This window comes from Aliidiomarina sanyensis (assembly GCF_003987175.1).
In the GTDB taxonomy this organism is placed as follows: Bacteria; Pseudomonadota; Gammaproteobacteria; order Enterobacterales; family Alteromonadaceae; genus Aliidiomarina; species Aliidiomarina sanyensis.
Window position 1 is genome coordinate 1 of sequence record NZ_PIPM01000013.1, and the last position, 51,398, is coordinate 51,398.

A 51,398-nucleotide genomic window follows, 5' to 3' on the forward strand; every position below is an offset into this window, starting at 1 on the left:
CCAAAATACAACAGCGTATAAATCTCAGGCCGCGTAAGATATTAGGGTTTAAGCAACCAGATGTAATTTTTAAAGAGCAATTGCAGTACGCGCAGAGCGAGTGTTGCAGTTATTAATTGAATCTAGGTAATAATAGTTATGGTTTTTTTACAGGGATGTACCAGTAATAAATTTGTGGCATCAGAACTAATTCAGGAAGATCTCAAGCTCACTGGCACTAATATAGTAGCGTACAATATGCTTGATATTAGAGCCGGGGAATTGAGCCATCAAATGCTTGGCTCACTCAACCGTCAGCTTATTTCTGAGTTTGAGAAGAGAAACGTTGACGCGGTTGTAAGGGAGTTTAGAAGAAGTGATGCGGGCACAGCCTACGTGGTTTCCGGAAGTGGCAGGATTCCCCTCAGAGAGTTCGTTACGCAGTACGCACAAAATGAACAAGACACAAGTGTGAAATATCGGCTTCTCATCATTCCATCGCACATGACTATCTCGGGCGCTTGGAGATTCTTTGACGTGACCTGGATACTTGAAGAGGTTTCCTCAGACTCAACTGTTTGGCGAGGCGTATCACAGGGAGAACATTTGGTCAGCTGGAATATTGACGAAATGTACGAGGCTCGCGCCTCTCAAATTGTAGAGAGTCTTTTCGCAGAATTAGAAAGATCCAACATGTTTTAACAAGGGCTCTCGGTATTTTATCCCAAAAGCCATTAAAGCTCAGAAGGTATATCCGCGTACCAAGCCTATGGAAGATGTCGAGAAATCAACAAAAAAGCCCGCTCAAGGCGGGCTTCCAATCTTAAAAGAGCTTAGCGAGCGGTAAGGTACTCCCCCTACTCCTGATACGCCGACAACGGAGGGCAGCTGCACACGAAGTTGCGGTCGCCATATACGTCATCAATGCGGTTAACGCTCGGCCAGAACTTATGGTCGCGTAACCAGGTTTTCGGGTACACCGCATCTTCACGGCTGTACGGACGGTCCCAATCCGAAGTGATATCGGCCAGCGTGTGTGGCGCATTCACGAGCGGGTTCTCTTCGAGTGTCCACTCGCCTTGGGCAACCTTCTCAATCTCCTGACGAATGGCAATCATGGCATCACAGAACCGGTCCATTTCCGCTTTTGATTCAGACTCAGTCGGCTCAATCATCAGCGTGCCGGCTACAGGGAATGACATGGTCGGTGAATGGAAACCAAAATCCTGCAAACGTTTCGCAACATCAATTTCTGCAATACCGGTCGCTTCTTTCAGCGGACGCAAATCGATAATGCACTCGTGTGCAACACGGTCATTGCGGCCGGTGTAGAGAATCGGATAGTGCTCGGCCAAACGCTTCGCCATGTAGTTGGCGTTTAGCATCGCAACTTCAGTCGCCAAACGCAGTCCGGTACTACCCATCATGACAATGTACATCCATGAAATTGGCAGAATGCTGGCGCTTCCGTACGGTGCTGCAGAAACTGCTGGGCTGCCCGCTGTCAGACCTGGCGCGTCAAGCATTACGTGACCTGGCAAGAACGGTGCTAAGTGACTCTTCACGCCAATAGGTCCCATACCTGGGCCACCACCGCCATGCGGGATACAGAACGTTTTGTGCAGGTTAAGGTGCGACACATCGGAGCCAATATAGCCCGGTGAGGTCACGCCCACTTGCGCGTTCATGTTAGCGCCGTCCATGTACACCTGACCACCGAACTCATGAACGATGTCGCAGATCTCACGGATTTGCTCTTCGTACACGCCGTGGGTTGACGGGTAAGTCACCATGGCACAGCTCAACTGGTCTTTTACTTCTTCCGCTTTTTTGCGCAAGTCTGCAATATCGACGTTGCCGTTTTTGTCACAGGCCACCACAATAACTTTCATGCCGGCCATTTGTGCCGATGCTGGATTGGTTCCGTGGGCAGAGTCTGGAATCAAGCAAATGTTCCGGTGCCCTTCGCCACGGCTGGCATGGTAACGGTGAATCGCCAACAGACCGGCGTACTCGCCCTGTGCACCTGAATTCGGTTGCATGGACATCGCATCGTAGCCAGTGATATCCAACAGCCAGGTAGAGAGCGTGCTGAGCAGCTCTTGGTAGCCTTGCGCTTGATCCAGCGGGCAGAACGGGTGCAAGTTGGCAAACTCTGGCCAGGTGACCGGAATCATTTCCGCGGTCGCGTTCAACTTCATGGTGCACGATCCCAACGAGATCATGCTGTGGTTGAGCGCTAAGTCTTTGTTCTCAAGCTGCTTGATGTAGCGCAGCATCTCAGTTTCCGAGTGATACTGGTTGAAGACTTCGTGGGTCAAAATATCCGATTGACGCACAAGGCTGGCAGGAATGGATTCTGAGCTCTGCACTTCGGTATCAAGCTCAACCACTTGCAAGCCATGATCTGCACCCAAGATAACGTCAAACAAGGTGGCGACATCAACACGTGTTTTGGCTTCATCCAAGCTGATTCCCAACAGGCCCGGACGATCCGTGCGGAAGTTCACTTCAGCTGCTTCAGCGCGCTTCAAAATTGCCTCGCGCTTCTCACCATCGGCTTTGATGGTCAGGGTGTCAAAATACGTGTCATGAACTGGTGTGAACCCTTTGGCACGCAAACCGTGCGCCAAAATATCGGTTAAACGGTGAATGCGCTGAGCGATGGTACGAAGGCCTTGTGGACCATGGTACACCGCATAGAATGAGGCGATATTGGCCAGAAGCACCTGCGCGGTACAAATGTTGGAGGTCGCTTTCTCACGGCGGATGTGTTGCTCGCGGGTTTGCATCGCCATCCGCAGCGCCACGCGCCCACGGCTGTCTTTGGACACGCCGATGACACGGCCTGGCAGCGCACGCTTATATTTGTCGCGGGTCGCAAAGAACGCAGCATGTGGACCACCGTAACCCATCGGTACACCGAAACGTTGAGCAGAGCCAAACACCATGTCCGCGCCCATTTCACCTGGTGACTTGGTCAACACAAGGGACATCAGGTCCGAGGCAACCGCCGCCAGACCTTTGTTGTTTTGGACTTGCGCGATCACGTCCGTCAGGTCAATCAGTTCACCATCTGCCGCAGGGCTTTGGAACAGTGCACCAAACACATCGTGTTGGCCCGCTTCGTGCCACGGCCCTTGAATAATCTCAAAGCCGAACATCTCTGCACGGGCTTTCACCACATCAATCGTCTGTGGGAACACGTTGTCGGCAATAAAGAACGCGTTTGATTTTGATTTGCTGACGCGTTGCGCCATGGCCATTGCTTCGGCCGCAGCGGTCGCTTCATCCAACAATGAGGCAGATGCAAGCTCAAGGCCGGTCAAATCGATGGTCATTTGTTGGAAATTCAAAATCGCTTGCAAACGACCTTGGGCAATCTCAGGCTGATAAGGGGTGTACGCGGTGTACCAACCCGGGTTTTCAAGCACATTGCGCAAGATGACATTTGGCAGCAAAGTATCGTAATAACCCAAGCCAATGTAGCTTTGGAATACTTTGTTCTTTTTCGCAATTTTCTTCAGACGCGCTAATGCATCGCGTTCGGTCATCGATTCACCGATGCTCAAAAACGGGTCGCGCAGAATCGCTCCTGGCACGGTTTGTTTAGTCATCGCTTCGAGCGATTCAGCACCCACAAAATCCAGCATATCCTGCTGTTCTTTTGCATCCGGGCCAATATGACGAGTCACGAATTCATCGTGACGCTCGAGCTGCTTCAAAGATGTACTGCTCATGAATTGATTACCTGCGTTGCATCAGCGAGGGGTTAAAACCCCGATAAAACAATAACAAAGCCCCGGCAGTACCGGGGCTTGTGACATAAAAGTGTTTAGTCTTCTTCGATAGAAGCGGCGTAGCCTTCTGCGTCGAGCAGACTTGCGACTTCGCTCTCATCGTCAGCTTTGATTTTGAACAACCAGCCGTCACCGTAAGCGTCGTTGTTTACCAGCTCAGGTGAATCTTCTAACTCTTCGTTCACCGCGACAATTTCACCACCAATCGGCGCGTAAATATCAGAGGCTGCTTTGACCGACTCAGCAACTGCGACGTCATCGCCTGCTGAAACGCTGTCACCTACTTCTGGCAGCTCAACAAACACCATGTCGCCAAGAAGTTCTTGCGCATGCTCGGTGATTCCGACCGTGTACACGCCGTCGCCTTCATCACGGAGCCACTCGTGTGTGGACGCATATTTTAATTCGTTTGGTACATTGCTCATGTTCTAAACCCTTGTGTCGTTTGACGTTATTTGTTGAGTATCTTTGCCGAGACTACGCTGAAACGACCGCTTTGCCGTGTCGAACAAAGGATGGCTTCACTACGTTTACTGTAACCATTTTTTTGCGCATTTCCACTTGGGCAGTATCACCCACCGGTGTGGGGACGCGGGCCATGGCAATGCTGTAGCCTAAAGTTGGTGAGAAGGTGCCTGAGGTGATTACCCCTTCGCCGCCTTCCACAGTCACTTTCAAGCCAGCGCGTAACACGCCTTTTTCTTTCATAACCAGACCGACTAACTTTTCAGTACCAGCGGCTTTTTGTGCTTCGATTGCGCTGCGCCCCACGAAGTCACGATCAGCTGGCTCGAGCGCCACAGACCAACCCATGTTCGCTGCCAAAGGCGATACCGTTTCGTCCATATCTTGGCCGTAAAGGTTCATACCCGCTTCCAAGCGCAGGGTATCCCGCGCGCCAAGTCCACACGGCTGAACACCTTCGGCGAGCAAGGTGTCCCACACCGCGGCGACTTTCTCAGCTGGGATGATCAGCTCATAGCCCGCTTCACCGGTATAGCCGGTGGTGGCAATAAAGAGATCATCGAGCTGCAAGCCAACAAACGGCTTTAATGCGCTAACCGCAGCGTGTTGCTCGGCGCTCATCAAAGCCCGCACTTTCTCTTGCGCTTTTGGACCTTGCACCGCAAGCATCGCAAACTCAGTGCGCTCGGTGATAGCCACATCAAATTCACCCGCTTGTTTTTCAAGCCACTGAAGGTCTTTGTCACGGGTAGCGGAGTTCACAACCAACCGGTACGACTCGTCATTGAAGAAGTAGGCAATCAAATCATCAATGACACCACCGGTTTCATTCAGCATGGCGGAATACAATGCTTTGCCTGGCTCTTTAAGTTTGGCCACATCGTTGGCCAGCAAACGGCGCAGGTACGCTTTTGCTTCCGGCCCAGTGACATCAACGATGGTCATGTGCGAGACGTCAAACATCCCCACGTTTTGGCGCACCGCGTGGTGCTCCTCAATCTGTGAACCATAGTTAAGTGGCATATCCCAGCCGTGGAAGTCGACCATTTTTGCGCCTGCAGCGACGTGCTGCGGGTAGAGAGGAGTGCGTTGCGCCATAGCGTTTTCACTTCTGTTGGTTTTTTGCTCAAAACAATGGTGGTCATTATAGGGGGGATGCTGCGAGGCAACAAATTAAAAACCGCAATACGATTATTAAGTTTTGTTATGGGATTGCTCATAAAATTGATAATATAAATAGCAAATATCACCGGATTTTCAGTGTTTACGCGAGTAATTTAACCATGAAACACCTTTCACTCGAGAGTTTACGGGCGTATATTACCGTGGCTGATTTACAAAGTTTTACCCAGGCGGGTGAGCGGCTTGGTCGTTCACAACCAGCCATCAGCCTGCAATTAAAGCGCCTTGAAGAACAAATTGATGCATCGCTGTTTGATCGCCAAGGTGGCAAACTTAAACTGACTGCCGCAGGGCAAGAGCTCTACCAAGGAGCGCGGGCCTTGCTCGCAGCCCATGATCAATTACTCGCTAAATTTGAGAAAACTCCGATCTCAGGTCAGGTTCGCCTCGGCATTCCCAGCGAGTTCGCCACGGCGTTACTGCCGCGTATTCTCGGGCAGTTCGCGACCAGCTACCCGCAAATAACCCTGGAGGTCACATCAGCCCTGAGTCGTGATCTGCGCTTAGGCGCCAGCCGCGGACAGTTCGATATTATTCTGACGGTGGCTGAGCAAGCGCCCCCCACAGCGGTGCAAGTGAAAGAAGATCAGCTGGTGTGGGTTGCGGGCCGCTCAGATTTTCAGTGGCAAGGCGCAGTTCCGCTGGTACTCGCCGCAGAAGGATGTATTTACCGACGGCGCACACTTCAGACGCTCAAGCAGGTCGGCCGCCCCTCGCGGATTACCTACACCAACAATGATCTGACGGGTATCAGCAGTGCATTGAAAAGTGATTTGGGGATCACTGCGCTGGCACGCAGTTCGGTTCCCCAAGACTTGGTCGAAATTCGCCACCCCGATCTTCCCATGCTCGGCAGTGTGGGTATCTATTTGGAGCGCCATCAGCAGCAGCCGAATGACGCTTCAGAGCACCTTCTGGATTATCTGAGCGGCTATCTCAATCCTTAAAAGTGATTGGCTTGACGCAAAAAGAAGTCTTTCAGTGGGTTTATTTTATCCGCCAGCGCAAGGCCTGTTGCCCGGGCCGCTCGCATCAACGGATTCGGCTGCGTGAACAGTTGATGGAAGCCTTCCATCACGGCAATATGACGCACCGCAGCTGCCTTTCGCGCCCGGCTGTAACCTCGCAGAGCTCGGGCCAGCTCGGCTTCGTCCCACTGCCCATTCAGAGTTCCCAGTGCGCCGAGTCGTTCAGCCAACACAAAGGCATCCCCCAAGCCCAGATTAGCGCCCTGACCTGCCAACGGATGAATAGTATGCGCCGCATCCCCCATCAATACCTGACGTCCATGGATCCAATCTTCGGCATAACGCATGGTTAACGGAAAGCTCACTCGCGCACTGACACGCTCGATGGTACCGAGTTGATTATCACTCGCCACATGTAACGCTTGCTTAAACTCTGTTTCGGAAAGGTTGACCAACTCCCGCGCGCGCAAAATGGGCGTGCTCCAGACAATCGAACATTCATGGGGATCGGCCATCGGCAACAGTGCCAACGGACCATCACCTAAAAACACTTGGCGCGCAATGCCGCCGTGCGGTACTTCTGTGCGAATCGTACACACCACGCCTTCTTGTTCGTAATCTCGATGCGTCACCGGTGTCCCCGATGCAGCGCGCAGTTTGGATTGGGCCCCATCGGCCGCCACCAACAATTGGGATAGAACGACGTCACCATTGCCAAGCTGTAAGGTGACATCATGGGCATGATATTCCGGCTCGCTCACTGTAGTTTCTGCGTACAACCGTACTCCAGCTTCTTCGGCCGTTTGCCACAAGGCTGCTGCCACCACATCGTTCTCGACAATGGTACCCAGATGGGTCATGTCTGCATCGTGTGCGTGGAAGCGTATATGCCCAAACGAGTCATATTCCCACACATGCATCCCGCTGTAAGCACCTTGCCGCGATTCGGGAATGCGCGACCACGCGCCCAATTCACGCAACCACGCTTCAGCGGCATGATTCAGAGCAGAAACCCGCAACGACGGCGTAGATGGAATCTGCCCTTGCATCGGCTGCTTCTCAATCAGCACCACCTCGCGGCCACGACGCGCCATTGCGGTTGCAAAGGCGAGACCGATCATACCACCACCGACCACCGTGACTTGTGTGCGAATTACCGCCATATTTGTTCCTACTCTCCTCGCGACCGCATGCATCTAACAGCGGGTGAATCGCTTTATCCAATCAACGCGCGAAACCCCATGGCTTTACGCATCAAGGGTCGGCTCAGCGCATCACAGATCCGCAGAGTATATAACCCTTTGCTACGCGCCTGCCGCAAGATGGGGTTTTGATTCGAAAATACGTGAACCAAACCGTGAGTCAGGCCCACAATTTCTTGATAATCTGAAAGCCGCTGGGCGCGATAGTGCTGCAACCCATCGATGCCGCCGAGATCGTTTGGGTCAAGATGATGCACAAGATCAATGATATCTCGCACACCCAAATTGTATCCTTGTCCCGCCACAGGATGCAGCGTATGGCAGGCATTGCCAATGAGCACCGAGCGATGACCAATAAACCGCTCCGCCAACGCCAGCTGGAGCGGGAAAACCCCTTGCAGCTGCACCGACTGTAAGCGACCAGGGGCTGCACCGACCTTGTGCTGCAATGCTCTCAGTTGGTCATCGGCAGATAAGGCTTGAATACGCTGGGCCTCTTGCTCGCTGGTACACCATACCAGCGCGGCTTGCTTTTTTCCTTGTGGCAACAATGCCACCGGCCCGTGATCGGTAAATCGCTCGTAAGCCCACTGATGATGCCCATCGGCATACTCAACAATGCCAGCCAAGGCGACTTGAGCATACGGATGGGATTCCATGTTAATCCCCAGAAGATCGCGCGTCTTCGACTGGGATCCCTCAGCCACCACGAGCAAGCCCGCGTGTATTGTTTGGGGCACGTTTTTATCCGACGATGACAGCGTGAGCTGATAACCATCGGCTTCGGCCTTTAGGGATGAAATCTGCGTGCCACGCAAGCGCTGTACGCGATCACTGAGAATACCTTCTAAAGCACGGTCAAGCTCCTGCTGCAAGGTCCCCGCCATGGCCACATAACCAAGTGCAGGGAGGCCCTCACGCTCCGCATGCATGGTCATGGTGCCAGGACCAGTCGCATCAGAGACATGAATATGCGCAATAGCGGCACTGTGGGTCAGGGCTTCTTGCCAGACCCCGAATTCAGTGAGAATTTGCTGTGTCCGCAAGGCTAAGGCGAGGCCACGCGGATCCTGATGGGAACCATTGGAGAACTGATCGAGCAAGACAATCCGATGAGCCGGAAACCGTCGGCTGAACACTATGGCAGCGAGGCAGCCAGTCAAGCCACCTCCAGCGATCACGACATCAGCTCGCTCCACGCGCCAATCCCTCTTCTCGCGCACCACGGCTTGGTGTGCGATCCCGTGAACCAGCAGCCATCAGCGCTTCGATCCCTTCAATGCTCTTCGGCACAGCAGCCGTCAGATTGTGGTAGCCTTGTTCGGTGACCAATAAGTCATCTTCAATTCGAATGCCCATACCACGATACGCCTCAGGAACCGATTCATCATCCGGGGCAAAGTAGAGCCCAGGCTCAATGGTTAGCACCATACCCGGTCTTAGCTTAATCGGTGTGCCATCTTGCTCGTAGGGACCCACATCATGCACATCAAGTCCAAGCCAATGACCTAGACCGTGAATAAAATATTTCCGTACGGTCATGGCATCAAGGTGCTCGCGCACACTGCCTTTGAGTAGCCCGAGTTTCACCAACCCCTCAGTCAGCACATGAAGGCAAGCTTCTTGCGCTTTGGGCAATGTATGTCCCGGCTTTATTTCCGCAAATGCTGCTTCTTGCGATGCCAAGACAATCTCGTAAATTTGCCGCTGCACACGACTGAATTTCCCATTGACCGGAAAGGTTCGTGTAATATCAGCGGCATAGCCGCCGTACTCGGCCCCTGCATCAATCAGCAGCAGGTCGCCATCGCGCAGCACGTCTGAATTTTTGGTGTAATGCAAAATACAGGCATTCTCTCCACCCCCCACAATTGAACCATAAGCCGGGCCCACGGCGCCGTGATGCACAAACTCATGGTGCAAGGCTGCCGCAACCTGATACTCAAAAACGCCGGGGGCCGTGATCTGCATCGCTCGTTTGTGTGCTTGCACGGTGATGTCCGCCGCCCGTTGCATCAGCTCAATTTCACCTGCGGACTTCACCAAGCGTTGTTGATGCAAAGCGGGGCGGCTGTCATGCCAATGTTCAGGCGCCGTTTTAATCCGTTTTGGTGCGGCGCGCAGGGTACGAATCACCTCACGCAGCTTCGCCTCAAATTCCGGTGCGCTATCAAACGCAAAATAGAGATGGTCGGTGCCATTGAGCAAATCTAGGAGACGCGTCTCGAGTTCGTCGAGTGGATAACAGGCATCGACTCCCGATATCGTTTGCGCCTGCTCGCAACCGAGCCGACGACCATGCCAGACTTCCGCATGCGGATCCCGTGGCAACACGAATAATATCTCGCGCACCTCCTCCTGGGGCATCAAAATGAGCAATGCATCCGGCTCATCAATGCCGCACAGGTAATGAAAGTCGCTGTCTTGACGGAACGGGAAATGGGTATCACGGCTGCGCATGACTTCACGTGCCGCCGGGAAAATGGCAATGCTATTTTCAGCCATCTGCCGCATGTATTTGGCGCGGCGCTGCTGCAATTCAGACACAGAAATCATGGTGTGACCTCAGCTTTAATGCACGGTTGGGCTGCCCGGAACAATCGGTGCTTGGATCTTACTTAACTCGTTGAAGCACATAATGGCGGTAACGCGCACATACTCGCTCACTTCATAAAATGCACGCTCATCCTCTTGAGAGTTCAAGACATCGCTCGAGAGTCTTGCGATCTCGGCCATGTCTTGAATGGCCTCTTTTAAATCGTCGGACGCCTTCGCCAAATTCTGCTGATGGATCCCAAATCCAACCAAAAAGCATTGAGCCCATTCAGCCAACGCCGTCACTCGATCTTCAAGGGTTTCATCATCGCTCGGCAGAACGAGTTGGAAGCTTAGGTCAGGGCAGCTCAGGCCCTCAACCGTGTACGTATGCAAGGATTCAAGCTCATGCATCATCTTCGGAGAAAACTTCTCCCCCTCATTGGCTAGATCAGAAAGCACCACGACCCAATCACGGTCTTTACTTGGCGCACTACTAGCCACCAACCCCGTGAGCATTCCATGCATTTCTGCAGCGCTGAGAATGATATTTTCTTGGGCTAGCAAACGTGCCAGCGATTCAAACCAGCGAGAACTCGCTTCACTCATGTACGTTGACCTACTCGGATTGCGTATGATGCTTCTAATGCTACCACTCGTTCGCTTTATCAGCCAGAAATCACGAATGATTTCATCGGCTCATCCCGTGTAAACCCTGCTCAAACCCACGACAAGCCATTGCAAGTTTTACATCCGCTCGCTATCCTCCATCACATTGAAATTTCGGCAAGACCTTTACACTTCGGGCGTCCCGAAGCAGCTATAATAAAAATCGCTCGTTGATTTGGGAGAACATGGCATGAGCAGTAATGTCGTTGATATTAAAATTCTAGACCGGAGTTATCGGGTCATGTGCCCAGATGGACAGGAAACCGCGTTGCGTGAAGCGGCCAAGCAGCTTGATGAGCGCATGGTGGAAACTCGGACGTCCACAAAACTGACCAATATGGAACAGATTGCCATCATGGCTGCTTTGAACCTCTGCCATGAGTGGATCTCCGAGCGTGCAACTGAGCGCAAGAAAATTGCTGCGCTTGAAGATAAGATCAGTCTCTTGCAAGCAACCATTGAAAAAGCGATTGGGGATCCCCGCTCGGAAATTCGTCAATCGGTTAAAACTCAAGCAGTTACTGAAAATTCAGCGGAAAACCCATCCAATTCGGAGCGTGAGTAAGGTATACTGGAGTTGTTCTCTGGGGTGTTTGCCAGCATGTGAATGTCCCTGAGCCGATACTTTTAGACCAGGGTCCTGTCGGACTACTAGTGTGCAAGCCCGACCCGAATCGGGAAGCCTTCGGTAGCTTCTTCAGCACCCGCCTTGAACCTCTGGGTTCAAGGGCTGACACGATGCAGCGGCACTCTGGAGAACCCCATCTTTTTGCTCTGATTTTCCGTGATTTTGACTCCTCGACTCGCCCCCATAGCTAAGCTGCGAGTCGAACGACTAACTCGAGAAAGAGAACCACGCATGAAAAAGTTGGAAGTGATTGCGGCAATCGTTATCGTAATTGCCACCGTTCTTATCTTAAATACATGCAGCAGCGGCCCCGCTACGGTCGATGAAGCCGCAGAGTCACTTAGCGAAACGCTTGATTACATCGAAGAAGCGACGCAAGAAGAGGATGACGACGAGCCGCCTATCGACGTTCCTGACGAAACTCAAAGACCACCCCTTGATACGCCATAATTAAGCGCTCATCATCGAGGCGAATGAGTTCGCCACCTGGGGTAAACCAATCATCACCGGAGCACTCGATATAAATGAGCTGCACCGGGGTGTCGGTTCGCAATCCAAAAATATCCGGATTCATCCCAATCCGATTTGCCACCCGCCCCCACTGCTGCCAATCTGTGGTCATGCCCGGCTCACGACAATCGTATTTGCTAAACCGAATGCGCCGTTCTTCAAAATACGCGCTGTAACCAAGCCATTCGATTGCACGGCTTGAAGACAATTGTGAGTTTGCAGTGGTGTGAATGTTGGTGATTTTCCACTCACCGCGTAATTCTGGACCATAGGTGGGTGCGCACGCACTCAGTAGCAGCGCACAGCCAAACGCGCCCCAAAGCAGGGTGTGAGCCTTCACACAGCGTTTAAGAACATTGTTCATTCGAATTGCTTCCTCGGTGAACTCCTCACGGAGTTCACGCTGCATCGCTTCTGTTAATCGTCAGTTTGCTCAGCTTCTTTCGCTTCTCGGACAATGGCCCGAACATCCGCCAGCAATTGCTGAGCGTCGTATAACACGCCATCGCGCATGGTGTACAAAACCCCTTGAGTGCGCATCGGGCGGTTTTCATCATCGAGTCTATAGTGCCCCGTTCCGTATAATACCTTCAAGTTCCGCAGTGGATTTTCTTTGACGATAAACAAATCCGCTTTCTTCCCGGGCACGATGCTGCCAATCTGCTCTTCGAGGCCCAAGGCTTCGGCACCGCTTAAAGTCGCTGCACGAACCACTTCAAGCGCGTTGAAACCGGCTTCACGAAGCAACTCGAGCTCTTGAATATAGCCAAATCCATAGATTTTGTAGATATACCCAGAATCTGAGCCCGCAGTGACGCGTCCACCGTGGTTTTTAAAGTCGTTTAAGAATTCAAACCACAGCCGATAGTTTTCCCGCCACGCAATTTCGTGATCCGTGGTCCAGTCAAACCAATAAGAGCCGTGTGCATAGCGGCTGGGCTTGAAGAAGTCCCACAGGGTCGGAAGCGTATACTCTGCGTGCCACTCGGCGTTCCGCTGCGCCGCAGCATCACGACTCGCCTCATAAATATTAAGGGTCGGGTTAATCGTGAAATCGAGCTCAATCAGCTCGTCTCGTACCTGCTCCCAACGCGGCGATCCTTTGCGCGCGGCCTGTTTCCACAACTGTCCGGCTTCACCGAAGCGATCTTGTTCATTCTGATAGTTGTAATCAGGCGAGTAGTTCTGAATGACCTGGTCCGTGAACAAGGCTTCGGGCAACCCGTACCAATGTTCCATCGAACCCAACCCCATGCGGGCAGAATCCAACACATTGGTCCGCACCACATTCAGCTGGGCGTGGTGCATCATGGTGCCCATACCGAGTTGATTGGCCTCGTCAATGGCTGCAGAAATAACCCGTGGGGTGGCACCAAAGAACTTAATCCCTTCGGCGCCTTGGGCATGCACCCAACGAATCCATTCACGCGCTTGCTCACCGGTAATAATTGGCTCTTCACTGCCGCGGCCAAAGCCTGCATACGGGATAATCCGTGGGGCGATAATTTCATGCGCGGCTGCTTTACGTGCTTCTTCTACAGTCCACTCCACTCCGCGAAAACTTCCCGGTTCACGCACCGTGGTGATACCGTGAGCCAGCCACAACTTGTAAACATACTCCGGCGGAATGTTGGGCGCTGAACCCCCAATATGCCCATGCATATCGACAAAGCCCGGAAGGACATAATGACCTGAGATATCGATTTCACGTGTATTTTCGTCGGCAACGGGACGACGACGCTCGTGGATCGGCACACCTGGATAGCCCACAATATCAACGCGGGTAATGGTATCCCCTTCAATGACGATATCGACCGGACCTACTGGCGGCGCACCTTCTCCATTCACCAAGATCCCGCCACGCAGGATAATTCGTTCAAAGGGGCCTTCACTCGCAGCTTGTGCTGGAATCCAGGCGTTCAGTAGCATGGTGGAGAGAATGAGGAGTCCCATTCCGATTTTTGTTATTGTACGTGTCATGATGTCGTCCACATTTGAAATGTCTCGGATAATGGGTGTCAGTGTGGCAAGCTCTGGAAATGAAGTAAAGGCAAGGCACTCGCAAGTTATCGTCAATCTCACAGGACAGGTCGCAAATTCTATGAATGCGGTATTTCACGATCGCCATGCAGCACGCCGCCACTTTCGGGCTGCTCGAAACCGGCTCTCACCAGACGCCCGGGTCGCGGCAGATCAGTCGTTGTGTGCAGCCATAGTGGACTTAATCAAGGAACACGAGGCCCAGTCTGTCGGCGTGTTTTTACCCAACGATGGCGAGCCAAACCTCACCGCGATCCTGCAACAAGCCCCTCAGGGGACCCGGTTTGCCCTACCGGTGTTGCACCCATTTAGCGAGGGGCATTTATTATTCTTGCGCTACGATCAACAGACCCCCATGCGCCCCAACATATATGGAATACCTGAACCTGAACTGAGTGTTGAACGGGTAACGCCGCTGAGCTCCATGCAACTGTTGTTTGTTCCTTTGGTGGCATTTGATGCTGCGGGTAATCGTCTCGGAATGGGCGGTGGCTTTTATGACCGCACACTTGCGGCCTGGCAGCGAGGACATCTTCCAAACTTGCGGCCCATTGGCGTGGCCTACAACGAGCAACGTGCGGATGCACTTCCCCATGCGACCTGGGATGTGCCCCTCCCGGCCATTTTAACCCCGGATAAACTCTGGCAGTTTCCCCTCAAAAACGTATAATGTTCTTCCATTCTGACCCAGCCTTACACCCGTCACTCACGTCAGATTGGAGCCTCCATGAGCCAGCAGAAAAAGAGCCAACAGGATCAGGCAAAACGCCTTGCCGCAGAAGCCGCTATCGAATTTGTTCCACCCCGTTCTATTGTCGGTGTCGGAACCGGCTCCACCGTGAATTACTTCATTGATGCCCTTGCCGCCCTGAAACACGATATCGAAGGCGCAGTCTCTAGCTCCGAAGCGTCCACAGCGCGTCTCAAAAAGCTCGGCATTCCTGTTTATGACTTGAACGGCGTCGGCGAGATCGCGGTCTACGTTGATGGGGCTGATGAAATTAATCCTCACCTCCAAATGATCAAAGGAGGCGGTGGCGCCCTGACACGCGAGAAGATCGTCGCGGCAGTGTCTAAAACCTTTGTGTGTATTGCCGACGACTCAAAATGGGTGGATGTCCTCGGTGAGTTCCCCCTTCCCGTCGAGGTGATTCCGATGGCGCGCTCCTACGCGGCCCGCCAAATTGTTGCGCTCGGTGGCGATCCGGTATATCGCGAAGGCGTCACGACTGATAACGGCAATGTTATTCTTGATGTTTATAACCTGCATATCGAAAAGCCCATAGACCTTGAGGAAAAACTCAATCAAATTACTGGTGTGGTCACCAATGGGTTGTTTGCCAAACGCGGCGCCGATATTGCGCTGATCAGTGATGGACACGATGTAAAGAAACACACGCGACGCTAATTTCAGGAACTTGCTATGCCGCCCATGCTCTCTCTGGCCAAAGAAAAAATAAAAATCCTCTTGCTCGAGGGCGTTCATCCAAGTGCAGTCGAATGCTTTGTGCAGCACGGATACTCTGAGATTGATACACACCCGACGGCCATGAATGAAGATGAGCTCGCGGAGTGTATTGGTGAGTATCACTTCATCGGAATCCGTTCACGGACGCAGCTGAGCGCTAAAGTACTCGCCCGCGCGGAGCGTTTGAATGCCATTGGCTGTTTTTGCATTGGTACCAACCAAGTAGATGTTCAAGCTGCCCGCACGTACGGTATTCCAGTGTTCAATGCACCTTTCTCAAATACCCGTAGTGTCGCAGAGTTGGTGTTGGCCGAGATCATTATGCTGCTACGCAAGGTGCCGGAGAAAAGTGCCGCCTGCCATCAGGGCGGTTGGCTGAAATCTGCATCTGGCTCACACGAAGCCCGCGGTAAAACGCTCGGCATCATTGGCTACGGTCATATCGGCACCCAGCTCGGTGTGTTGGCTGAGCAGCTGGGTATGCGGGTGGTGTTCTACGACATCGAAACCAAGCTTTCCCTTGGAAATGCACTCCCCATGAACTCTCTTGAGCAACTCCTCAAAGCGAGCGATATTGTTTCATTGCATGTGCCAGAAACGGAGCAAACCCGTTGGATGATCGGAGCCCGTGAGCTTGAAATCATGAAACCCGGCGCCAGCCTAATCAATGCGTCCCGTGGTACGGTGGTTAATCTTGATGCCCTCGCCAATGCCCTGAGAAGCAAGCATTTAAATGGCGCGGCGATTGATGTCTTCCCGGTTGAGCCGAAAGGCAATGACGATCAATTTGAATCGCCCCTGCGTGGTCTTGCCAATGTGATTCTGACACCGCACATTGGTGGCAGCACCCAAGAAGCGCAGGAAAACATTGGCATTGAAGTGGCCCATAAGCTGATTAAATACTCTGACAACGGCTCAACTCTATCTGCGGTAAATTTCCCAGAAGTGAGTTTACCAACACATGCTCAAAGCAGCCGTTTGTTGCACATTCACCGCAATCAGCCCGGGGTTCTCACGCGCATCAACCAAATCTTCGCAGAACTGGGAGTTAATATTTCCGGTCAGTATTTGCAGACCGACAACGAACTCGGTTATGTAGTCATGGATGTGGATAGTGACCTGGCAGAGCAGGCACTTGAGCAACTGAAAGAAATAGATGGGACCATTCGCTGCCGCGTACTGCATTAAAAAATACAGGGTTCGAAACCCGCAATCGCTTGTGGGCATTCAAAAAAACAGATATAAGCAAGTAAAAGCTTTTTGAGGATCGTTTTATGACACGTTTACGTCATGCTTCACGCTCGGCTTGTGCTCTTGTATTTGCAGCCTTCGCTTTTGCGCCCTTTGCGCAGGCGAATCAGGAAATCGAGATTCCGGAGCGTATATTGGAGGCCGTCGGCGAAATCATCTTTTATGTTGAGGCCGGCATTGTGATGTCAGAAAATTGCGATGGCAGCCTTACCGTCCCGATCTACGATGTGTTGTATATCGATCAAGTGTTTCGCGACAAGACCTCGCTCTCCTATCTCGAGCTCGTCGAACTAATGCGCGATGAAGTCGAGATCAACGCGGACCAAGAGATCCGTGAAGCGGTTTTCGCAATCATCGATCAATACGGTTGTACGCAAAATCTGGCAGACTTTTGGTTTGGTTTAGTGGAAAGCAGTCTCTACCCGAAGGTCCGCGAACTGGAAGCCTATCCGAACGCCAACTAAACCGAATTGTTTGAATTCCGGTGAAATCAAAAACGGAGCCCAGCGGCTCCGTTTTGCATTTTCTATGATGGGGTTAAGATTGAGTTCGGCCCCGAACTGTATTTTCCATCGATTCTTGTGACGTGTGTCGGACATCCTTACCTTGCACAAAGTAAATGATGTACTCCGAAATATTCTGGCAGCGATCACCTATGCGCTCGAGTGAACGGGCCGACCACATCACATCCATGATCTTTGGGATACTGCGAGAGTCTTCCATCATGTAGGTCATGAGCTGGCGGGTCAGCGCTTCATACTGACGGTCTGCGTTAGCATCTTGTTGATGCACCAGCAGCGCCGATTCCTGATCCATCCGCGCAAATGCGTCGAGGACTTGGCGTAGCATACTTAACACCTGTTGGCCTAAGTTCTCGAGACTAACCAGCAAATGCTCTTGGTCCTTGCTAAAGCTCGCTTTCGCTACGTGCGCAATTCGCTCGGCTTCATCACCAATCCGTTCCAAGTCTGAAATGGTCTTGATAATGGCCAGGACCAGACGCAAATCGCTCGCTGTGGGCTGGCGTTTCGCGATGATTCGCGTACAGGCTTCATCAATTTCCAGTTCCATTTGGTTGATTTTGTAATCATTCTCAAGCACACGGTTGGCCAGCTCAGTGTCGCTATTCTCAATCGCTTTGAGTGCGTCACTCAGCTGCTTCTCAACGAGGCCACCCATGGTGAGGGCTTTGTTCCGGATCAGGTCGAGTTCTTCATTGAACTTCCCTGAGATATGTTTACCTACGCTAAACTTGTCCATCATTGTGCCCGCCTATTAACCGTACCGACCGGTGATGTAATCTTCTGTTTGTTTCTTCGCTGGCGTCGTGAACAGCGCATTGGTGTCGTCATACTCAATCAGCTTACCCATATATAAGAACGCAGTTTGATCAGAAACCCGCGCGGCTTGTTGCATATTATGGGTGACAATCACGACCGTGTACTGAGACTTCAATTCCGTAATCAGCTCTTCAATGGTCAGCGTCGAAATAGGGTCGAGCGCAGAGGTCGGTTCATCCAATAAGAGCACTTCTGGCTCAATCGCGATGGCGCGGGCAATCACCAAACGCTGTTGCTGACCGCCCGACAAACTAAATGCGCTCTCTTTCAGACGATCTTTCACCTCGTTCCAGAGTGCCGCCCCTTTGAGCGAGCGCTCCACCACCTCATCCAAAGTTCGACGGTCATTGACGCCCATTAGACGCAGTCCATACACCACATTTTCATAGATAGACTTTGGAAACGGGTTCGGCCGTTGGAATACCATCCCAATCCGACGGCGTAACGCCGCCACGTCCACATCGCGGTCATAAATATTCTTTCCATGCAGCGAGATCGCCCCGTCGACTCGGCAGCTCTCCACCAAGTCATTCATACGGTTAATACACCGCAACAGCGTCGATTTCCCGCAGCCTGAAGGGCCGATAAACGCGGTGACTTTGCCTTTAGGAATCGCCATGCTGATATCGTGAAGTGCTTGCGCCTGACCATAAAACAGATTGAGATTTTCAATCCGCAAAGCTGTCTCTTCTTCCGAGAGGCTCGCCAAGTCCAGCTTCTCATTTGTATTGTGTGCATTTAATGTAATCATAATTCGCTCTATCTCATCGAGACAAAAAGGACCGCACCTTAGTGCTCCAGTGCCCGGAATTTCTCACGTAAACGGTTACGAACCCCAATGGCGGTCAAATTCAGTCCAACAATGACCGTGACCAACAGGAATGAGGTCGCATATACCAAGGGGCGTGCCGCCTCGACGTTCGGGCTTTGGAAGCCGACGTCGTAGATGTGGAAGCCCAAGTGCATAAACTTGCGATCTAAATGGAAGAACGGGAAGTTTCCATCGACCGGCAAGGTAGGCGCAGATTTCACGACCCCCACCAGCATCAGTGGCGCGACCTCTCCGGCTGCCCGTGCAACCGCCAGAATCAGTCCGGTCATAATCGCCGGAGACGCCATCGGAACCACAATCCGCCAAATTGTTTCGGCCTTGGTAGCCCCCAAGGCAAGAGACCCTTCACGGACTGCGCTTGGAATCCGCGATAAACCTTCCTCTGTGGACACAATCACCACCGGTAATGTCAGAATCGCAAGAGTCAAGGCGGACCACAGCACCCCCGGGGTACCGAAGGTTGGGTTTGGTAAGCTCTCCGGATAGAAAATCTGGTCTAAGGTACCACCCACCATGTAGACAAAGAAGCCGAGACCAAACACCCCATAAACAATCGATGGCACACCCGCAAGGTTAATCACCGCAATGCGAATCATCCGCGTAATCGCATTCTTTCCAGCATATTCGTGCAAGTAGATGGCTGCAATCACACCAAATGGCGTCACAATCACCGACATCAGCAACACCATAAAAACGGTTCCGAAAATAGCCGGAAACACACCGCCCTCGGTATTCGACTCACGCGGATCTTCGGTGACAAACTTCTTGATTTGGCGGAAGAAGTAGCCCCACTTTTGTAACACGTTCATGTCATTGGCATAGGTCGCATCAAGCACCATGTTCATGCTCAGCGTAACCTGCTCACCACGCATATCGCGCATCACAACAGCATCTCGCTGAGCACGTTGACGAATCTCAAAGAGCTCTGCCTCAACCTCTAAGTAGGCCTCACGCAGGGCTTCTTCCTCTTCACGCAACGCCGCATCGGCTTCTTCCGTAAAGGTTCCCCGCAATTCCATCCGGCGACGCTCAAGACGAATCTGATCAAGCTGATAGTTGATACGGGCAATGGGGCCCCGCTGCAGTGTCATGGCTTCATCACGCAGATTCACTGCACGACGAATCCGGTCCCGGAAAACGGCACGAATATCTGCGTTGGCCGTCATTACCGAGATGCCATCTTCTAGTACATCTTCTACGTATCCGTAAAAATTACCGTTTCGAGCCCGCTCCAACATGACCAAATCGCGCGGCGTTTCCATGCGGGCGATATCGGTCGCCAGGACCCAGGTAAAATCGAGGGGGACAAACTCCCGATTTCCGATTTTCACCAAATAGCGGGTCACGAACTCATCGGTAATGTGCGAAGTATCAATCCCCGCATCTTGCAAACGGGTTACTGGAATCTGCTCGCGCTCATAAATTTCACCAATCAGGATTTGTCGATCCACATCATTGAAGGGAAACTCATAAATGGTCGAAGGCCAGAAAAATGTAAGCCCGCGCCATGCAATCAGGGCAATCAAACCGAGTACTGCAATCAGGGCTAAGCTAACTGTGCCTGCCGTCATCCAGATCCAAGGAGAGCCTGATTTAAACCATGCTTTCATCAACATCTCCCCTACAGCGAACTATACTTTTCACGCAGACGCTGTCGGACAAACTCCGCTAGCGTGTTGAACGCGAAAGTGAAGACGAACAGCACGAAGGCTGCAAGGAACAGGATGCGATAGTGGGTGCTGCCCACTTCGGACTCGGGCATTTCAACCGCAATGTTCGCGGATAGTGTCCGCATCCCTTCAAAAATATTCCAATCCATGATGGGCGTATTCCCCGTAGCCATCAGTACAATCATAGTCTCGCCCACTGCACGCCCTAGCCCCATCATGACCGCCGAGAAAATCCCTGGACTTGCAGTAAGCAGGACGACTTTGGTGAGGGTTTGCCACTCCGTTGCACCTAGCGCAAGAGAACCATTTGACAGGTGCTTTGGTACGCTAAAGACAGCATCCTCAGCTATCGAGAAGATGGTTGGAATGACCGCGAAGCCCATGGCAATTCCCACCACCAAGGCGTTTCGTTGGTCAAAGTTAATGCCCAGCTCATTGGTTAAGAAATAGCGCGTATCCCCATCAAAGAACCAAAGCTCGAGATAAGGACTCATCGCAAACGATGCCCAACCCGCGAAAATAACGACTGGCATCAATAACATCGCAGCGCGCCCATCGGTGACGTGGCGGCGGATATTTTCCGGCAGTAAATGCCACAAAAATGCCGCGACAAGGATTGTGAGCGGCACCACAATAACAAATGCAATAAACCCAGGTAGATGACTCTCCACCAGCGGCGCAAGCCAAAGCCCCGCAAGGAAACCCAGAATAACCGTTGGCAAGGCCTCCATAATTTCAACCGTTGGTTTAACCACTTTGCGCAATGCAGGCGTCATGAAGTACGCCGTATATACCGCTGCTGCAAGGCCGATCGGCACCGCCAAAAGCATCGCGTAAAACGCCGCTTTGATGGTTCCAAAGGAAATAGGCACCAACGAGAACTTAGGCTCGAATTCATCGGAACCTGAAGTACTTTGCCACGTATAGGTGGGCTCCTCGTAATTCTCGTACCAGACTTTGCTCCAGATGGCCGACCAACTTACTTCTGGGTGGTCGTTATGCAAACGAAACACATGAACTTGATCACCATTTTGCGCAACCAAATGGTTTGCGCGAGGCCCGATAGCCGCCTGCTCAATGGCCACATTGCCCGGCTGGCGTTGATATAGCTGCCGATGCGAGGTGGTGTGGAGAATGGCTAACTCACCTTCCTCAGTGACCGCGTAGAAAGTCCGACGGAACTGCTCAGGAATCAACGACCGAATCGGCCGGCCCACGTCGAAAGTACGAATCTCTCGGTATTGCCGCTGCCCATCTCCACTGACTTCAAACCATTGGCTAATTTGCCCGCTGTCATGAGCAATCATGAGTGAACTACTACCCGCCAACAATGCCATTGCACTGACCGCACCCCGGGACTGAGGCAAGCTAATGACTTGCGACTCTTGTACGTCAGCAAGGTTACGCACGTCAAAAATGTGCAAGCGATTGTTCTGCTGAACAAACAGCTGTCGCAGATTAGGCGTAATATGAAGACTTTGAATCCGGCCGCGCAGAGGTACTTCGGTTCGCTGGGTTGAGAACGTAAAGGCGCGGGTCATCATATTCTGACGACCGGTAAAACGCGTGACGATAAGACGCTGATCTTCAGTGACCGCGGCGAATAGTAAGGTGTTTCCGTCCCGTTCAAAGGCTAGCCGTTGAATATCTCGCCCCTGCTCATCAAGTTGCAGCGGAGTTTCACCAAATGGAAAAGTCAGACGAGGGACCACCAAGCGGATATCGTTGGGCCAGCTTACGTCGTATTCTGGGCGAGCAATCCGAACCAAGCCGTCAGCCAGTGCCACCGCATAGTCATTATTGGCCAGACTATTGCGTGCAAACGCCCGCAGCGCTTCGTCTTCGCCCACGAGTGAACGCTCGAGCAAGACAGTGCCGGCCGGTTGTAAGCCATCACCCGCCCGAAGTTGGAAGAACACGATGCGACCATCTGAGGTCACACGGTGTCCAACTTCAGCGCGAGCTTCCATGCCGAGTGCGAGTGTTTCGCCACCACCAGGAACTGCATACGATTCGACGGATTTCACGTCGGCGCCCTTGAAGATGGGCAACACGACATACAACAAATAAAAGAAAATGAGGAGCAACGCGAGCAAGACAAGACCGCCGCCAAGGGTAACCCCAAAGCGCGCGATCCGATCTTTAATGAGGCGCATGCGACCCGCTGAGAATTGCGCGGAAGTCTGAGACGACGCCATAAGTTCCTTACCTTTTTAAGCAGGACAAATTGTTATTATCAGGGCTTAACGCCTTATTCGTTCCACAAACCCAGTGCACGCAGATCTTCTTCTGCGACTGCCGCTGGCACCGGAACGTAACCGTCGTTATTCACGATCTGCTGACCTTGCTTCGAAAGCATTAACTTCACGAATTCAGCGGTGACCGGATCCAGTGGACGATTTGGGTGTTTGTTCACATACACGTACAAGAAGCGAGCGAAGGGGTACTCACCGCTACCAGCGGTCATGGCGTTGACTTCTACATAATCCGTGCCATTGTCCCATGCAATCGGCAGGACACGAACACCTGATGTTTGATAGCCAATTCCCGAGTAACCAATCGCATTCGGGCTGGTCGAGATGGACTGCACGACCGAGGCAGAACCTGGCTGTTCATTGACTGCGTTTTTGAAATCACCGCCACACAGGGCTGATTCTTTGAAATAGCCGTAGGTGCCAGACACCGAGTTCCGTCCGTACAACTGAATATCACGGTTTGTCCAGTTCCCGGTCAGACCCAACTGGCCCCAACGACGGACATCTTCATTTGCACCACACCGACGGGTTGACGAGAAAATCGCATCGACTTGTTGCACGTTTAGACCGGGCAACGGGTTGTCTTTATGCACAAACACCGCAAGTGCATCAATCGCGACACGAATCGCTGTTGGAGGGTAACCGTTGCGCTCTTCAAACGCTTGAATTTCCCGCGGACGCATGGCACGGCTCATCGGAGCCATGGTTGAGGTGCCCTCTGCTAATGCAGGAGGCGCCGTGGAAGAACCAGCCGCTTGAACTTGCAGCGTCACGTTTGGATAGTGGCGTTGGAATTCTTCAGTCCAGTAGGTCATCAGGTTCGCTAAGGTATCTGAACCGACGGATGAAATCGTGCCAGAAATACCGCTTACGCTGCGATACTCGCGCAGGTTCTCATCAATTTCTGCCGATGCGGCACCAGCAAACGCGAAAGACAATGCAAATGCGGCCGAGAAGAACCGCTTGCCCGTCATGGCCCGCGCGATTTCTGGTAAAGATAGTACAGTGATGTTCGTTTTCATATGCGTCCCCAATGGAGGTGTGATTGAACTTCGCTGATATTAAGAAATTAATGTGACAGTATTATGACAATTGTGACAGTTTCGAGAACGTTCGCTGGACTTGGCTCAACTCACTTTTGTAGCGACACTTTCAACCAATAATTCCGGGGGTATCCGGAACCAGAACCGGCTGCCCTGTCCTTTGCGACTATCCACTTGAAGAATCGCCCGGTGATGTTCCAGTGCATGTTTCACGATCGACAGGCCGAGCCCTGTGCCACCGGTGTCCGAACTGCGGTCTTTGTCTACCCGATAAAACCGCTCTGTCAGGCGCGGAAGATGCTCCGGAGCAATGCCAGCTCCCGTATCCGCCACCGAAAATTCGGCCATCGGACCTATCTTGCCCCACCGCACGGTAATCTGCCCTTCCACTGGAGTGTATTTAATTGCATTGGTAATTAAGTTCGAGCAAGCCGCACGTAATTTCTCTTCACTACCAAGCACTGCGACGGAATCGTCAATGTGGGCATCTAAGTACAGCTTCTTGTCTTCAACTAAGGGGCGTAACTCATCTAAAATCTGACGCAGCATGGCGCCCAGATGCACGGGCTTGGTGTAGGTATCTTGGATTTGTGCTTCCATGCGAGAGAGCAACAACAACTGATCCACCATGTTTTGCATACGGCGGGTCTGCTTCGACATATCCACGACCGCCTTGCGCATAACCGCCGGCGCTACCGTCGCTGGCTCTTCAATTAACTCCAAATACCCGCTCATGACAGTCAGCGGTGTTTTCAGCTCGTGGGATACGTTGGCCACAAAGTCCTTGCGCATCCGTTCGAGTTTTCGCAGCTGCGTGACGTCCCGCGCCACAACCAAGAGTTCATGATCTGAGTAAGGCATGAAGCGCAGCTCTAATTCCCGTCCATCACCGAGTGGCGAATTGAGAGTAAACGCTTCTTCAAATTTCCCCGCAGCAAAGTATTTTTGAAATTTGGGCAAACGAATCAGGTTTGTGATGCGAATCCCTTTATCGGTCGGCCATCGCAATCCAAAGTAAACCTGCGCCAACTTATTGGTCCATTCAATATTGCCATTCTTTTGCAAGACCATGCTCGCGTCGGGCATGGCTTCCGCTGCGTGACGGAACCGTTGCAGCAAGATAGCAAGTTGGCGCCGCTTTGCTTGGGTGCGTCGCAAAGTGCCGTAGATTCCGTCATAGATATCACTCCACGCACCGGGCGCACGTGGTGGAAGCATGGTGCGACTTTGCCACAACCATACGTTCAGGCGGTGGAAGAAAACGTAATGCCACAACAAAGCGAGCGCCTGCCCAAGAGCAAGCGCTTGCCAGAAGTACCCCGTGAGACCACCGATCAACGCAAATGGCAGGAGCCATAGAATCAAGCGTTTGATAAGGCGGTAAAGATTAAAATGACGTTCCATTTATCGGGTAGAGAACCGATAACCGACGCCTCGCACCGTTTGGATGAGGCGATCGTGCCCGTGCAGTTCAATTGCTTTTCGCAGGCGGCGAATATGCACGTCGACGGTTCTATCCTCCACATATACGTTAGTGCCCCACACTTGGTCGAGCAGTTGTTCACGACTGTACACGCGCTCTGGGTGCGTCATAAAAAAGTGTAGCAGACGAAACTCAGTAGGGCCCATATCCAGAGGTTCTTCATTCGCAGATACCCGGTGTGAGACGGGATCGAGCTTTAAGCCCTCAATGTTCAAGGGCTCATCTAAGCTCGTGGGAGACACGCGGCGAAACACCGCGCGCATCCGAGCAATCAATTCTTTCGGTGAAAATGGTTTCGTGACGTAATCATCTGCCCCGACTTCCAACCCCTTGACCTTGTCTTCTTCTTCACCCCGAGCTGTCAGCATAATGATCGGGATATGGCGCAAATAATCGGTGGTTTTGATTTTTCGAGCGAGCTGAATCCCACTTCCCCCCGGCAGCATCCAATCCAATAAAATCAGGTCCGGGTAGGGTTCAACAATACGTTCTAGGGCTGCGTCGTAATCCGCGGCCTGCAATGGCTCATATCCGTGTTGCTCCATCACAAATGCAAGCATTTCGCGAATGGGCGCTTCGTCTTCAACAATCAATATTTTGCTGGGCATAAGGGCCGACCTTTTCCGTTATCATTGATTGCATTAGGCGAAGCTTCCATGACACTTTTATGACCGCGGCTCATTGTACTTTTTAATCAAACAATAAGCGCATCCCTTGTGGGGCAAAATTAAAAATTCCACACCAAGCCCAATGAGATCGCATAGGGGTCATTTCCGGGCGCAATCGTCATTTGCTTACCATGCCCACCGGCCGACACATTCACCCGCGCCGTTTCATCGTTATCGGCAAACGCTAACGCGACATACGCGGTTGCAAAGGCGCTTAAGCGTTTATCGATGCCCACTGTCAACAAGGAGCCGTCATTATTTGACAAATCACGCGCATCACGGTGAAACATCTGTCCTTTGAGGATATAGTCGTCGGATAGTCGATACTGACCAGAAACCCCATACACACGAACATCGCCCGTTGTCATTCCGGACGCGTCTTGTAAAAAGCCCCCGAGCTGCCATCCCTCACCGCGATAGACAACAGCACTGCGAAACGCTTTCAAATCATCGAGCTCGTCTCGTGCTTGGACTTCATAACCCGCTTGTACCTGCCAAGCATCCCGACGCCATTGCACCATAGCACTCCATTCGTCATCCCGCGTGGTGGTGCTCGCACCGGTATCTTCGCCGGCCCCGAAGTGAACCACGAAAGACCAGTCGTTCCAGACCGGACTGAGGTACTGAATTCCGTTGCGGAAGCGCCGGTCAAAGTGCATTTCACCGGCCCGCGTGATATTTCGGCCCTCACCCACACGATCACGAAATTGCTCCATCATATTTAAGATGCGTTTTACCGGTGTATCAATAAATCCACCGCGAACCGTTCCCCACTCGCCTTGCACACCCACAAAGGTATCCCGTGCCGACATCGATGCATCACCATCGGTCACTTGAATAAGACGCTCGATCTGTCCGATCAGCTTGAGCTCATCACTCACGCGATGTTCACCTCTCAGGCCAATACGAGATGCATTACTCGAGAGATTCAATCCTCCGGCGTCGCCATCGTGCAGGTAGTCGCCAGACACGTGCAAACGTCCGTAAAAGGAAATCTCATTAGTATTTTGTGCGATGGCCGGAGTGGCGAACGCGAAGGACAGGAATCCTAGGGAGGTGACGACAAGAGCCGAAGGTATGCGCATAGATTCTCTCCTTGGCGCGCAAAGACTGCCGATTTTTTGATAGTTTAGGTGAAAAACGCAACAAGCATGACACTTATATAACAATTATGCGTCACTTTTATTACAGAATTGTGACTATGTGACAAATAAAAGACAGATCGTACCTGTTTTTATAACACCGGCGGAAAGCATTGATTGATGATGTTCAAAATGACTCGCGCCTGTTAAAGTCATCCATAAGAAATACGCCACAAGAAAAGCACGGAATACCAACCGGGTGAATCGACTGACAGCACAAAAAACAACGCGGGCCCCCCGCAGTATCGCACGAACACTGTTAACCAGCGTTCTGACGGTCTATTTTTTGCTGACGCTCGTGATCACCACTGGGCAGATTGCCTTTGAGTATAACAACACCCGAGATGCGCTGCTCGACGATTTACGTAATCAGCACCATACCTTTGCAGCCAGCTTCTCACGGGCCATGTGGGAGTTTAACCACGAACAAACTGATGCCCTTGCCGAAGGTCTAATGAACATCCCGGCCATCAACGGCATCATTTTGAGGGATGATCAGGAGCGTATTCTCATTAACCGCGGCGCCACCATTGCCAGCGATCGTCTGCAAACCATTGAGCACTCAGGGCCGATTCCTGAGGTCGCAGGTATTTTTGGTTATCACTCGCCATTGGTTTTTGAGTTCGCCGGCGGTACTGAGATTGTCGGAGATGTATTCCTGTTCTCAAGCCGTGATGTCACGATCGAGCGCTTGCGTCCCAGCATTATTTTATTAGTGCTCGGCGCGCTGATCAAAAGCTCGCTGCTCATTCTCTTATTCACCCTCGCATTCCGTTACTTTCTGAGAAGCCCCCTTGAGAATCTGATCGAACAACTGCGCAATTTCTCACCGGAGCGTCCCGAGGCATCCCACATTCGACTTGAGCAACCGGAAGTAAATGAATTCTCGCTCCTTGAAGACGCATATAATGATTTGCTCTCCCGGTTGCGCTCGCACCAGAATGATTTGGATGCGGCTCATGCCAACCTGAATGCAGCGAATCGACGCCTTGAAGATCAAAATTTACTGCTCGAGCAAGAAATCGCTGAAAAGACCATTGGTATTTCAAAATTGATGCTCGATCTTGAGCGGCGGCGTCATGATCTTGAAATTCGCCAGCATTCTCTTGAGCAAGAAGTGCATCAACGTCGCCTGACCGAGTCTCGTCTCAAACAAGCAAATCGTGACTTGGAGGAGAGTCTCACATTCTTACAACAAGCACGAAATCAACTCTTAGCCTCAGAGAAACTTGCTTCTTTGGGGAGCTTAGTTACGAATATCGCCCACGACGTGAGCACGCCCCTCGGCGTAGGGGTAACCGCGGCGAGTTATCTGAAAGAAAAGTTCCAGCACCTTCAGTGTGAGATAAGCGAAAATAAGATAACATCCGAAGGACTACTCGAACGTCTTTCAGCCCTCGAGGAGGCTGTCGAACTCATTGACGTGAATCTCCAACGGGCCAATGAATTAATGGATGGATTCAAACAAGTGGCTGCGGATCAAGCATCCGAGGCTGTGCGTGAAGTAAATGTAAAACAATATGTTCAACGAATTATTAAGGCTTTGAAGCCTCAGTTACAGAAACAAGCCTGTGAAGTCACCTTAACCTGCCCCGAGACCATCGTGGCTGAGTTTACCGCGGGCGCATTAGCTCAGATCCTCACCAACATGATGGTCAATAGCCTGATTCATGGGTTTGAGCAAAAACCCAATGGGAAGATCAATATCTCGGTGCGCGTTGATGGTCAGCATTTGCATTTTCATTACTGCGATAACGGAGTCGGTATGTCACAACGTCAGCTCCGGCAATTATTCGATGCGTTCTACACCACCCAACGTAATCAGGGTGGCAGTGGTTTAGGAACGCATATCATCCACTCACTTATTACGCAGTCTTTGCACGGTAAAATTACAGCAAGCAGTAAACCGGGCCAGGGTTTGTGTTACGATTTTTCATTCCCGGTTACCCTGCAACAGCCTGTGTCTGAGATGTCATCACAAAACTGACAGCATGAGAAAACTTCGGTAGAATGCCGCGCCTCGCGCTGAGACACTCTGCCTCTTTTTTGCTGTTTCCGTGACTTAAGGCTTCCGTCAGGGCACCATTTTTTGAAGGAGTTTGTGTTTCATGTGGTTTAAGAACCTTCGTGTCTATCATTTCACCCAGAAATTTAGTTGGGATGAAACGTCCGTCACCTCGTTAGAAGAGCGCCGCTTTTCTCCATGTGCTCGTTCCGAACCTGCAAGCGTGGGTTGGATTTCGCCCCTTGGCCAAGAAGACGGCCCCCTGGTGCACGAATTAAGTGACTTTGTTTTAGTGTGCTTAAAGAAAGAGGAGAAGGTCCTGCCTGCCAGCGCTATCAATGCCGAATTGGATGTTCGCAAAGAAGCGTATCAAAACGAGCATGCGCGTCCAATGCCGCGCAAAGAGCAGCAAAGTCTGAAAGAAGATATTACCCATCAAATGTTACCCCAAGCATTTAGCAAGTACGGGATTACCTGGGCCATCATCGATCTCACTGGGCAGCGCCTACTGGTCGATGCATCTAGCGCATCAAAAGCCGAAGAACTGACTGCGGTATTGCGCAGTTGCTTGGGCTCACTCCCAGTCAAACCTTGGGGTGCTGAACATCCGGGCCATCATTTCTTCACCGAATGGGTCGCGAAACAAACACCACCGCATCCGTTTACCATCGGGTTCGAGGCTGAACTGCGCGGAGAGCGTGATGATGATTCTGTGGTTCGTTTTAAGAATCATGACCTCACCACTGAAGAGGTCGCACTGCATTTACAGCACGGCAAACAGGTCACGCAGCTAGCCTTAGAATGGTCTGAGCGATTGAGCTTCACGCTAGCGGATGATTATGCCGTTAAAAAATTACGCTTTAGCGATATACTAAAAGAGCAGCTCGACGACGTGCATGCAGAGAGCCGAGCCGAACAACTTGACCGCGATTTTGCGCTCATGAGTGCTGAGTTCAGTGAATTATTGAATCAACTTGAGCAGGCGCTTGAAATCCAAGCCACTGTGGAGCCGTAACCGATGACACCTGATTGGGCCGAACTTGATCTTGCCCCTGAGCTGATTCATGTCCTTCTTGAGAAAGGCCTGAATAAGCCTACCCGTATCCAACAAGATGTAATTCCCCTTGCAATGGATGGACGGGATATCATGGCCACATCGCCCACAGGAACCGGCAAAACCCTCGCGTTCCTGCTACCTGCCATTCAACATTTAATGGATTTTCCGCGCCGGGATTCAGGTGGTGCCCGGGTTCTCATTCTCGCGCCCACTCGCGAGCTCGCTGAGCAAATCGGGAAAGAAGCCGAGGCTTTGTGTGATGCGGCGGATCTCCGTTGCCTGACTATTACGGGAGGCATCAACTACGGCTCTCACCTTGAGCACCTCGAAAAGAATCTTGATGTGTTAGTCGCTACCCCCGGACGCTTATTGGATTATTTACGAGCAGACTCGTTTAGCGCGGAGCACGTCGAGATTCTTGTACTCGACGAAGCAGACCGTATGTTGGACATGGGCTTTCGGACGCCGGTTGAACAGATCATGAATGAAGCCGCGTATCTGCGCCAACGCCTGCTCTTTTCTGCCACTGCGGACCATTCCACACTTGCTGCATTTGGTAAGTTAGTCTTGGAAAAGCCCGAGGTGATCAGCGCCCAGTCCCCAAAACGGGAGCGCGGCAAAATCCATCAATGGCTGCACATCAGTGATACGTTGGAGCACAAAAAAGCACTGCTGATGCACCTCGTGCGTTCGTTTTCGGGCCGCATTCTGGTCTTTGTACGCAAACGTGAACGCGCCCATGATGTCGCGGAGTTTTTGCAGCAACAAGGATTTGGTGCCATCGCACTGGAGGGGGGCTTACCACAAGCAGAGCGGCAGGAGCGGTTGAAGTCGTTTAGCTCCATCAAGCAACGGATCATGGTAGCGACCGATGTTGCTGCGCGAGGCTTGGATATTCCCGACGTTGAATTGGTCGTGAACTTTGATCTGCCCCGCAAGGGCGATACCTTTGTCCACCGAATTGGCCGGACCGCGCGCGCGGGTAAACGCGGTACAGCCGTGGCCTTAGTTGAAGCCCATGATGCTGAACATCTCGGGCGAATTGAGCGATATATGGGTGAGCGGATTGAACGTCGCTTCGTGCCCGATCTCCGGCCGCAATATAAATTCCCCGATGCAGAGAAGAAAAAGAAGAAGAAGCTGAAGAAAAAAGCGAAACAAGGAAAAGCTACTTCAGCAAAACCTTCAAAGACAGGAAAACCCAAGCCAGCGACAAAAGTCAAAAAGGAAAGCCCGAAGAAAAAGCCCCAAGACTAGGGGCTTCGATTCACGAAACGGTTTTTAAGAGCGCAATGAGCGGCGTTTCTGTCGTTGTCCGAGGAAACGCCCAAACCCAGCCCGTAAACCATAAAATGCGGCGACACCCGCCATATCCGCGACCACATCCCACACATCTGCACCACGTCCTGGCACGTAATGTTGGATCAATTCGATCGCGATCCCGTAAAACAACAGAAGCGTCCACGCGATCCAAAGCTTTGGACGAAACGCAATATGTAAACTGGCGGCAAGCACAAAGAACAAACCGAAGTGCACGATTTTATCCGCGTGAGGAAAACGAAACGCTTCTGGATTCGAGGGGCTCTGCATCAAAAACAGAACCGAGACGCCAAGCATTACCAGCACAAACAATATACGGGGAACCAACAACACACCTATCCTTATCTGCCGGGCAGTTACCGTGTAAATCTGCAGGCCCGCTTAGCGGTTCCCGCACTCGTAAATCGCGACTTCCTTGAATCCGTGCTCTTGTAGCTGAATTGCTTGCAAACGACTCATGACGCCTTGCTGACAATAAAGCGCATAGCAACCCTGTTTGTCTAGTGTATCCTGTTTGCTTGCTAGACGGAAAAACGGAATATGTAACACTTTGTGTCCATCCAGCGCGAGGGGTGCCTGTTCCACTTCGTCGGCCGTCCGAATATCAATCAAAACGGCCTCCGCAGGTAAAGCATCTCGATAAACTTTTGGACCTGCTACTGATTTTACACGAACTTCACGTATATCAACGGACCGAGCCTGTGCAACCACGTCCTGAATAAGGCTGTCTGGCAAAATAGTCTGCTCTGTTTTTGCAATGACATCTGGCTTTACTTTCACCGATGGTTGCTTGGAAATCACACCACAATACTCAGGAACAGCGGCACTCAGGTGTTCAACGCCAATCGCCCGCGCTTGATCCACAATAGTTTGTTTGTCACTGACGATCAGCGGCCGAACAATCAAAGTCGAAGTCGCTGCGTCAATCAATTGCAAATTGCTCAGGGTTTGGCTGGATACCTGCCCCACCGCTTCCCCGGTCACAATGGCTTGAGCTCTCAGTTGCTTGGCCACCTGTTCCGCTGCCCGCATCATCGCGCGCTTCAAAAACACGCCTAAGGCGCCCTGGTCTGCATGTTCGAGAATTTGCTGGACGACTTGGCTGAAATCTACGCTGACAAAACGGACCGCATGAGTCTTCGAGAATTTTTCCCACAAATAGTACGAAATCTCTTGTACCGCTGCTTCATGGGTATCCGCCCCTAAATTAAAGAAACAGAAATGCGTCCGGGCCCCACGCCGCATCATCTGGAAGCTGGCGACGGCACTGTCGAAGCCTCCGGACATCAAGGACACGACCGTTTCCTGCGTAGGGAGCGGGAATCCACCAAGTGCGTTAAAGCGGGTGACCACCAGCGATATTTGATCTTCAATCACGTGCAAGACCACTTCTACCTCAGGCTTCACCAGTTGTACTTGGGCACCTGGAACCCGCGCTTTGATGCCCCCACCCAAATAACGGGCAAGATCCATCGAGGAAAACTCGTGTTTTCCTTTGCGCTTCACACGCACCGCAAACCGGGTGTTCACCAGTGCATCCTGCTTGTAGGTCAAGACCCACGTCAGGATATCCTCGAATGGCATCAGTGGCGCCTGCAGCACTTGCTCAAAATAAGCGATACCGGGTGTCGACTGAAGTCGCTCGATCGTCGCTTGCGTGACCTCAGGCAGATCATCATGGCTCACTTCGATCCGGTCCCAATGATTCCGCACACGTACCGATGAATGAAGTGGCTTTAATAAAGTCCGCAGATTCCCAGTCAGGACCCGCACATGCCGCTGCCGAACGGACCGACTTTTTATCGTAATTTCTGCATGAAGACGAACAATGAAACGCATAGCAACTCAACCGTAAAAATGAGCGCGAAATTATACAGGAAAATCACTCGGCCAGCGAATTGCAATGGCTGTTATCTGAAAGATGTGCCGTTCCGCGCTGCCTGTGGTATTTTATGGGTTCTAGAAGCATCCCTCGAACGGCCCAAGGAGATCCCATGGCTGAGCAATCAAAAGCGCAGGAAAATCTTGGATTTGAGCAAGCGTTGCAAGAGCTTGAGCAGATCATACAAGCGCTCGAGCAAGGTGATTTACCCCTCGAACAATCGTTGCAGCAGTTTGAACGCGCGGTTCAGTTATCCCGTGTGAGTCAGCAAAAGCTGCAAGATGCCGAGCAACGCGTGCATGTTTTGCTGCAACAACAGCAGGGCGAGTCATTGCAGGACATCACATCAGAAATCAATGAATCGGGAACCGACACGTCCTCATGAGCGCTCTGAACCCTGCGGTTGAAACACTCTCTCTTGAGGCCGCACAAGCTCACTTTCGGGACCGCCATGACTCATTTCTGGCCAACCGTTTCGAGCAGGAGCCCGAGTTCGGCTCCCTTCTTGCGGCAATGCGCTATGCGACTCTCCTCGGCGGCAAGCGCGTGCGACCTTTTTTGGTGTATGCCACCGGGTCCATGCTCGGCAGTTCGGAGCTCACACTCGATGCACCAGCAGCAGCTATCGAATGTGTTCATGCCTATTCGCTCGTGCACGATGATCTCCCGGCCATGGACGATGATGCGTTGCGCAGAGGGCAACCGACCTGTCACATTAAATTTGATGAGGCCACCGCAATCCTCGCTGGGGATGCGCTGCAGAGTCTCGCGTTCTCCCTCATCAGCGAGCCCATACCGGGTGTGGCTCCGGAACGTCAGTTGCGCATGGTTGCAGTACTCGCCGAAGCCGCTGGGTTACGAGGCATGTGCGGCGGCCAAATGTTGGATATTGCAGCCACCGGCACCACTATTTCCGCCACTGAGCTTGAGCATGTCCACCGCTTAAAAACCGGCGCGCTGTTGCGTGCATCGGTTATGTTAGGAGCGCTTACCGCGCCTGGAATTGAAGAAGAAACCTTGGACGCTTTGGATGATTTTGCCCAAGCCATTGGCCTCGCATTTCAGGTCCAAGACGATATTCTTGATGTCACTGGCGACACGCAAACACTCGGAAAACAACAAGGCGCTGATCAAGCACTCAACAAATCAACGTATCCTGCTTTATTAGGTCTTGAGGGTTCGAAGCAAAGGCTCTCGGATTTACACCAAAAAGCGCTACACGCGCTTTCGCGAATCCCGTACAATACTGCCCTCTTAAATGCTTTCACCGACTATTTGGTAACACGAGACCGTTAGAACCATGACCATTGCAAACCAAACAGCATTTCCTTTGCTGCATCTCATTGACTCTCCGGCAGATTTGCGCGGCTTGCCCAAGCAAAAGCTGCAACAGGTGAGCGATGAGCTACGCCAGTATTTGCTGTCCTCGGTCAGTAAAAGCAGTGGTCACTTGGCATCTGGGCTCGGCACAGTTGAGCTTACCGTCGCACTACATTATGTCTACCAAACTCCCTTTGATCACTTGGTCTGGGATGTAGGCCATCAAGCGTATCCCCATAAAATTCTGACCGGTCGCCGGGACAGCATGCACACCATTCGTCAAAAAGAAGGGTTGCATCCATTCCCATGGCGCGAAGAAAGCGAATATGACGTTCTGTCCGTTGGTCACTCAAGCACCTCAATAAGCGCCGCACTAGGCCTTGCCATTGCCGCCCAGCATGAAGAGCAGAATCGCAAAGTTGTTGCTGTCATCGGGGATGGTGCACTGACCGCCGGTATGGCGTTTGAAGCACTCAATCACGCGGGTGATGTCAGTCCCGATATGTTGGTCATTCTTAATGATAACGACATGTCTATTTCCGAGAATGTCGGTGCTTTGAATTCCCACTTTGCGCGGATTTTATCGGGCAAGCTGTATACGTCCCTGCGCGAGGGCGGCAAGCAACTCTTGCGCGGCATGCCAAACATGCGTGAACTCGTTAGCAAAGCAGAAGAGCACGTCAAGGGCATGGTCACCCCAGGCACTATTTTTGAAGAGCTCGGCTTTAATTACATTGGCCCAATCGATGGCCATGATGTAGATAGCTTGGTCGAGACCTTGCAAAACATGCGCGCTATGAAAGGACCACAGTTGTTGCATGTGGTCACGCGCAAAGGTAAAGGGTACGCCCCTGCGGAGAAAGATCCGATTGGTTACCACGGAGTTCCGAAATTCGATCCGAGCGTTGATTCACTGCCCAGTAAACCAGCTACCGTTCCCTCTTATTCGGCTGTTTTTGGCCAGTGGCTTTGTGAGATGGCCGCACAAGATCCGAATGTGATTGGCATCACACCCGCTATGCGTGAAGGATCGGGCATGGTCGAGTTTGCCCAACGGTTCCCAAAACAATATTTTGATGTGGCCATTGCTGAACAACACGCGGTGACATTTGGTGCGGGCCTCGCGATTGCCGGGAAGAAACCCGTGGTCGCTATTTATTCCACGTTCTTACAGCGCGCTTATGACCAGGTCATTCATGATGTAGCCTTACAAAACTTGCCGGTACTCTTCGCAATAGACCGTGCGGGTATTGTGGGCGCTGATGGCCCCACCCACCAAGGAGCATATGACCTCTCGTTCTTGCGTTGCGTACCGAACATGGTCGTGATGACACCGAGTGACGAGAATGAATGCCGTCTGATGCTGTACACCGGCTATCAACACGCAGGACCAAGTGCCGTGCGCTATCCGCGGGGAAATGGTGTTGGCGCTGATTATCAGCCTCTTGCGGCACTTCCACTCGGAAAAAGCGTTGAGAAACGCACGGGCAAAGGTGTCGCTATCTTGAACTTCGGGATACTTTTACCCGAGGCCCTAGAAGTCGCTGACGCTATCAATGCAACTGTCATCGACATGCGGTTCGTGAAGCCGTTGGATGTCGACGCTGTGTTAGCAGCAGCCGAATCCCATGAACTCTTGGTGACGCTGGAGGAAAACTCCATCCTCGGCGGTGCAGGTAGCGCAGTTCTCGAAACATTACAACAGCACCGTAAGCAAACACCAGTGTTGATGTTGGGTCTGCCAGATGAGTTCATCAAGCACGGTACCCAAGACGAAATTCGCGCCGAACTAGGGCTAGATGCAACAGGCATCCTTGCGCAAATTCGAGCGTATCAGAAATAGCAATGGGCCGCATCGCGGCCCTTCTTCATGTACTCGCTCGCACAACCGCAACACAGTGCAGTCGTTAAGCAAAAACGCCGTAAATTAACAGCAAGTGCATAATCACCAGGGTGAAAAGCCCCGCAATCACATCGTCTAACATAATCCCAAGCCCACCATCGACTTTGCGATCGAACCAACGAATCGGCCACGGCTTAACAATATCGAAGAAGCGGAACAGAAGAAACGCGACCAACAGCGACCACGCACTCACCGGCACTGCGATCATAGCAATCATGAAACCAGCAATCTCATCCCAAACGATTGCCGGCGCGTCGTGCTCACCCATTGCTTTTGCGGTAGCGCCACATAGGTAAATCCCCAGAAGGGTAAACAGCACGACCACCCCCACATAGGCTGAGACACCCAGTGGCGCAAAAAGCCACACCAAAACCAAGGCTGGCAATGTACCAAACGTACCGGGTGCCTTGGGCGCCAGTCCGGTGCCAAATCCAAGGGAAACAAAGTGAATCGGGTCTTTTAGCAGTTCTCGCTTATTTTTTATAGGCCGAGTCATGTGGGTATCCTGCGCAACGTGAATTAAAAGTGACTATAACTACTTGCCGTGAATTCTACTTGTTTTTTCTTCGCTTCAAACCGAAGACCCGGTTCTTTCTCAATCACTCCAATGGGGCTGACTGCAACACCTGCATGTTTACTCATGGTCTCAAACACACCGAGGCGACTTTGAGGGACAGTAAAACAAAGCTCGTAATCATCCCCACCGAATAATTGAAGTTTCCAGCGTGCCTCTCCTTGCACAAGCGCATCGAGCGCTGCGGAGGCAGGTAACGCGTCAAGATGAATTCGCGCCCCAACTTTAGAAGCAGACAGGATATGGGTGAGATCGCCGCCGAGGCCATCGGATAAATCAATCGCACTGCTAGCCTGATTGCGAATCAAGGTCCCGAGCATGACGCGTGCGGTTGGGTAAAACAAGCGCTTCTCGAGGGCGTCTCGCTGCGTATCATTCGCATTGAAGGCTGTTGGGTCATGCTGCAATGCAAGCGCCAATGCCGCATCCCCCAGCGTTCCGCTGACAAATATGGTATCCCCCGGTTGCGCTCCTGAACGAGTGAGTGCCCGGTCATTCGGTAGCAGACCTTGAGCTGTGATCGTCAAAGTCATGGGCCCACGCGTGATATCCCCACCGACCAATGCACAGTTAAAGAAATCGAGCGCAGCAAATAAGCCTTCGGTAAACCCTTCAAGCCATGTTTCGTCGTATTCGGGTAAGGTCAACGCAAGGGAAGCCCAAGCAGGTTCGGCGCCCATTGCCGCTAAGTCACTCATATTGACGGTTACCAATTTGTGACCAATTGCGTGAGGACTGAGGTGATGGTCAAAATGCACGCCAGCCACCATGGTATCGGTGGTCACAGCGATATGAGATTGGGGAGGTGGCGCGAGAACCGCCGCATCGTCTCCCGCATGAATGCGGACATCACGACGAACCGGCCCTCGGTGTCTGAAAAACCGCTCAATCAGGGCAAATTCCCGACGGCTGTTATCCATAGATGTTTATTGACGCGCAGCGCGCAGACTGTCTACTGCTTTATCGAGCACGCCATTAACAAAGCGATGAGAATCGTCGGCACCGAACGCTTTGGCAAGTTCAATGGCTTCATTCATAACCACTTTAAATGGCACGTCAAGACGAGACTTTAACTCATAAGCAGCCACGCGTAAGATGGCACGTTCAATTTGGTCTAAGTCTGCGAACGGACGGTCCGTAAATGGGGTCAGCGCTTGATCAAGCGTTGAAGCGCGGGCCGTAACGCCCCGCACCAAATCAAGAAAATAGTCGACATCCACTTTGCTGACATCGTTCTCGGTCAAAAATTCTGCTTCGATATCAGCCACACTGTTCCCGGACAACTGCCAAGAGTAAACAGCCTGAATGGCGAGACGACGAGCCTTACGGCGAGCTGCTGGCTTCACGCAAATACTCCTTATAGCTGCTCGAGAACGTTCATCATTTCGAGCGCACTCAAGGCGGCTTCCGCGCCTTTGTTGCCATGCTTCACGCCTGCACGGTCAATTGCCTGCTCGTCAGTGTCGGTTGTGATCACACCGAAGGCCACCGGAACACCGGTATCCAGGGCAACTTGAGCCAAACCTGAGTTTGCTTGTCCGGCCACGAAATCGAAGTGCGGTGTACCACCACGAATCACTGCACCAATGGCAATAATTGCATCGAATGAGCCTGACTCAGCCGCTTTCTTCGCAGTCACAGGGAGCTCATAAGCGCCCGGTACGCGGATCACGGTGATATCATCGCTTTTGATCTGGCCAATACGCGTCAGGGCATCAATAGCGCCCTCCAAAAGCTTCTCGACAATAAAGCTATTGAAGCGTGAGACAACAATCGCGACTTTTTTGTTTGGTGCTGCAACACCGGCTTCGATGACTTTCATGCAATATCCTCAGCGCTGTTCGGCACCTCACGGCGGCCGATTGTTTGATGCGTAAACGTGTACTCAAATCACGTCATTGGGCCCTGCTTCATGTGTTCGTCTAGCGACCAACCAAACCACCCATGAAACACCGACCTAAAATAGGCGCGAAGAATAGCACATTTTACAGACGAACGGTAAATATAAGCGCGGTTTACTGCAACTCTGGGCGCTTCCCGACCGCTTGGTCTGTAAAGGCTTTAATTTCACTTAAAGTCTGCTCCACGTCTTCTTTTGGCCAAATGGGATCGGCAATATTGATGCGGCGAGTCTTAAAACAAAACGATACCGGAACTAAGGGCACATTGGCCCCAAGAGCGATATGCAAAAAGCCCTTTTTCCATTCCTTCACCTTACTGCGTGTTCCTTCAGGCGCGATCACGAGAACCAATTGTTCCCGTTGTGCAAATTCGTCCACCATCTGACCGACGACCCCGTGCGCACTGTCTCGCTTTACAGGGATGCCACCAAGCCAGGTGAGCAAACCACGGATTGGGAATACAAAAATTGAGTGTTTCCCCAAAAACGACACCCGTAAACCGAGTGCTAGTTTAACGCATAGACCCACAAAGAAGTCCCAGTTGGACGTATGGGGTGCGACAGGAATAATGGCTTTTGGAATATCGGGTAACTCGCCGTGGATTGTCCAGCCGCCAAGTAGTTTCATTCCTACACGGCCTACCCAACGGGAAAAGCGGTTACCCCGAGAGGGTAACCGCATTAATTTATCTGCGCTTTGGGTCACAAACGTCTGAGCCTCGTCCGGATTTCACGTAACTTTTGTTTTACCAGAACTCGGTTATCAGGGCCAATCCGCAACATTTGCTTTTGCACACTCGGCAAGCCTTCTAACTCGGGATCTGCGAAGGTATACATCACTTGCTCGTCGGACAACGCTAACAATCCAGATGGCTCCGGTGTATCAAGGATGACTTGGATTGCGGTCAGCACGCGCTCGCGAAACCGTGTGTTTGGCTCACCAATCTCACGATACGCTTCCTCAAAAAGCGGCTCATAGCGCTGATACAACCGAATCAAAGCGTCGGTATCCATGCTAACAAACCAATTCACAGAGTCATCGTAACGTTGATAACTGCGCTCATCGATGTATAACTGGTTATCGATTTCACGAACCAAGAAACGCGATTCCGGACCTTCAATTACCGCCGCTTCACGAACCACCACACCATTTGCAATGTTATCAGCGAGAACCACTAACTTGCGGACAAGATTTTCGCTTTCAACCGGGCTCGTATTCAGATCTTTTTCTTGCGCTTCACTCAGTAACGCACCGCTAGCGTCATCGAGAGACGGTAACGGACGCTCGGGCTCTGGCTCTGGCTCAGGTTCTGGCGCTGGTTCGGGCTCTGGCTCAGGTTCAGGCTCCGGTTCGGGCTCCGGCTCTGGCATGGGCTCCGGCTCGGGTTGCTCAATCACCACAGGCTGCGGCTCAGGTTCGGGTTCAGGTTCGGCGCCTCGGGTAAACCAAAGCACCAACGCGATGATGAGAACCACAACCACACCACCGACAACCAATGGATTGATACTCTTCTTCTCTTGTTCCGTTTCCGGAAACGATTCCTGTTCTTGAGCCATAGCTACTCCTGATTCGCGCAGCTTATTTTATTTCATCTCGAACGAACACTAGTTCGTTCCCTGTCGATTGCTCGGGCGAGAAGCGATAGCCTCCCTCATTAAAAGACTTCAAGTCTTCTACGGAGTTCGCTCTCTTTGCAATAATATAACGCGCCATCATGCCACGCGCTTTCTTTGCGTAAAAACTAATAATCTTCACCTTGCCATTTTTGGTATCCTTAAAAATCGGTGTCACCACGGGCACGTGAAGATCATCGGGACGGACTGCTTTAAAGTACTCTGTCGATGCAAGATTCACTAAAAACTCAGCGTCCACTTCATGAATGGTTTCATTTAACTTTTCCGTAATTCGCCCACACCAGAAATCGTAGAGATTTTTTCCGCGCGGATTTTTCAACTTTGTCCCCATCTCGAGGCGATAAGGCTGCATTAGATCCAGTGGTCGCAAAACACCATACAGACCAGAGAGGATACGCATATGCTCTTGGCCCCACTCCCAATCTTTCTCACTCAACGAGGCAGCATCAAGGCCTGCATATACATCACCATTGAATGCGAAAACTGCTTGCTTGGCATTCTTTTCATCAAACGGCGGTTGCCAATGGGCAAAGCGAGCTGCATTCAGCCCAGCAAGCTTGTCGCTGATCTTCATCAGTGAAGCAATATCTTGAGGCGACAACTTACGGCAGATCTTTATCAATGCTGCCGAGTCATCGAGCATTGTGGGCTGAGAATATTCTTCAATTGGAGACGGTGTTTCGTAATCCAGATTTTTCGCTGGAGACACAACAAATAACATAAGCTACCTCACCTCTTATTCTCGGTTCTGAAGAAGCGTATCTATCATGCTCTACGCACAATTCTTCATAAACCATGGACGTCGTTCGGAAGCGACTCTGAGCTTTAACTATAGGATTATCTGAACAAAAAGACTACCTGTTCAGGATCAAAAAAGCCCCTCCATACGCGATGTGAGGGGCTCTTGCTGAAAAAGCGAGCAGGTTTATAAGACCGGTTCTTGGTCTTCGCCCTCTTTTTCCACTTCCGGTGGCATCAGATCTTCGCGCGAGATGCCAAGGGCAAGCACAATCGTGCTCCGCGTGAAAATAGATGAGTAAGTACCCACCAACACACCAATCGACATCGCAACCGCAAAACCGAAGATCATCTGACCGCCAAATAGCATCAGAACAACCAACACCATCAGGGTGGTTAATGATGTCACCAAGGTCCGACTTAGGGTTTGGCTCAATGAGATATCGATAACACTGACCGGAGTTTCCTTTCGCATAATACGGAAGTTTTCTCGTATCCGGTCGGCCACCACGATACTGTCATTGAGGGAGTAACCTATGGTTGCTAAGAGCGCCGCGAGAATAGTCAAGTCCACCTGCATCTGGAATAACGAGAAGATCCCGAGAATCAGAATGACGTCCTGCACCAAACCAGCAACCGCTGAGAGAGCGAGACGCCATTCGAACCGGAACGACACGTAAATCAAAATACAGATAACCGCCACGATCAAGGCTAACCCGCCGGCTTCCGCTAATTCCTCACCCACTTGCGGACCAACGAACTCAACCCGACGGATCTGCAGGTTTTCGTCCACGTTGGTTTGCAGGATACGTAATAAGCTATCGCCAATTGACTCTGCATTTGCTTCGCCGCGCGGAGGAACCCGGACCAGCACATCCCGCTGAGTTCCGTAGTTCTGAACAACAGCGTCACCGTAATCATTGGCTTCCAGTACCTCGCGCAATTCACTCAGGTTTGCGGGCTGACTAAAGCCCACTTCGACCAAGGTTCCCCCGGTGAAGTCCAAACCCCAATTCAGCTTGTTGATGGCCAATGTCGCCAGTGATGCAACGATCAAAAGGATACTTAACGCCGTGGTCCATTTGTTAATGGACATAAAGCGCAACGGATTGTTTTCATCGACTTTAGTAATTAAAAACATTCTGCTGCACCTCTTATATCGACAGCTTGGTGAGACGCTTCTGACGTCCCCACGCAAGGTTTACTATCGCCCGTGTGCCCACTATCGCAGTGAACATCGATGTGACGATACCAATCGCCAACGTGACCGCGAAGCCTTTGATCGAGCCGGTTCCGACTGCGAACAAAATCAGCGCAGTAATCAAGGTCGTGATATTAGCATCCGCAATGGTCGAGAAGGCGTTCTCGTAGCCTCGAGAAATCGCTTGCTGCGGACTTCGCCCCGCCAACAATTCTTCTCGAATCCGCTCGAAGATAATAACGTTCGCATCGACTGCCATACCAACGGTCAGGAGGATACCCGCCATCCCTGGCATGGTTAATGTGGCACCTGGAATCATCGACATGACACCGACTATTAACACCAAGTTAGTCAGAAGTGCGATGTTTGCGACCAGACCAAACTTACGATAGTAAATGCCCATGAAAATCAAAACGAGAATAAACCCAGCCATAATCGCGGTCATCCCGGCCCGGACGTTCTCTGCTCCAAGGCTTGGCCCTACGGTACGCTCTTCCACGATCTGAATTGGCGCAATTAGAGCACCCGCACGTAGCAAGAGGGCGAGGTTTTGTGCATCTTGAATCGAACCCACACCGGTAATACGGAAGTTACTGCCAAGAACAGCTTGAATGGTGGCAACACTCACCACTTCTTCAATACGCTCAAACGCAATCCGACCATCTTCTGTTGTTTCGCCCGTTGCTAGGAACTCAATAAACACCGTTGCCATGGGACGGCCCACGTTGCCGCGAGTTGCCTGAGTCATCAGACGGCCACCCGCTGAATCCAAGGTAATATTAACCTGAGGACGGTTGCTCTCATCGTAGCCGACGCTGGCGTTCACGATGTGGTCGCCGGTTAGGATAACCCGGTTCTCCAACAGCTGCTGCCCTCCGCCACGGACGTTGAACAGACGACTTCCGAACGGCACCCGGCCAGCAATTGCATCTTGCAAATCGTTGTCGGTATCAACGAAACGGAATTCGAGCGTTGCAGTTGCACCCAAAATCTCTTTAGCCCGCGCTGTGTCTTGCACACCTGGCAATTCCACGACAATCCGATCTTGGCCCTGACGTTGAATAAGCGGCTCAGCAACACCGAGCTCATCCACTCGATTCCGTAGGATCGTAATGTTCTGGTCGATCGCGTTTGCACGCGTCTCTTGTAAGAACTGATCCGTCATCACAAGTGTGATGGAGTTATTGCTTGAATCCGTGCGCGTCTCGTACCCTTCAAACTGATTCCGCAGTTCACCTAACGCCCGTTGATAATCCTCAGCACTGCGTAGGTTCACAACAATATTATTGCCGTCAGCATTCACCCCGGTATAGCGCACCCGATTCTCACGCAAGCGATCACGGACTGAGTCGAGCATGCTATCGCGCATTTTGCTCAACGCTTCTTCCATATCCACTTCCATCAAAAAGTGGACACCGCCGCGCAAATCGAGACCGAGTTTCAATGGCTCACCCCCAATCGCAGCAAGCCAGCTAGGCGTCGCTGGGGCAAGGTTGAGGGCCACAACAAACTGCTGGCCGAGTTCTGACACTAATAACTCACGTGCAGCCAACTGGTCGTCATCGGATTCAAGACGCACCAGAATTTGGCCACTTTCATAGGTTAAGCCTCGGGTTTGGATACCTGCGCTTTGGAGGGTCCGTTCGACCTGCGCCACAGTATCCATGGTGACTTCCCCTCCACGGGTTGCAGAAATCTGCACCGCATGGTCTTCACCATATAAATTTGGTAGTGCGTAGAGGGCGCCAAACAGCACCACAAATAGCACCAGCAAATTTTTCCATAACGGAAATTTGTTTAACACAAGTCCGTCCTTTCGTTAGCTGCTAGACGAACGCTCTGAATCAGAGCGTTTTGATAGTTCCTTTCGGAAGGATCGCAGCAACCGCTGCTTTTTGTACCGTGACTTCGACGTTGTCGGTCAGGGCAATGACCATGAAGTCGTTGTCGTCGGTGACTTTGCTGATGCGACCCACCAGACCACCTTGAACCAAGACTTCATCGCCTTTCTGTAGGCTTGATACCAGTGTCTTATGCTCTTTTACGCGCTTCGCTTGCGGACGATAAATCAAAAAGTAAAAAATCAGACCGAACAGCACCAACATAATAATCAGAGATGCTGTGCCACCTTCTTGGCCCCCTTGCTGGGCATACGCATTTGCAATCAAAAATTCCATAACGCTTCCTCTTTCAATTCTTCAGCCCGCAGGCTTGGATAGTTCTACATTTCGGATAAATAAACGCCGTATTGTAACCGAACCGCTGCCGAAGCGAAACGCTTGTGCGTTTCAGGTATCGCAGTTCTTTGCACGCATACCGCAGAATATTGGATATGCGGCAACACACCTTGAATTACAAGTGCAGAATGACTTCTTTTTTCCACTCTGCGATGCCACACTAAGTTTATCGATTCGTTACTCATGGACCGACCAATGACTCAATGGTTCTATATTGCTGATCTCGCAGGTGTTGCTGTGTTTGCGATTGCAGGGACGTTACTAGCATTTCGCAAACAAATGGACGGCTTCGGTGTTGTGGTTCTCGCTTCGGTGACCGCCATCGGAGGCGGCACCACGCGGGATCTGATCCTCGACGTACCGGTCTTCTGGTTGCATGACCCTACCTACTTTCTTGTCATCTTGATTGCCGCATTCGCCACCATTGTATGGCTTCGCTTCAAAGCATATATCCCATTGAACCGTCTCCTCATTGCGGATGCGTTAGGGATTGCCTTTTTCACCGTTTTGGGTGCAGAAAAAGCATTAAATGCGGGAATGAGTCCTGTCATTGCAGTGATCATGGGTACCATGACCGCAGTGTTTGGTGGAATGCTGCGGGATGTCTTGGCACGTGACATCCCGTTGGTCTTGAAAAGTGAGCTGTACGCGACCACTTGTATTGCAGGTGCTGTGGTGTTCGTTTTGCTACAACCGTTTTCACCCACGTTAGCACTGACACTCGCCATGTTAACGACGCTTTCATTGCGCCTCGGGGCGATCCGCTACCACTGGTCTTTGACCGTTTTCAAAGAACATAAGTAGCGGAGTTTAAAGTACGCTAGCCTCCAATCCGGCGACGTAAGCTATCACGCAAGCGGTCTTCAAGCTGCTCACCAAGGCTCAAGTCATCCGCTTCAATGCTCAACAAATCAGCCAACAGGGCGTTCTGATCACGTGCTTGATCACGCAAGCCAGTGAATTGCTGCAAGCGAGGTTCCCAAGTGCTTGTGATGCTCTGAACCCGCGCATCAAGGTCAGAACGGATGGACGCCAAATGAGTATCGGCCTCTTGACGCAATGCGGTGGTAAGTAACTGTTGCAACTGATTATCGAGATCAGAGCGCAGGCGAATGCCCGGTTGCGAAAACGGGCCATCTAAACTGACGTTCATATCAAACGCGTTCACTTGAGATATCACATCGCTCAAAATTTGCGCCCAACGTGCCTCGCCGTCTAAGCGCATATCCACTTCAGACATACGAATGAGACCACGCCCATCAATTCGGCCTTCTTGAATCCCAACGCGCCCTTCAGAGTTCATCGCGGCCGATAGTAAGCGTGCACTTACGCCCTGTTGGTCAAGCAGACCCTGCTCTGGGAGATTCACGCCGCGTACACGCCAGTCTTGTCGGCCTGAGAATCCGCGAAGCTCTGATAGTCGGAACTCTCCGTCGAAATAAAGCTCACTCCACCAATCGCTCGCAGTGGAATTCAAAATGAAAGTCGTTGGATTCCCACCTATGCGGTCATGCTGCCATGTGATGTTTTGCCAATCCGATGTAACGGTGGTATCCAAAAAGTGAATGCTGATTCCGGCTTGTTCAATCAGGAATGTAGGGCGTTGTTCACGATCGAAATCAATAAACCGACCCACCCACCGGCTCGGCCGCGTTTCTTGCTCTTCGGCTCGGGCTAGCATCGGGCCAATCACATCGAAGGCCATAAATGCGTAACGGCTCCACTGCTCGACGCGCGGCCCGAATAAAATTCCACTTAACTCAGAGATACTCTCTTGATCAAATGACAACAACTGCCGGATCCGCGCTAAATCTTGCGCTGGAGCCTCGCGCAGCGCTTCGAGATCCGTGCGTAATACACGAACAGCCTCTTCACTCACATCGACGAACTGACGAACTAACTCACGGTCCGCTCGTACATCGGTTTTTAACGCTTCCAAACGTTGACGCAACTCAAGTAACTCTTGTGGCGTGCGTGGTCGTGCTTCAGTAATTTCTTGCATACGTGTCCGGTACGCTTCAATCCGCTCGCGAGGCGGAAGCTGCTCGCGCGCCTGCTCGACTTGCGTGCGCTGCGCTGTGAAATCTGCCTCAATGCGTTCCACCAGTGCAGGTGTTCGAATGTCACTGCGCGCCAGCACTTGATCGACCGAGGGAATATCGATCTCAAGATCGGCTAGCATTTGACGCCAATCCATGGGTTCACGCTCGCTTTGATAGTCCGCACGAACACGACCTGGACGGGCTCGTTCCACACCCATAGCGACATCACGTACGTTTAGCTCAGTGATATGAATTCGACCAATCACCGCATCCCAAAAACGAATCTGTGCTTGCGCGCGGGATGCTTGGAACCGATTCAGCTCCGGCTGATCTGGATCAGTCACCTGAATCTCGGAAAGCTCAATGCCAAACGGATTCCAATGCACCTGCGCCCGGGCAATGTTTACTTCCGCGCCATTGGCTCGCGTCAGGCCATACTCGAGTCCACCTTTCAAAAGTGGTCCTGCAAACACACGAATTAACACCGCTAGACCAATGACAACGACAAAAAAGAGAATCAGGCCAGGCCAACGAATCACATTTTTCATAGTTAGCTCCCCCGTAAGCCACTGATTCTCTGGTAGGTCGAAAAGAATTTCGTGCTTTTCACGATTTGCACAATCTTCAATTGATTAAACCGTGCCATCACCCGATGACGATACAGAACAATCAGACGGTGACTTGCAAACAGCCAAATAGGTGCGAACAGCACACAAAACACAAAGCTACCGAGCGTAATGGTGTGGTTGTATTGGAATAAACGTGCCAAGGGGTTTTCATATAGCGCGACCCATAACCCTTCTAGCGCACCGGTGGTCAGAAGACTTTCACCTAAGTAATCGAAAATCGGATCCAAAAGATAGGCGAGTCCGGAGAAGAACACGAACGCGAGTAGGAACGCAGAAAAATTAATGCGAAAGGCTAACGCAAAAAACAGAATAAATAGGTTGTGAAGGCTCCAAAGCGGCGTAAGCCCCATAAACATGCCGAGCACAAAGGCCCATGCAATTGCCCATGGGCTTGTCTCGGCATTCAGCGCTTTGAGTAATCGCGCGAGCATCGTCAACATGCGCTTCTCCTTATATGATCAGATGCTTTATCAGAGCTTAAAGCTTAGCACCGAGTTCCTTGGCACGCGCTGCGGTTTGCTCACTTTTTTCAGAACTTCCAGCATGAAAGCCTTGTAGGTGCTGTTCAAGCAATGAGATGAGTGCCGAGATATGTTCCTCATCCGAATTGAGGCACGGAATATACTCATAACGCTCACCGCCAGCTTCCATAAAGTATTCGCAGTTTTCCTCACCAATCTCCTCAATCGTCTCGAGGCAGTCTGACGAGAAACCTGGACACACCACCTGCAAGGACTTCACGCCTTGGCCAGGTAGAGCTTTAAGCGTCTCATCTGTATATGGTTTGAGCCACTCCTCACGTCCAAAACGCGATTGGAATGTGGTCATATATGCATCCTTCTCAAGACCGAGCGCTTCAGCCACCAGGCGCGTGGTTTTGTAGCAGTGACAATGATAGGGGTCACCATTGAGCAAATAGCGTTTAGGAATTCCGTGATAAGAAAAAATAAGTTTGTCCGCCCGCCCATGCGTTTCCCAGTGCGCCTTTATCTTATTCGCCACAGCTTGAATATATTCAGGTTGATCGTGGTAGCAGGAAATAAAGCGAAAATCAGGCAACCAACGGCGACGAGTAAAGTCGTGCGCGATCGCATCAAAGGTGGAGCCAGAGGTCGATGCGGAGTACTGCGGATACAACGGTAACACCACTAATTTGGTGACGCCCTGTTGCATTAGCTTTTCCAAAGCGCTCGAAATGGAAGGATTTCCGTAACGCATCCCAAACTCGACAACAATATCCTCACCCCAGGTCTTCTTTAATTGGCTGCGAACCGCATCAGTCTGCTGCTGCGTGTGAAGCAAAAGAGGTGAACCTTCATCGGTCCAAACCGTTTTGTACGCTTCTGCTGAGCGACGGGGACGGATACGCAAGATAACCCCATGCAAGATGACTTTCCACAGCAGTTTCGGCACCTCCACAACGCGCGGATCGGAGAGGAATTCCGCTAAATAAGTACGCAGCGCTTTGGGTGTCGGCGCATCAGGTGTGCCTAAGTTTGTCAATAAGACACCAACTTTTGGAACCTGTGCGTGTGTAAACGATGGAGACCCTTGAAATTTCATACTATATTTTCCTTTGCTAGCGCTTGATTATTACACGCATTTCAGCGATAAAGCCGACGCGACCGGCGCGGTAATCCGGACCACAAAAATCACAAGGTTACTTATGCACAATGCACCCCTGATCATTCTCGACGACTTGAGCGATTGGCAGCCCTATCACCCAAGCCAAGCCATTATCAGCGCTGCTGATTATATCCAAAATATCAGTAAACACCGTGGCCCAATTATCAACTTGTGTGGTGATTTATCCTATTTGTCGACCGGCTACTACGTGTCTTTGCTGGCAGAAGCCCGTGGTCAGCGCGCATTGCCGTCTGTCTCGGCCATCAACGATCTCGCGAATCTATCGCATTATCAACTATTTCTAAATGATCAGACAAAACTACTGAATCGTTTCGTGGCCCAGCATCAGCCAGAAAGTCCCAAACACATTCGGTTGCTGATCTGCTTTGGCAAAACAAGCTTTCCAGAACTGGAAGACCTTGCGCGTCAATTATTTGAAGCCTACCCGTGCCCTATTCTCGAAGTGGAGTTTTCACTTGAAGGTCGGTGGCATCTGAATGCTATACGTAATCGGGCTCTTTCAGATCTCAATGATAACGAGCAAACTTTGTTTGGTGAGTCTTTGGAGTACTTTAGCAAGCGAGTCTGGCGCAAAGCACGCAGTCGCAAAGAGTACCGGTATGATCTCGCCATTTTGCATGATCCCGAGGAGCGTATTCCAACCAGCGACAAGAAAGCCCTACAGAAATTTATCCGGGCCGCCCGCGAGAATGACATTGATGCAGAGCTAATCACAAAAGCAGACTTCAACCGCCTGCTAGAGTTTGATGCATTGTTCATTCGTGAAACTACGCGCATTAACCACTACACCTACCATTTTGCGAAAAAAGCAGAAGCCAACGGCCTTGTCGTTATTGATCATCCTGACTCTATTTTGCGCTGTGCCAACAAAGTATTTCTCAACGAGATGCTCGAGAAGAACAAAATCCCTCAGCCCCGCACCGAGCTTTTGGTCATGGGCGATCGAATTGACTTCACGGCAATCGGCGAGCGTTTTGGCTACCCAGTTGTCCTAAAGATTCCTGATGGTTCTTTCTCAATTGGGGTCGAGAAAGCAAAGAACGAAGAAGAATTTCGGAAAGTGGCCAAAGAACTATTCAAGATGTCGACGATCTTGTTGGTACAGGAATTCCTGCCCACAGACTTCGATTGGCGGATTGGTGTGCTAAACAATCGGGCGATCTACGCTTGTAAATACTTCATGGCCCGAAATCACTGGCAAATATACAACCACAGTAGCGAGACCACCCGCGGGAAGAGTGGTTCGTTTGAATGTCTTGGTGTTCATCAAGTTCCCAAAGAAGTCATTAAGGTTGCATTGCAAGCCACTCGACTTGTTGGCGATGGCCTATACGGAGTCGATATTAAAGATACGGCGAAGGGGCCTGTCATCATTGAAATCAACGACAACCCTTCCATTGATAGCGCCGTAGAAGACCTTTACCTTGGTGATGAGCTGTATCGAATCATCATGGCGGACTTTGTGCGACGGATGGACGATTAATGGCTCTACTCGTGCGGCGCGCACAGCGTGAGGATGCCCGAACGCTTGCTGCGCTTGAAGCGCGTTGCTTCACTTATGACCGAATTGGCCTGACATCCTTTCAGCGATTTGTGCGCAGGGAAAGCTCTCGCGTATGGGTCGCAGTGCTCGACGGGGTCATCGTAGGCTACTGCATCATCCTGACTCGTAAAAACAGTCAAAGCTGGCGCTTATATTCCCTTGCTACCGCGCCGGAGGCTCGTGGCAAGGGGGTGGCTCGTGCCCTAATGGAAGCCATTGAAACACAAGCAGTCATTGAGCATGCGCAAAGAGTTCGGCTCGAAGTGAAAGTGGATAACCAAGCCGCCATAGACCTGTATCGAAAATTAGATTTTGAGGTCATCGACCTCTTGCCTGCTTACTACGATGATGGGACCGATGGTTACCGCCTGCAACGAACCCTCGCATGATGTCAAAGCGGACGTATTATCTCCCACTCGCAGGAGATTCTAATTCAATCTGTCCCAATTTAGGGGAAGTGGACACATTGACCGCTTGAATCTACAATAGCCTTAAGATGCGATGACGCTGATCCGTACCACTAAAAGTGGACACTTTGCTAAGCACTATTTTTTAATTCAAAGTTCTCTGGGCTGAGATAGCCAATAGCACTATGCCTTCTTGTCTTGTTGTAATCAACTTCGATGTACTCAAAG

The 51,398-nt window shown here is 51.5% G+C and carries 50 protein-coding genes, 1 other RNA gene and 1 pseudogene; 19 read left to right on the top strand and 33 right to left on the bottom strand.

Annotated features, from left to right (window positions below; genetic code table 11):
• Both CWE11_RS12270 and CWE11_RS10025 read left to right on the top strand, forming a co-directional pair.
• Nucleotides 1-116: pseudogene (locus tag CWE11_RS12270) on the top strand (IS30 family transposase); the annotation flags it as partial.
• 58 nt (nt 117-174) lie between these two features.
• A complete protein-coding gene (locus CWE11_RS10025) occupies nt 175-681 on the top strand; it encodes a hypothetical protein (RefSeq protein ID WP_126777489.1) in 507 nt (168 codons plus the stop codon).
• Between the two features lie 155 nt (nt 682-836).
• On the opposite strand, the gene gcvP is transcribed toward CWE11_RS10025, so the two are convergent.
• From gcvP to gcvT, 3 genes are all read right to left on the bottom strand, one after another.
• Complete coding sequence (gcvP, locus tag CWE11_RS10030) at nt 837-3,719, bottom strand: aminomethyl-transferring glycine dehydrogenase (protein ID WP_126777490.1); 2,883 nt, start codon at nt 3,717-3,719, stop codon at nt 837-839.
• 95 nt (nt 3,720-3,814) lie between these two features.
• Complete coding sequence (gene gcvH, locus CWE11_RS10035) at nt 3,815-4,204, bottom strand: glycine cleavage system protein GcvH (RefSeq protein ID WP_126777491.1); 390 nt, start codon at nt 4,202-4,204, stop codon at nt 3,815-3,817.
• A 52-nt stretch (nt 4,205-4,256) separates the two neighbouring features.
• Complete coding sequence (gcvT, locus tag CWE11_RS10040) at nt 4,257-5,342, bottom strand: glycine cleavage system aminomethyltransferase GcvT (protein ID WP_126777492.1); 1,086 nt, start codon at nt 5,340-5,342, stop codon at nt 4,257-4,259.
• Nucleotides 5,343-5,527: 185 nt separating this feature from the next.
• Here gcvT and CWE11_RS10045 point away from each other — a divergent pair, with 185 nt between their 5' ends.
• The gene (locus CWE11_RS10045) at nt 5,528-6,373 is read left to right on the top strand and encodes a LysR family transcriptional regulator (RefSeq protein ID WP_126777493.1); all 846 of its coding nucleotides are present in this window, start codon (nt 5,528-5,530) and stop codon (nt 6,371-6,373) included.
• Here the strand turns inward: CWE11_RS10045 and CWE11_RS10050 are convergent.
• The 4 genes from CWE11_RS10050 to CWE11_RS10065 are packed head-to-tail and all read right to left on the bottom strand — an operon-like array spanning nt 6,370 to nt 10,740.
• Nucleotides 6,370-7,557, bottom strand: coding sequence for a UbiH/UbiF/VisC/COQ6 family ubiquinone biosynthesis hydroxylase (locus CWE11_RS10050; RefSeq protein ID WP_157981344.1), 1,188 nt, complete (start codon nt 7,555-7,557; stop codon nt 6,370-6,372). The two genes, CWE11_RS10045 and CWE11_RS10050, sit on opposite strands and share 4 nt — an antisense overlap.
• 53 nt (nt 7,558-7,610) lie before the next feature.
• Entirely contained in the window at nt 7,611-8,795 is a 1,185-nt protein-coding gene (locus CWE11_RS10055) for an FAD-dependent monooxygenase (protein WP_157981345.1), read from the bottom strand.
• Nucleotides 8,782-10,152, bottom strand: a complete 1,371-nt coding sequence (gene pepP, locus CWE11_RS10060; RefSeq protein WP_126777496.1) for a Xaa-Pro aminopeptidase — start codon at nt 10,150-10,152, stop codon at nt 8,782-8,784. The genes CWE11_RS10055 and pepP overlap by 14 nt, the downstream gene beginning before the upstream one ends.
• A 15-nt stretch (nt 10,153-10,167) precedes the next feature.
• On the bottom strand, nt 10,168-10,740 hold the full coding sequence (locus CWE11_RS10065) for a UPF0149 family protein (protein ID WP_126777497.1): 573 nt from the start codon (nt 10,738-10,740) through the stop codon (nt 10,168-10,170).
• A 250-nt stretch (nt 10,741-10,990) separates the two neighbouring features.
• On the opposite strand from CWE11_RS10065, the gene CWE11_RS10070 reads away from it, so the two are divergent.
• The 3 genes from CWE11_RS10070 to CWE11_RS10080 all read left to right on the top strand — a co-directional run bounded on the left by CWE11_RS10070 (nt 10,991) and on the right by CWE11_RS10080 (nt 11,878).
• Nucleotides 10,991-11,365: a cell division protein ZapA gene (locus tag CWE11_RS10070; RefSeq protein WP_126777498.1), complete on the top strand. Its 375-nt coding sequence runs from the start codon at nt 10,991-10,993 to the stop codon at nt 11,363-11,365.
• 13 nt (nt 11,366-11,378) lie between these two features.
• A non-coding RNA gene (gene ssrS, locus CWE11_RS10075) (6S RNA) lies at nt 11,379-11,562 on the top strand.
• A gap of 97 nt (nt 11,563-11,659) precedes the next feature.
• A complete protein-coding gene (locus tag CWE11_RS10080; RefSeq protein ID WP_126777499.1) occupies nt 11,660-11,878 on the top strand; it encodes a hypothetical protein in 219 nt (72 codons plus the stop codon).
• Here the strand turns inward: CWE11_RS10080 and CWE11_RS10085 are convergent.
• Together CWE11_RS10085 and CWE11_RS10090 are read right to left on the bottom strand one after the other, a co-directional pair.
• The gene (locus CWE11_RS10085) at nt 11,829-12,347 is read right to left on the bottom strand and encodes a hypothetical protein (RefSeq protein WP_126777500.1); all 519 of its coding nucleotides are present in this window, start codon (nt 12,345-12,347) and stop codon (nt 11,829-11,831) included. The two genes, CWE11_RS10080 and CWE11_RS10085, sit on opposite strands and share 50 nt — an antisense overlap.
• 8 nt (nt 12,348-12,355) lie before the next feature.
• Nucleotides 12,356-13,918 carry an amidohydrolase family protein gene (locus tag CWE11_RS10090; protein ID WP_126777501.1) on the bottom strand — a complete coding sequence of 521 codons (1,563 nt, stop codon included), beginning with the start codon at nt 13,916-13,918 and terminating at the stop codon, nt 12,356-12,358.
• A 121-nt stretch (nt 13,919-14,039) separates the two neighbouring features.
• Here CWE11_RS10090 and CWE11_RS10095 point away from each other — a divergent pair, with 121 nt between their 5' ends.
• From CWE11_RS10095 to CWE11_RS10110, 4 genes are all read left to right on the top strand, one after another.
• Nucleotides 14,040-14,648 (top strand): 5-formyltetrahydrofolate cyclo-ligase, encoded by a 609-nt coding sequence (locus CWE11_RS10095; RefSeq protein ID WP_126777502.1) that lies wholly within the window; start codon nt 14,040-14,042, stop codon nt 14,646-14,648.
• 57 nt (nt 14,649-14,705) lie between these two features.
• Nucleotides 14,706-15,386 carry a ribose-5-phosphate isomerase RpiA gene (gene rpiA / locus CWE11_RS10100; RefSeq protein ID WP_126777503.1) on the top strand — a complete coding sequence of 227 codons (681 nt, stop codon included), beginning with the start codon at nt 14,706-14,708 and terminating at the stop codon, nt 15,384-15,386.
• 15 nt (nt 15,387-15,401) lie between these two features.
• Nucleotides 15,402-16,634, top strand: a complete 1,233-nt coding sequence (gene serA, locus CWE11_RS10105) for a phosphoglycerate dehydrogenase (RefSeq protein WP_126777504.1) — start codon at nt 15,402-15,404, stop codon at nt 16,632-16,634.
• A gap of 86 nt (nt 16,635-16,720) precedes the next feature.
• Nucleotides 16,721-17,161, top strand: a complete 441-nt coding sequence (locus CWE11_RS10110; protein ID WP_126777505.1) for a hypothetical protein — start codon at nt 16,721-16,723, stop codon at nt 17,159-17,161.
• A gap of 73 nt (nt 17,162-17,234) precedes the next feature.
• Here CWE11_RS10110 and phoU read toward each other — a convergent pair whose 3' ends face one another.
• The 8 genes from phoU to CWE11_RS10150 all read right to left on the bottom strand — a co-directional run bounded on the left by phoU (nt 17,235) and on the right by CWE11_RS10150 (nt 27,073).
• Nucleotides 17,235-17,957 carry a phosphate signaling complex protein PhoU gene (gene phoU / locus CWE11_RS10115; protein WP_126777534.1) on the bottom strand — a complete coding sequence of 241 codons (723 nt, stop codon included), beginning with the start codon at nt 17,955-17,957 and terminating at the stop codon, nt 17,235-17,237.
• 15 nt (nt 17,958-17,972) lie between these two features.
• Nucleotides 17,973-18,788, bottom strand: coding sequence for a phosphate ABC transporter ATP-binding protein PstB (pstB, locus tag CWE11_RS10120; RefSeq protein WP_126777506.1), 816 nt, complete (start codon nt 18,786-18,788; stop codon nt 17,973-17,975).
• Between the two features lie 38 nt (nt 18,789-18,826).
• Nucleotides 18,827-20,482: a phosphate ABC transporter permease PstA gene (pstA, locus tag CWE11_RS10125; RefSeq protein WP_126777535.1), complete on the bottom strand. Its 1,656-nt coding sequence runs from the start codon at nt 20,480-20,482 to the stop codon at nt 18,827-18,829.
• Between the two features lie 8 nt (nt 20,483-20,490).
• A complete protein-coding gene (locus tag CWE11_RS10130) occupies nt 20,491-22,737 on the bottom strand; it encodes an ABC transporter permease subunit (RefSeq protein WP_126777507.1) in 2,247 nt (748 codons plus the stop codon).
• A gap of 53 nt (nt 22,738-22,790) precedes the next feature.
• Nucleotides 22,791-23,768 carry a PstS family phosphate ABC transporter substrate-binding protein gene (locus tag CWE11_RS10135; protein WP_126777536.1) on the bottom strand — a complete coding sequence of 326 codons (978 nt, stop codon included), beginning with the start codon at nt 23,766-23,768 and terminating at the stop codon, nt 22,791-22,793.
• A 153-nt stretch (nt 23,769-23,921) separates the two neighbouring features.
• Nucleotides 23,922-25,241, bottom strand: a complete 1,320-nt coding sequence (gene phoR, locus CWE11_RS10140) for a phosphate regulon sensor histidine kinase PhoR (RefSeq protein ID WP_126777508.1) — start codon at nt 25,239-25,241, stop codon at nt 23,922-23,924.
• Nucleotides 25,242-25,928 carry a phosphate regulon transcriptional regulator PhoB gene (gene phoB / locus CWE11_RS10145; RefSeq protein ID WP_126777509.1) on the bottom strand — a complete coding sequence of 229 codons (687 nt, stop codon included), beginning with the start codon at nt 25,926-25,928 and terminating at the stop codon, nt 25,242-25,244.
• 119 nt (nt 25,929-26,047) lie between these two features.
• A complete protein-coding gene (locus tag CWE11_RS10150; RefSeq protein ID WP_126777510.1) occupies nt 26,048-27,073 on the bottom strand; it encodes a porin in 1,026 nt (341 codons plus the stop codon).
• Nucleotides 27,074-27,329: 256 nt separating this feature from the next.
• On the opposite strand from CWE11_RS10150, the gene CWE11_RS10155 reads away from it, so the two are divergent.
• The 3 genes from CWE11_RS10155 to srmB all read left to right on the top strand — a co-directional run bounded on the left by CWE11_RS10155 (nt 27,330) and on the right by srmB (nt 31,449).
• On the top strand, nt 27,330-29,117 hold the full coding sequence (locus tag CWE11_RS10155) for a sensor histidine kinase (protein WP_126777511.1): 1,788 nt from the start codon (nt 27,330-27,332) through the stop codon (nt 29,115-29,117).
• A gap of 121 nt (nt 29,118-29,238) precedes the next feature.
• Nucleotides 29,239-30,150 (top strand): recombination-associated protein RdgC, encoded by a 912-nt coding sequence (rdgC, locus tag CWE11_RS10160; RefSeq protein WP_126777512.1) that lies wholly within the window; start codon nt 29,239-29,241, stop codon nt 30,148-30,150.
• Between the two features lie 3 nt (nt 30,151-30,153).
• A complete protein-coding gene (gene srmB / locus CWE11_RS10165) occupies nt 30,154-31,449 on the top strand; it encodes an ATP-dependent RNA helicase SrmB (protein ID WP_126777513.1) in 1,296 nt (431 codons plus the stop codon).
• A 24-nt stretch (nt 31,450-31,473) separates the two neighbouring features.
• On the opposite strand, the gene CWE11_RS10170 is transcribed toward srmB, so the two are convergent.
• A complete protein-coding gene (locus tag CWE11_RS10170; RefSeq protein ID WP_241971778.1) occupies nt 31,474-31,842 on the bottom strand; it encodes a VanZ family protein in 369 nt (122 codons plus the stop codon).
• Nucleotides 31,843-31,893: 51 nt separating this feature from the next.
• Nucleotides 31,894-33,351, bottom strand: a complete 1,458-nt coding sequence (thiI, locus tag CWE11_RS10175; RefSeq protein WP_126777514.1) for a tRNA uracil 4-sulfurtransferase ThiI — start codon at nt 33,349-33,351, stop codon at nt 31,894-31,896.
• Nucleotides 33,352-33,506: 155 nt separating this feature from the next.
• Between thiI and CWE11_RS10180 the strand changes: the two genes are divergently transcribed.
• Genes CWE11_RS10180 through dxs form a run of 3 tightly spaced genes read left to right on the top strand, consistent with a single transcriptional unit; the run spans nt 33,507 to nt 36,557 of the window.
• Complete coding sequence (locus CWE11_RS10180; protein WP_126777515.1) at nt 33,507-33,779, top strand: exodeoxyribonuclease VII small subunit; 273 nt, start codon at nt 33,507-33,509, stop codon at nt 33,777-33,779.
• A complete protein-coding gene (ispA, locus tag CWE11_RS10185; protein ID WP_126777516.1) occupies nt 33,776-34,690 on the top strand; it encodes a (2E,6E)-farnesyl diphosphate synthase in 915 nt (304 codons plus the stop codon). Before CWE11_RS10180 ends, ispA begins: the two co-directional genes overlap by 4 nt.
• 4 nt (nt 34,691-34,694) lie before the next feature.
• Entirely contained in the window at nt 34,695-36,557 is a 1,863-nt protein-coding gene (gene dxs, locus CWE11_RS10190; RefSeq protein ID WP_126777517.1) for a 1-deoxy-D-xylulose-5-phosphate synthase, read from the top strand.
• Between the two features lie 64 nt (nt 36,558-36,621).
• Here dxs and CWE11_RS10195 read toward each other — a convergent pair whose 3' ends face one another.
• The 10 genes from CWE11_RS10195 to yajC form a co-directional block, all read right to left on the bottom strand.
• Nucleotides 36,622-37,113, bottom strand: coding sequence for a phosphatidylglycerophosphatase A family protein (locus tag CWE11_RS10195; protein WP_126777518.1), 492 nt, complete (start codon nt 37,111-37,113; stop codon nt 36,622-36,624).
• Nucleotides 37,114-37,136: 23 nt separating this feature from the next.
• Nucleotides 37,137-38,111: a thiamine-phosphate kinase gene (thiL, locus tag CWE11_RS10200; RefSeq protein ID WP_126777519.1), complete on the bottom strand. Its 975-nt coding sequence runs from the start codon at nt 38,109-38,111 to the stop codon at nt 37,137-37,139.
• 6 nt (nt 38,112-38,117) lie between these two features.
• Entirely contained in the window at nt 38,118-38,537 is a 420-nt protein-coding gene (gene nusB, locus CWE11_RS10205) for a transcription antitermination factor NusB (protein WP_126777520.1), read from the bottom strand.
• Between the two features lie 11 nt (nt 38,538-38,548).
• The gene (ribH, locus tag CWE11_RS10210) at nt 38,549-39,013 is read right to left on the bottom strand and encodes a 6,7-dimethyl-8-ribityllumazine synthase (protein ID WP_126777521.1); all 465 of its coding nucleotides are present in this window, start codon (nt 39,011-39,013) and stop codon (nt 38,549-38,551) included.
• A gap of 193 nt (nt 39,014-39,206) precedes the next feature.
• Nucleotides 39,207-39,719: a lysophospholipid acyltransferase family protein gene (locus CWE11_RS10215; protein ID WP_126777522.1), complete on the bottom strand. Its 513-nt coding sequence runs from the start codon at nt 39,717-39,719 to the stop codon at nt 39,207-39,209.
• A gap of 74 nt (nt 39,720-39,793) precedes the next feature.
• Nucleotides 39,794-40,648, bottom strand: a complete 855-nt coding sequence (locus CWE11_RS10220; RefSeq protein WP_126777523.1) for a DUF3014 domain-containing protein — start codon at nt 40,646-40,648, stop codon at nt 39,794-39,796.
• A gap of 22 nt (nt 40,649-40,670) precedes the next feature.
• Nucleotides 40,671-41,447: a peroxide stress protein YaaA gene (gene yaaA, locus CWE11_RS10225; protein WP_126777524.1), complete on the bottom strand. Its 777-nt coding sequence runs from the start codon at nt 41,445-41,447 to the stop codon at nt 40,671-40,673.
• Between the two features lie 204 nt (nt 41,448-41,651).
• Nucleotides 41,652-42,605 (bottom strand): protein translocase subunit SecF, encoded by a 954-nt coding sequence (gene secF, locus CWE11_RS10230; RefSeq protein ID WP_126777525.1) that lies wholly within the window; start codon nt 42,603-42,605, stop codon nt 41,652-41,654.
• A gap of 13 nt (nt 42,606-42,618) precedes the next feature.
• A complete protein-coding gene (secD, locus tag CWE11_RS10235) occupies nt 42,619-44,469 on the bottom strand; it encodes a protein translocase subunit SecD (protein WP_126777526.1) in 1,851 nt (616 codons plus the stop codon).
• A gap of 40 nt (nt 44,470-44,509) precedes the next feature.
• The gene (gene yajC / locus CWE11_RS10240) at nt 44,510-44,842 is read right to left on the bottom strand and encodes a preprotein translocase subunit YajC (RefSeq protein ID WP_126777527.1); all 333 of its coding nucleotides are present in this window, start codon (nt 44,840-44,842) and stop codon (nt 44,510-44,512) included.
• A gap of 255 nt (nt 44,843-45,097) precedes the next feature.
• Between yajC and CWE11_RS10245 the strand changes: the two genes are divergently transcribed.
• On the top strand, nt 45,098-45,706 hold the full coding sequence (locus CWE11_RS10245) for a trimeric intracellular cation channel family protein (RefSeq protein WP_126777528.1): 609 nt from the start codon (nt 45,098-45,100) through the stop codon (nt 45,704-45,706).
• Nucleotides 45,707-45,722: 16 nt separating this feature from the next.
• On the opposite strand, the gene CWE11_RS10250 is transcribed toward CWE11_RS10245, so the two are convergent.
• From CWE11_RS10250 to hemH, 3 genes are read right to left on the bottom strand one after another with little or no spacing between them, the layout of a single operon-like run.
• A complete protein-coding gene (locus CWE11_RS10250) occupies nt 45,723-47,492 on the bottom strand; it encodes a TIGR03545 family protein (protein ID WP_126777529.1) in 1,770 nt (589 codons plus the stop codon).
• A 2-nt stretch (nt 47,493-47,494) separates the two neighbouring features.
• Nucleotides 47,495-48,013, bottom strand: coding sequence for a TIGR03546 family protein (locus CWE11_RS10255; RefSeq protein WP_126777530.1), 519 nt, complete (start codon nt 48,011-48,013; stop codon nt 47,495-47,497).
• 37 nt (nt 48,014-48,050) lie between these two features.
• On the bottom strand, nt 48,051-49,136 hold the full coding sequence (gene hemH, locus CWE11_RS10260) for a ferrochelatase (protein ID WP_126777531.1): 1,086 nt from the start codon (nt 49,134-49,136) through the stop codon (nt 48,051-48,053).
• Nucleotides 49,137-49,239: 103 nt separating this feature from the next.
• On the opposite strand from hemH, the gene CWE11_RS10265 reads away from it, so the two are divergent.
• The gene (locus CWE11_RS10265) at nt 49,240-50,703 is read left to right on the top strand and encodes a RimK family protein (RefSeq protein ID WP_126777532.1); all 1,464 of its coding nucleotides are present in this window, start codon (nt 49,240-49,242) and stop codon (nt 50,701-50,703) included.
• Nucleotides 50,703-51,152, top strand: a complete 450-nt coding sequence (locus CWE11_RS10270; RefSeq protein ID WP_126777533.1) for a GNAT family N-acetyltransferase — start codon at nt 50,703-50,705, stop codon at nt 51,150-51,152. Before CWE11_RS10265 ends, CWE11_RS10270 begins: the two co-directional genes overlap by 1 nt.
• A gap of 149 nt (nt 51,153-51,301) precedes the next feature.
• On the opposite strand, the gene CWE11_RS12250 is transcribed toward CWE11_RS10270, so the two are convergent.
• Nucleotides 51,302-51,398, bottom strand: a 97-nt coding sequence (locus tag CWE11_RS12250) for an IS3 family transposase (protein ID WP_338022191.1), incomplete at its 5' end; no start/stop codon positions are given.

Bases quoted from the DNA above. Each gene is read 5' to 3' on its own strand.
- thiI (WP_126777514.1), bottom strand. From the start codon at position 33,351: ATGCGTTTCATTGTTCGTCTTCATGCAGAAATTACGATAAAAAGTCGG.
- gcvH (WP_126777491.1), bottom strand. From the start codon at position 4,204: ATGAGCAATGTACCAAACGAATTAAAATATGCGTCCACACACGAGTGG.
- rpiA (WP_126777503.1), top strand. From the start codon at position 14,706: ATGAGCCAGCAGAAAAAGAGCCAACAGGATCAGGCAAAACGCCTTGCC.
- pepP (WP_126777496.1), bottom strand. From the start codon at position 10,152: ATGATTTCTGTGTCTGAATTGCAGCAGCGCCGCGCCAAATACATGCGG.
- CWE11_RS10065 (WP_126777497.1), bottom strand. From the start codon at position 10,740: ATGAGTGAAGCGAGTTCTCGCTGGTTTGAATCGCTGGCACGTTTGCTA.
- serA (WP_126777504.1), top strand. From the start codon at position 15,402: ATGCCGCCCATGCTCTCTCTGGCCAAAGAAAAAATAAAAATCCTCTTG.
- CWE11_RS10215 (WP_126777522.1), bottom strand. From the start codon at position 39,719: ATGAAACTACTTGGCGGCTGGACAATCCACGGCGAGTTACCCGATATT.
- yaaA (WP_126777524.1), bottom strand. From the start codon at position 41,447: ATGTTATTTGTTGTGTCTCCAGCGAAAAATCTGGATTACGAAACACCG.
- secF (WP_126777525.1), bottom strand. From the start codon at position 42,605: ATGTTTTTAATTACTAAAGTCGATGAAAACAATCCGTTGCGCTTTATG.
- dxs (WP_126777517.1), top strand. From the start codon at position 34,695: ATGACCATTGCAAACCAAACAGCATTTCCTTTGCTGCATCTCATTGAC.
- CWE11_RS10220 (WP_126777523.1), bottom strand. From the start codon at position 40,648: ATGGCTCAAGAACAGGAATCGTTTCCGGAAACGGAACAAGAGAAGAAG.
- thiL (WP_126777519.1), bottom strand. From the start codon at position 38,111: ATGGATAACAGCCGTCGGGAATTTGCCCTGATTGAGCGGTTTTTCAGA.
- phoU (WP_126777534.1), bottom strand. From the start codon at position 17,957: ATGGACAAGTTTAGCGTAGGTAAACATATCTCAGGGAAGTTCAATGAA.
- CWE11_RS10085 (WP_126777500.1), bottom strand. From the start codon at position 12,347: ATGCAGCGTGAACTCCGTGAGGAGTTCACCGAGGAAGCAATTCGAATG.
- CWE11_RS10195 (WP_126777518.1), bottom strand. From the start codon at position 37,113: ATGACTCGGCCTATAAAAAATAAGCGAGAACTGCTAAAAGACCCGATT.
- CWE11_RS10180 (WP_126777515.1), top strand. From the start codon at position 33,507: ATGGCTGAGCAATCAAAAGCGCAGGAAAATCTTGGATTTGAGCAAGCG.
- yajC (WP_126777527.1), bottom strand. From the start codon at position 44,842: ATGGAATTTTTGATTGCAAATGCGTATGCCCAGCAAGGGGGCCAAGAA.
- hemH (WP_126777531.1), bottom strand. From the start codon at position 49,136: ATGAAATTTCAAGGGTCTCCATCGTTTACACACGCACAGGTTCCAAAA.
- CWE11_RS10070 (WP_126777498.1), top strand. From the start codon at position 10,991: ATGAGCAGTAATGTCGTTGATATTAAAATTCTAGACCGGAGTTATCGG.
- CWE11_RS10245 (WP_126777528.1), top strand. From the start codon at position 45,098: ATGACTCAATGGTTCTATATTGCTGATCTCGCAGGTGTTGCTGTGTTT.
- CWE11_RS10095 (WP_126777502.1), top strand. From the start codon at position 14,040: ATGAATGCGGTATTTCACGATCGCCATGCAGCACGCCGCCACTTTCGG.
- ispA (WP_126777516.1), top strand. From the start codon at position 33,776: ATGAGCGCTCTGAACCCTGCGGTTGAAACACTCTCTCTTGAGGCCGCA.
- pstB (WP_126777506.1), bottom strand. From the start codon at position 18,788: ATGATTACATTAAATGCACACAATACAAATGAGAAGCTGGACTTGGCG.
- phoR (WP_126777508.1), bottom strand. From the start codon at position 25,241: ATGGAACGTCATTTTAATCTTTACCGCCTTATCAAACGCTTGATTCTA.
- CWE11_RS10255 (WP_126777530.1), bottom strand. From the start codon at position 48,013: ATGTTGACGATGCTCGCGCGATTACTCAAAGCGCTGAATGCCGAGACA.
- srmB (WP_126777513.1), top strand. From the start codon at position 30,154: ATGACACCTGATTGGGCCGAACTTGATCTTGCCCCTGAGCTGATTCAT.
- CWE11_RS10150 (WP_126777510.1), bottom strand. From the start codon at position 27,073: ATGCGCATACCTTCGGCTCTTGTCGTCACCTCCCTAGGATTCCTGTCC.
- CWE11_RS10080 (WP_126777499.1), top strand. From the start codon at position 11,660: ATGAAAAAGTTGGAAGTGATTGCGGCAATCGTTATCGTAATTGCCACC.
- CWE11_RS10045 (WP_126777493.1), top strand. From the start codon at position 5,528: ATGAAACACCTTTCACTCGAGAGTTTACGGGCGTATATTACCGTGGCT.
- CWE11_RS10130 (WP_126777507.1), bottom strand. From the start codon at position 22,737: ATGGCGTCGTCTCAGACTTCCGCGCAATTCTCAGCGGGTCGCATGCGC.
- CWE11_RS10110 (WP_126777505.1), top strand. From the start codon at position 16,721: ATGACACGTTTACGTCATGCTTCACGCTCGGCTTGTGCTCTTGTATTT.
- CWE11_RS10270 (WP_126777533.1), top strand. From the start codon at position 50,703: ATGGCTCTACTCGTGCGGCGCGCACAGCGTGAGGATGCCCGAACGCTT.
- rdgC (WP_126777512.1), top strand. From the start codon at position 29,239: ATGTGGTTTAAGAACCTTCGTGTCTATCATTTCACCCAGAAATTTAGT.
- CWE11_RS10135 (WP_126777536.1), bottom strand. From the start codon at position 23,768: ATGACGGGCAAGCGGTTCTTCTCGGCCGCATTTGCATTGTCTTTCGCG.
- CWE11_RS10265 (WP_126777532.1), top strand. From the start codon at position 49,240: ATGCACAATGCACCCCTGATCATTCTCGACGACTTGAGCGATTGGCAG.
- CWE11_RS10250 (WP_126777529.1), bottom strand. From the start codon at position 47,492: ATGAAAAATGTGATTCGTTGGCCTGGCCTGATTCTCTTTTTTGTCGTT.
- gcvP (WP_126777490.1), bottom strand. From the start codon at position 3,719: ATGAGCAGTACATCTTTGAAGCAGCTCGAGCGTCACGATGAATTCGTG.
- gcvT (WP_126777492.1), bottom strand. From the start codon at position 5,342: ATGGCGCAACGCACTCCTCTCTACCCGCAGCACGTCGCTGCAGGCGCA.
- CWE11_RS10090 (WP_126777501.1), bottom strand. From the start codon at position 13,918: ATGACACGTACAATAACAAAAATCGGAATGGGACTCCTCATTCTCTCC.
- CWE11_RS10050 (WP_157981344.1), bottom strand. From the start codon at position 7,557: ATGGCGGTAATTCGCACACAAGTCACGGTGGTCGGTGGTGGTATGATC.
- ribH (WP_126777521.1), bottom strand. From the start codon at position 39,013: ATGAAAGTCATCGAAGCCGGTGTTGCAGCACCAAACAAAAAAGTCGCG.
- phoB (WP_126777509.1), bottom strand. From the start codon at position 25,928: ATGCCCAGCAAAATATTGATTGTTGAAGACGAAGCGCCCATTCGCGAA.